At 74.1% G+C, this 57,671-nt stretch carries 44 protein-coding genes and 7 pseudogenes (2 of these 51 cut by a window edge); 31 read left to right on the top strand and 20 right to left on the bottom strand.

Annotated elements, in window-relative coordinates:
* Window positions 1–793: the 3' portion of an electron transfer flavoprotein subunit alpha/FixB family protein gene (locus OG689_RS01445; protein WP_266316825.1), read on the top strand. The gene continues 170 nt to the left of window position 1, outside the view; 793 of the gene's 963 nt are visible here — the last part of the coding sequence; its start codon lies beyond the left edge, outside the window; the stop codon is at window positions 791–793.
* A gap of 111 nt (window positions 794–904) precedes the next feature.
* Here OG689_RS01445 and OG689_RS01440 read toward each other — a convergent pair whose 3' ends face one another.
* Window positions 905–1,927, bottom strand: coding sequence for a YihY/virulence factor BrkB family protein (locus OG689_RS01440; RefSeq protein WP_266316823.1), 1,023 nt, complete (start codon window positions 1,925–1,927; stop codon window positions 905–907).
* A gap of 148 nt (window positions 1,928–2,075) precedes the next feature.
* Window positions 2,076–3,578 (bottom strand): MFS transporter, encoded by a 1,503-nt coding sequence (locus tag OG689_RS01435; protein ID WP_266316822.1) that lies wholly within the window; start codon window positions 3,576–3,578, stop codon window positions 2,076–2,078.
* 94 nt (window positions 3,579–3,672) lie between these two features.
* On the opposite strand from OG689_RS01435, the gene OG689_RS01430 reads away from it, so the two are divergent.
* Window positions 3,673–4,242, top strand: a complete 570-nt coding sequence (locus tag OG689_RS01430; RefSeq protein WP_266316821.1) for a TetR/AcrR family transcriptional regulator — start codon at window positions 3,673–3,675, stop codon at window positions 4,240–4,242.
* A gap of 266 nt (window positions 4,243–4,508) precedes the next feature.
* Here OG689_RS01430 and OG689_RS01425 read toward each other — a convergent pair whose 3' ends face one another.
* Entirely contained in the window at window positions 4,509–4,709 is a 201-nt protein-coding gene (locus OG689_RS01425) for a hypothetical protein (RefSeq protein ID WP_266316820.1), read from the bottom strand.
* Between the two features lie 275 nt (window positions 4,710–4,984).
* On the bottom strand, window positions 4,985–5,452 hold the full coding sequence (locus OG689_RS01420; protein ID WP_266316819.1) for a DUF5709 domain-containing protein: 468 nt from the start codon (window positions 5,450–5,452) through the stop codon (window positions 4,985–4,987).
* A 729-nt stretch (window positions 5,453–6,181) separates the two neighbouring features.
* Between OG689_RS01420 and OG689_RS01415 the strand changes: the two are divergent.
* Both OG689_RS01415 and OG689_RS01410 read left to right on the top strand, forming a co-directional pair.
* A pseudogene (locus OG689_RS01415) lies at window positions 6,182–6,802 on the top strand (serine protease); the annotation flags it as partial.
* Between the two features lie 210 nt (window positions 6,803–7,012).
* Window positions 7,013–7,726 (top strand): annotated as a pseudogene (locus tag OG689_RS01410) (putative Ig domain-containing protein); the annotation flags it as partial.
* A 349-nt stretch (window positions 7,727–8,075) separates the two neighbouring features.
* On the opposite strand, the gene OG689_RS01405 reads toward OG689_RS01410, so the two are convergent.
* From OG689_RS01405 to OG689_RS01395, 3 genes are all read right to left on the bottom strand, one after another.
* A complete protein-coding gene (locus tag OG689_RS01405) occupies window positions 8,076–9,623 on the bottom strand; it encodes an ATP-dependent DNA ligase (RefSeq protein WP_266316817.1) in 1,548 nt (515 codons plus the stop codon).
* A 128-nt stretch (window positions 9,624–9,751) separates the two neighbouring features.
* Window positions 9,752–9,964 (bottom strand): hypothetical protein, encoded by a 213-nt coding sequence (locus tag OG689_RS01400; RefSeq protein ID WP_266316815.1) that lies wholly within the window; start codon window positions 9,962–9,964, stop codon window positions 9,752–9,754.
* Window positions 9,965–10,036: 72 nt separating this feature from the next.
* Window positions 10,037–10,645, bottom strand: coding sequence for an FxLYD domain-containing protein (locus OG689_RS01395; protein WP_266316813.1), 609 nt, complete (start codon window positions 10,643–10,645; stop codon window positions 10,037–10,039).
* 223 nt (window positions 10,646–10,868) lie between these two features.
* Between OG689_RS01395 and OG689_RS01390 the strand changes: the two genes are divergently transcribed.
* From OG689_RS01390 to OG689_RS01380, 3 genes and pseudogenes are all read left to right on the top strand, one after another.
* Window positions 10,869–11,969 (top strand): chemotaxis protein, encoded by a 1,101-nt coding sequence (locus OG689_RS01390; RefSeq protein ID WP_266316812.1) that lies wholly within the window; start codon window positions 10,869–10,871, stop codon window positions 11,967–11,969.
* A gap of 493 nt (window positions 11,970–12,462) precedes the next feature.
* Window positions 12,463–13,719: pseudogene (locus OG689_RS01385) on the top strand (cation:proton antiporter).
* 116 nt (window positions 13,720–13,835) lie between these two features.
* A complete protein-coding gene (locus tag OG689_RS01380; protein WP_266316811.1) occupies window positions 13,836–14,216 on the top strand; it encodes a MauE/DoxX family redox-associated membrane protein in 381 nt (126 codons plus the stop codon).
* A gap of 192 nt (window positions 14,217–14,408) precedes the next feature.
* Here the strand turns inward: OG689_RS01380 and OG689_RS01375 are convergent, their stop codons facing one another.
* The 5 genes from OG689_RS01375 to OG689_RS01355 form a co-directional block, all read right to left on the bottom strand.
* The gene (locus OG689_RS01375; RefSeq protein WP_266316809.1) at window positions 14,409–15,941 is read right to left on the bottom strand and encodes a M1 family metallopeptidase; all 1,533 of its coding nucleotides are present in this window, start codon (window positions 15,939–15,941) and stop codon (window positions 14,409–14,411) included.
* A gap of 387 nt (window positions 15,942–16,328) precedes the next feature.
* Window positions 16,329–17,195, bottom strand: coding sequence for a class I SAM-dependent methyltransferase (locus OG689_RS01370; RefSeq protein WP_266316807.1), 867 nt, complete (start codon window positions 17,193–17,195; stop codon window positions 16,329–16,331).
* A 144-nt stretch (window positions 17,196–17,339) separates the two neighbouring features.
* The gene (locus OG689_RS01365) at window positions 17,340–21,053 is read right to left on the bottom strand and encodes a SpoIIE family protein phosphatase (protein ID WP_266316806.1); all 3,714 of its coding nucleotides are present in this window, start codon (window positions 21,051–21,053) and stop codon (window positions 17,340–17,342) included.
* A 195-nt stretch (window positions 21,054–21,248) separates the two neighbouring features.
* Window positions 21,249–22,790 (bottom strand): DEAD/DEAH box helicase, encoded by a 1,542-nt coding sequence (locus tag OG689_RS01360; RefSeq protein ID WP_266316804.1) that lies wholly within the window; start codon window positions 22,788–22,790, stop codon window positions 21,249–21,251.
* Between the two features lie 580 nt (window positions 22,791–23,370).
* Window positions 23,371–23,574 carry a cold-shock protein gene (locus OG689_RS01355; RefSeq protein WP_034090357.1) on the bottom strand — a complete coding sequence of 68 codons (204 nt, stop codon included), beginning with the start codon at window positions 23,572–23,574 and terminating at the stop codon, window positions 23,371–23,373.
* Between the two features lie 382 nt (window positions 23,575–23,956).
* Between OG689_RS01355 and OG689_RS01350 the strand changes: the two genes are divergently transcribed.
* Window positions 23,957–24,310: a PRC-barrel domain containing protein gene (locus tag OG689_RS01350; RefSeq protein WP_266316796.1), complete on the top strand. Its 354-nt coding sequence runs from the start codon at window positions 23,957–23,959 to the stop codon at window positions 24,308–24,310.
* A gap of 123 nt (window positions 24,311–24,433) precedes the next feature.
* Here the strand turns inward: OG689_RS01350 and OG689_RS01345 are convergent, their stop codons facing one another.
* Window positions 24,434–26,905, bottom strand: coding sequence for a SpoIIE family protein phosphatase (locus OG689_RS01345; protein WP_266316794.1), 2,472 nt, complete (start codon window positions 26,903–26,905; stop codon window positions 24,434–24,436).
* Between the two features lie 66 nt (window positions 26,906–26,971).
* Entirely contained in the window at window positions 26,972–31,327 is a 4,356-nt protein-coding gene (locus OG689_RS01340; RefSeq protein ID WP_266316792.1) for a HAMP domain-containing protein, read from the bottom strand.
* Window positions 31,328–31,737: 410 nt separating this feature from the next.
* Here OG689_RS01340 and OG689_RS01335 point away from each other — a divergent pair, with 410 nt between their 5' ends.
* The 8 genes and pseudogenes from OG689_RS01335 to OG689_RS01300 all read left to right on the top strand — a co-directional run.
* Window positions 31,738–32,694, top strand: coding sequence for an anti-sigma factor RsbA family regulatory protein (locus OG689_RS01335; protein ID WP_266316790.1), 957 nt, complete (start codon window positions 31,738–31,740; stop codon window positions 32,692–32,694).
* A gap of 247 nt (window positions 32,695–32,941) precedes the next feature.
* A complete protein-coding gene (locus OG689_RS01330; RefSeq protein ID WP_266326784.1) occupies window positions 32,942–33,730 on the top strand; it encodes a SigB/SigF/SigG family RNA polymerase sigma factor in 789 nt (262 codons plus the stop codon).
* A gap of 302 nt (window positions 33,731–34,032) precedes the next feature.
* Window positions 34,033–34,359: an STAS domain-containing protein gene (locus OG689_RS01325; RefSeq protein WP_266326782.1), complete on the top strand. Its 327-nt coding sequence runs from the start codon at window positions 34,033–34,035 to the stop codon at window positions 34,357–34,359.
* Window positions 34,360–34,523: 164 nt separating this feature from the next.
* The gene (locus tag OG689_RS01320; protein WP_266326780.1) at window positions 34,524–34,991 is read left to right on the top strand and encodes an ATP-binding protein; all 468 of its coding nucleotides are present in this window, start codon (window positions 34,524–34,526) and stop codon (window positions 34,989–34,991) included.
* 144 nt (window positions 34,992–35,135) lie between these two features.
* On the top strand, window positions 35,136–35,672 hold the full coding sequence (locus OG689_RS01315) for a GNAT family N-acetyltransferase (protein WP_266316788.1): 537 nt from the start codon (window positions 35,136–35,138) through the stop codon (window positions 35,670–35,672).
* 64 nt (window positions 35,673–35,736) lie between these two features.
* Window positions 35,737–35,921, top strand: a pseudogene (locus OG689_RS01310) (GNAT family N-acetyltransferase); the annotation flags it as partial.
* 24 nt (window positions 35,922–35,945) lie between these two features.
* The gene (locus tag OG689_RS01305) at window positions 35,946–36,257 is read left to right on the top strand and encodes a hypothetical protein (protein WP_266316786.1); all 312 of its coding nucleotides are present in this window, start codon (window positions 35,946–35,948) and stop codon (window positions 36,255–36,257) included.
* 91 nt (window positions 36,258–36,348) lie between these two features.
* A pseudogene (locus OG689_RS01300) lies at window positions 36,349–36,545 on the top strand (phosphotransferase); the annotation flags it as partial.
* A 100-nt stretch (window positions 36,546–36,645) separates the two neighbouring features.
* On the opposite strand, the gene OG689_RS01295 reads toward OG689_RS01300, so the two are convergent.
* The 3 genes from OG689_RS01295 to OG689_RS01285 all read right to left on the bottom strand — a co-directional run bounded on the left by OG689_RS01295 (window position 36,646) and on the right by OG689_RS01285 (window position 38,565).
* Complete coding sequence (locus OG689_RS01295) at window positions 36,646–37,467, bottom strand: DUF4230 domain-containing protein (protein ID WP_266316785.1); 822 nt, start codon at window positions 37,465–37,467, stop codon at window positions 36,646–36,648.
* 275 nt (window positions 37,468–37,742) lie between these two features.
* Entirely contained in the window at window positions 37,743–38,192 is a 450-nt protein-coding gene (locus OG689_RS01290) for an ATP-binding protein (RefSeq protein WP_266316783.1), read from the bottom strand.
* A gap of 148 nt (window positions 38,193–38,340) precedes the next feature.
* A complete protein-coding gene (locus tag OG689_RS01285) occupies window positions 38,341–38,565 on the bottom strand; it encodes a DUF6458 family protein (RefSeq protein WP_266316781.1) in 225 nt (74 codons plus the stop codon).
* A gap of 295 nt (window positions 38,566–38,860) precedes the next feature.
* Between OG689_RS01285 and OG689_RS01280 the strand changes: the two genes are divergently transcribed.
* Together OG689_RS01280 and OG689_RS01275 are read left to right on the top strand one after the other, a co-directional pair.
* Complete coding sequence (locus OG689_RS01280) at window positions 38,861–39,457, top strand: hypothetical protein (protein WP_266316779.1); 597 nt, start codon at window positions 38,861–38,863, stop codon at window positions 39,455–39,457.
* Between the two features lie 31 nt (window positions 39,458–39,488).
* Window positions 39,489–40,346, top strand: coding sequence for a hypothetical protein (locus tag OG689_RS01275; protein ID WP_266316778.1), 858 nt, complete (start codon window positions 39,489–39,491; stop codon window positions 40,344–40,346).
* A gap of 102 nt (window positions 40,347–40,448) precedes the next feature.
* Here the strand turns inward: OG689_RS01275 and OG689_RS01270 are convergent, their stop codons facing one another.
* Entirely contained in the window at window positions 40,449–41,297 is an 849-nt protein-coding gene (locus tag OG689_RS01270) for an SDR family oxidoreductase (protein WP_266316776.1), read from the bottom strand.
* 740 nt (window positions 41,298–42,037) lie between these two features.
* Here OG689_RS01270 and OG689_RS01265 point away from each other — a divergent pair.
* The 5 genes and pseudogenes from OG689_RS01265 (at window position 42,038) to OG689_RS01245 (ending at window position 45,814) form a co-directional block, all read left to right on the top strand.
* Complete coding sequence (locus OG689_RS01265; RefSeq protein ID WP_266316774.1) at window positions 42,038–42,874, top strand: beta-glucanase; 837 nt, start codon at window positions 42,038–42,040, stop codon at window positions 42,872–42,874.
* Between the two features lie 182 nt (window positions 42,875–43,056).
* A pseudogene (locus tag OG689_RS01260) lies at window positions 43,057–43,518 on the top strand (carbohydrate binding domain-containing protein); the annotation flags it as partial.
* Between the two features lie 222 nt (window positions 43,519–43,740).
* Window positions 43,741–44,622: pseudogene (locus tag OG689_RS01255) on the top strand (right-handed parallel beta-helix repeat-containing protein); the annotation flags it as partial.
* 184 nt (window positions 44,623–44,806) lie between these two features.
* Complete coding sequence (locus tag OG689_RS01250) at window positions 44,807–44,977, top strand: hypothetical protein (RefSeq protein ID WP_266316772.1); 171 nt, start codon at window positions 44,807–44,809, stop codon at window positions 44,975–44,977.
* Window positions 44,978–45,244: 267 nt separating this feature from the next.
* Complete coding sequence (locus OG689_RS01245) at window positions 45,245–45,814, top strand: GNAT family N-acetyltransferase (RefSeq protein ID WP_266316771.1); 570 nt, start codon at window positions 45,245–45,247, stop codon at window positions 45,812–45,814.
* Window positions 45,815–45,965: 151 nt separating this feature from the next.
* On the opposite strand, the gene OG689_RS01240 is transcribed toward OG689_RS01245, so the two are convergent.
* Window positions 45,966–47,030 (bottom strand): bile acid:sodium symporter family protein, encoded by a 1,065-nt coding sequence (locus OG689_RS01240; protein ID WP_266316770.1) that lies wholly within the window; start codon window positions 47,028–47,030, stop codon window positions 45,966–45,968.
* Window positions 47,031–47,168: 138 nt separating this feature from the next.
* On the opposite strand from OG689_RS01240, the gene OG689_RS01235 reads away from it, so the two are divergent.
* Together OG689_RS01235 and OG689_RS01230 are read left to right on the top strand one after the other, a co-directional pair.
* The gene (locus OG689_RS01235; protein ID WP_266316768.1) at window positions 47,169–47,852 is read left to right on the top strand and encodes a GntR family transcriptional regulator; all 684 of its coding nucleotides are present in this window, start codon (window positions 47,169–47,171) and stop codon (window positions 47,850–47,852) included.
* 383 nt (window positions 47,853–48,235) lie between these two features.
* A complete protein-coding gene (locus OG689_RS01230) occupies window positions 48,236–49,390 on the top strand; it encodes a peptidoglycan recognition family protein (protein ID WP_266316767.1) in 1,155 nt (384 codons plus the stop codon).
* An 83-nt stretch (window positions 49,391–49,473) separates the two neighbouring features.
* On the opposite strand, the gene OG689_RS01225 is transcribed toward OG689_RS01230, so the two are convergent.
* Window positions 49,474–50,028 carry a YceI family protein gene (locus OG689_RS01225; protein WP_266316766.1) on the bottom strand — a complete coding sequence of 185 codons (555 nt, stop codon included), beginning with the start codon at window positions 50,026–50,028 and terminating at the stop codon, window positions 49,474–49,476.
* 287 nt (window positions 50,029–50,315) lie between these two features.
* Between OG689_RS01225 and OG689_RS01220 the strand changes: the two genes are divergently transcribed.
* The 6 genes from OG689_RS01220 to OG689_RS01195 form a co-directional block, all read left to right on the top strand.
* Window positions 50,316–51,605, top strand: a complete 1,290-nt coding sequence (locus OG689_RS01220) for a GNAT family N-acetyltransferase (RefSeq protein ID WP_266316765.1) — start codon at window positions 50,316–50,318, stop codon at window positions 51,603–51,605.
* 169 nt (window positions 51,606–51,774) lie between these two features.
* Window positions 51,775–53,517, top strand: a complete 1,743-nt coding sequence (locus tag OG689_RS01215; RefSeq protein WP_266316763.1) for an enoyl-CoA hydratase-related protein — start codon at window positions 51,775–51,777, stop codon at window positions 53,515–53,517.
* A 139-nt stretch (window positions 53,518–53,656) separates the two neighbouring features.
* The gene (locus OG689_RS01210) at window positions 53,657–54,739 is read left to right on the top strand and encodes a hydrogenase expression protein HypE (RefSeq protein ID WP_266316762.1); all 1,083 of its coding nucleotides are present in this window, start codon (window positions 53,657–53,659) and stop codon (window positions 54,737–54,739) included.
* A 75-nt stretch (window positions 54,740–54,814) separates the two neighbouring features.
* Complete coding sequence (locus tag OG689_RS01205; RefSeq protein ID WP_191293484.1) at window positions 54,815–56,599, top strand: nickel-dependent hydrogenase large subunit; 1,785 nt, start codon at window positions 54,815–54,817, stop codon at window positions 56,597–56,599.
* The gene (locus OG689_RS01200) at window positions 56,596–57,174 is read left to right on the top strand and encodes a hypothetical protein (RefSeq protein ID WP_266316759.1); all 579 of its coding nucleotides are present in this window, start codon (window positions 56,596–56,598) and stop codon (window positions 57,172–57,174) included. Before OG689_RS01205 ends, OG689_RS01200 begins: the two co-directional genes overlap by 4 nt.
* A gap of 38 nt (window positions 57,175–57,212) precedes the next feature.
* Window positions 57,213–57,671, top strand: partial view of a DUF5947 family protein gene (locus OG689_RS01195; RefSeq protein WP_266326778.1) — the 5' portion only. The gene runs 153 nt beyond the window's last position; only the first 459 of its 612 coding nucleotides appear in the window; its start codon is at window positions 57,213–57,215; its stop codon lies beyond the right edge, outside the window.

The raw sequence follows: 57,671 nt of genomic DNA, 5'->3' as shown, positions 1-57,671 counted from the left end.
GGTCTACGTCGCCGACGGCGCCGAGTTCACCGACCGGCTGGTCGTCCCGAAGGTCGACGCGCTGACCCAGATCGCGAAGGCGGCCGGTGCCGCCGCGGTCCTGGTGACCTCTTCCGGCGAGGGCAAGGAGGTCGCCGCCCGGGTGGCGCTGCGGCTGGGTTCGGGGATCATCACGGACGCGGTGGACCTGGAGGCCGGTGAGGGTGGTCCGGTGGCGACGCAGTCGGTGTTCGCGGCGTCGTTCCAGGTGAGGTCGCGGGTGTCGCACGGTACGCCGGTGATCACGGTGAAGCCGAACTCCACGTCGCCCGAGGCGGCCCCGGCGGCCGGTGCGGTGGAGAGTGTGGCGGTGGCGTTCACCGGCAACGCGGCGACGGTGACCTCGCGCACGCCGCGGGTGTCCTCGGGTCGTCCGGAGCTGACCGAGGCCGCGATCGTGGTGTCGGGCGGTCGTGGTGTGGGTGCGGCGGAGGGCTTCGGCGTGGTGGAGGAGCTGGCGGACGCGCTGGGTGCGGCGGTGGGTGCCTCGCGGGCCGCGGTGGACGCGGGTTGGTACCCGCACACCAACCAGGTCGGGCAGACCGGCAAGCAGGTCTCGCCGCAGCTGTACGTGGCGGCGGGCATCTCGGGTGCGATCCAGCACCGGGCCGGTATGCAGACCTCGAAGACCATCGTCGCGGTCAACAAGGACCCGGAGGCCCCGATCTTCGAGCTGGTCGACTACGGCGTCGTCGGTGACCTCTTCACCGTCCTGCCGCAGCTCACCGCCGAGACGGCCGGCCGCAAGGGCTGACATCGGCCGGGCGGCCGCCTGCCGCCGGCCACGGGCCCGCCCCCGGGAGACGCACTCCCGGGGGCGGGCCTTTCGCCGTGCGGGGCCGGCGGCCCGGCACCGGGACCGGGATCAGCGTTTCGGGCCGAGCGGCCAGGTGCTGGTGTCGCGCGGCGCCACGTACGGCTCCTCGCCCTCGGGGAGGCCGCCGGCGACGGCGCGGGCCCGGGAGAGTTCGGCGTCGAACTGGAGCCCGAGCAGGATCGCGAAGTTGGAGAGCCAGAGCCAGACCAGGAAGACCACGACCCCGGCGAGCGTCCCGTACGTCCGGTTGTAGGAGCCGAAGTTCGCCACGTAGAAGGCGAACCCGGCGGAGGCGGCCAACCAGAGCAGCACCGACAGCACGCTGCCGGGCGTGACCCAGCGAAAGCCGCGCCCGCGCACGTTGGGCGCGGCCCAGTACAGCAGGGCGATCATCAGTACCACGAGCAGTACCAGCACGGGCCATTTGGCGAATGTCCAGACGGTCAGCGCGGTGGCGCCGATGCCCACGGCCCGGCCGACGCGGTCCGCCAGCGGTCCCGTGAAGACGACGATGACGGCGCTCGCCGCGAGCAGCACCATCAGCAGCACGGTCAGCCCGAGCCGCAGCGGCGTGAGCTTCCAGACCGGGCGCCCCTCGGCGATGTCGTAGACGGCGTTGGCCGAGCGGATGAAGGCGCCCACGTAGCCGGAGGCGGCCCAGACGGCGGCCGCCAGGCCCAGCAGGGCGAGGACCGAGCCGGGGGGGCCGGCGTCCTGCGGCTGGTCGACGGCCTCGCGCAGGATCTCCCGGGCCGGGCCCGGCGCGAGGTCCTGCAGGCTGTCGAGGATCCGCTCGGTCGCCGACCTGCCGATCACGCCGAGCAGCGAGACCAGGACGAGCAGCGCGGGGAAGACCGCCAGTACGCCGTAGTACGTGAGGGCGGCGGCCCGGTCCGGCAGCTCGTCCGCCAGGCACTCCCGCCCGGTGCGCAGCAGGACGCCCCGCCAGGACCGGGCGGACAGCTCGGAGGGGGTGTCCGGGGCCTTGCGCCGCACCCGCTGTGACGGGCCGGTGCCGACGGCCGCCTCGGGGCCGCGGGACGGGTGCTCGGGTCTGAACGGGGATGCCATGGGGAGTGTCTGTCCCGAACGGCGCTTCCGAACCGCGATCGGCCACCGAGTACCGCCGCGCGGCTGACGGCCCGCCTCTCGAAGTGAGCCGGGAGGGACGGCCGAGGAGGCGGCGGCCCGCCCGTCGAAGGCCGTTCGCGGCCGCGGGCTACTCGCCTGTCGCGGCGGCGCCGGGCCTGCCCTCCCGGCCGCCCGCGGCGTTCCGGGTCCGCAGGACCGCCCAGCCGACGAGCGCCGTGGCCGCGACGGTGAGCAGCAGGCCGGCGGTGGTGACCGCCTCCTGGAACTGCGCGCTCTGTCGCGGGCTCCAGTTCGACGTGGCGAGGTCGCCGGTGAACAGCGCCGCGAGGACGGTGCCGCAGACGGCGATGCCGGCGCCGGAGGTGACCTCGGCGGCGGTGTCGGTGAGCGCCGCGCCGATCGTGGTCCGGTTCTTCGGCAGGCCGCGCAGCACGTTGACCCCGGCGACCACGCCGAGCACCCGCATCCCGGCCGCCACGAGCACGAGGGCGATCGCCACCCAGAGGTACCCGAAGCGGCCCAGCAGGCTGTATACGGCCAGCCCGGCCACGACCGCCGTGGCGCTCAGCCGGGCGGCCCGGTCGAGACCGACCCGTCGTACGAACGGATCGACGAACGCGCCCCCGGCGACCAGGACGACGACCTGCGGCAGCATGCCGACGGCGGCGAGCGCCGGCGGCCATCCCCGGTCGAGCTGCAGTTGCAGCGTGACCAGGTAGCCGAGGCCGGCGGTCGCCAGCCCGGCCGCGGCCTTGTAGGCCAGGCCGCTCGAAACGAGGGGGCGGGCGACGAGTGCGAGGTCGAGCAGCGGATGGCGCGCCGAGCGCTGGCGCAGCAGGAAGAGGACCGCCGCGACGGCTGCACCGGCGGTGGCCGTCCACGGCTGCCAGGATCCGGCGCCCTCGGTGACGAACAGGCTGGGCGCGACCAGGGCGAGCACGATCGCCGCCGTACCCAGGGCGGCGCCGAGGACGTCCACCGGGTCGCGGTGGAGGTCGGACGCGTTGTCCGCCGTGATGCCGACCCGCACGCCGACGACCGCCAGCACCGCGATCGGTACGTTCACCAGCAGCAGGACCTGCCAGGGGGCGATCGTCAGCACGAGGCCGCCGACCGTCGGTCCGATCGCGAGACCGATCAGGCCGACGGTCGAGATCAGGGTCGCCGCACGGACTCGCAGGCCGTCCTCCTCGAACAGCCGGAAGGCCAGCGCCATCGAGCCCGGCGTGGTCATCGCCGCCGCGACGCCCGTCAGTGCGCGGACGGCGATCAGTTGCTCGGCGGTGCCGACGAAGGCCGTCGCCAGGCTCGCGGTGCCGAGCAGCACCAGGCCGATGAGCATGATCCGTCGGCGGCCGAACCGGTCGGCCGTCGCGCCGAGGACGAGCATCAGCCCGCCGAAGGTGACCGCGTACGCGTTGGTCACCCACTGCAGCGCGACCGTGGAGGCGTGCAGCTCGCGTCCGATCGTGGGCAGCGCGACGTTGAGGATCGAGTTGTCCAGCATCTCGAACAAGAACACCGCCGACAGTCCGGCGAGGGCCGGCCAGGCCTCGCGCAGGGATCGGGGCGGGACGGGGGCGGGGTCGGCCGCCGCCGGTGCGGGGGCGATCCCGGGGGGAGTGCTCATCAACAGCCACCTAAGATATGGATTCGTATCTTACGGCTGCCAGGGTAGGGCGCTAGAATAAGATACGCAAACCTATCTTATGGAGGAGGCACGGATGCCCGAGCGGCGCCGCGGGGCGGCACTGGAGAAAGCGCTCCTCGATGCGGCCTGGGAGGAACTCGCGGACAACGGCTACGCCCGGCTCACCATGGACGCCGTCGCCCAGCGCGCGGGCACCAGCCCGTCCGTCCTCTACCGCCGCTGGACCGACCGCGACGACCTGGTCCGGGCGGCCACCGTCCACGCCCTGAAGGAGTACTGCCTCGACACCCCCGACACCGGAAGCCTGCGAGGGGACGTCCTCACCCTCATGCGGGAGATCAACGCCACCCGGGTCCAGTTCATCACCGTGATGGGCGCCCACCTGGCCGGCTACCACCAGGCGACCGGAACCAGCCCGGGGGACCTGCGCGATCCGTTCGTGACCGGCCGCGCGAAGGCCCTCGACGTGCTCTTCGACCGTGCCGTCGAGCGCGGCGAGATCGCGCCGGAACCCCTGCCCGAACGCGTCAAGTCACTGCCGTTCGACCTGCTGCGGCACGAGATCCTGACCACCTTCGCCCCCGTGCCCGACGACGTCCTCGAAGAGATCGTCGACACCGTCTTCCTCCCCCTGGTGCGCTGACCGCGGCAGGGCCGGGCCGCTCGGGGCCCAGGGCGCGGGTACGCCCGTTCGGGGTACGGCTGCAGAAGTACGACGGCCCGGGTCAGCCCTTCCGGACACGCGCCGACGCCGGCGCGGATGCCCCCGGCCCCGGCCGGGACCGGTTGCGGGGCCGGGGGCATCCGCGCCGGCGTTCGGGAAGGGCACAGCGGTGCGGGCTCACTGCCGCCCGGGCAGTGCGGTGCGGCCGTCCGGAGCGGGGGCCGGACGGGCCGAAGGGCCCGAGGTCAGGGGAGCAGCCTGTCGAGGGCCGCCTTGCCCTCGGTGGCGAGCTTCTGCTCGGCCCAGGCGAGGTTCTTCGGGTTGAGGTCGCGGCCGGACGCCAGGACGATGTCCTCGGCCGTGACCGGGCCCTCGGTGCCCACGTGGAGCAGGGCGTCGGGCGTGATGCCCTCGGGCCGCCGGTTCTGGTCGGACTGAGTGTTCATACTGCCTCCTCGGTGCTTCTGCGGGTCGGCGGAGGCCGGGGCTGCCGGTCCTGACCGCCGGTGCTGCTCCTCGTGGGTACCGGTCCGCCCGCGCCGGGCGGCGGCTCTCGTACCGGTCCCCGCGGTGATCGGGCGGAGTTCCTCCGGCTCCGCCGCGCGGGATCCTCTCCATCGTCCATCCTCCGCCCGTCCCCGGCGGCCCGGCGGGTGCGTGTCGCCGTGCTCGTGTTCCCCGATCGAAGGGATCCATGACACCGGTGCCGGGGAAATCGAGGTCAGGGGAATTCGCCGTCGGCCGGGATGATGTGGACGGCGGCCTCCTCCGCGGAGGCGGCGGCGCCGTCGATGCCGACGTCCTCGGCGAAGGTACTGGGATTGCGCCCCGAGGGCGCGGTCAGCCGGCCCGAGCGGGTGGCTCCGACCTCGCCGTCGCGCGGCTCCCCGTCGGTGTCGGAGACGTCGCCGATGCCGTCCCCGGGGTCGGCCGTGAAGTTCAGGGCCGGGTCCGGAAGCTCCTCGGACAGCCGCTGGGCCAGGCTCTCGCCCGCACGTTGTTCCTCCGCCGTCGTGCCGACGCGTTCGACCGCCAGTGCGCGTTCCGGTGGGGACCAGCCCTCGTCGTACGGATCGGCCTCCCGCCCGGTGAGCGTGTCCTGGGCGTCCAGGATGCCGCTGTCGTCGACGATCTCGCCGCCGTCGGGTTGGTAGACGTCGTCGCCCCTCGCGCTGTCCGTCGCTGCCATGGCGTGCGTCCCTTCGTGCGAAACCCCCTGTGCGCTCCCGCGTGCCGGATCGGGGTGGACCGACCACCGGGTCCCGTCCCCCTCGGTGGTCGGAGCCGGTGGCCACCGGGCTGTTCGCCGCACCGTGCGGGGCGGGCGCCACGGCGCCCACGTTCAAGGTTAGGCCGGTCGGTCCGGGCGGGCGCCCGCGGAGGCCGGCCCCCCGGCACCGGGCGGGTCGAACGGGGTGCGTGGCCCGCTCCGCGAAGGGGGCCGTACGGGTCGCCAGGCGCCCTTCGGGCGGTCGCCCACAGTGACCGGCCGAATCCGGGGCGTCCGGCCGGTGCCGCGGGGGCGTACTTCCGTGGCCCGGGACGGCGACCCGGGGCGGCGACCCGAGGGCCGAGGCGCCCTCGACCGGAGGGATCGGAGCGGGTCAGGCAGGCCCGGGCCCGGCCGCGAAGGCGGGTGGTGAGACCTGACGGAGTCCCTTTCCCGTCAAAAGACCGCGTCCGGGCGGCGGTCCGGACGCGAGGCCCGGCCGGCGGGGGCGTGGGTGTGGTGAGGGGCGCGGGTGTGGTGAGGGGCGATGCCAGGGGCGCCCGGTGCTCTCCGAGCCGCAGGGGCAAGGGAATTCGGCCGCGAGTTCGGTCCGCATGGTTGACCACCTTGAAGTGGTCATGGCATTTTCAGGCGGGCGTGGGCGTACGCAACCGGTCGGACGCCCCGTCATCCCCCACAAGGAGAGCCATGTTCAAGAGACTTGCCGCCGCATTCGGTGCGGCAGCGATCGTCGCGGGCGTCCTGACCTGTGCCGCCACCCCGGCGCAGGCGGCAGTCCAGGCCGGCGACCTGACGTCCACCATCGCGCTGAGCAACTGCTCCGCCTCGCTGGTGCGTTACCCCTCCTCGGTGGACACCGACCGGGCCCTGATGCTCACCAACGGGCACTGCCTGCCGACGATGCCCTCCGCCGGCCAGGTCATCCAGAACACCAGCGCCAGCCGCAGCGGCACGCTGCTCAGCCCCTCCGGCGCCTCGCTCGGCACCGTGCAGGCGGACAAGGTCCTCTACGCGACCATGACCGGCACCGACGTCGCCCTGTACCAACTGACCGACACCTACGCGTCGATCACCACCAAGTACGCCACCACGGCGCTGACGATCAGTGACACCCACCCGGTCGACGGCTCGTCGATGTTCATACCCTCCTCCTACTGGAAGCAGACCTGGAACTGCTCCGTCAACGGGTTCGTCGGCACGCTGCGCGAGGACGAGTGGACCTGGCACGACTCGCTCCGCTACAGCACCGGGTGCAACACCACCCACGGCACCTCCGGTTCGCCGATCGTCGACGCCACCAGCAAGCGGGTCGTCGGCATCAACAACACCGGCAACGACGACGGCGCCATGTGCACCCTGAACAACCCCTGCGAGGTGGCCGCCGACGGCACCACCAAGGTCACCAAGGGCCAGAGCTACGGCCAGGAGACCTACTGGTTCACCACCTGTCTCGGCACGGGCCGTGTCATCGACCTCAACGTCAGCGGCTGCCTGCTCACCAAGCCGGCCGGCACCGCCGTCTCGGTGACCAACCCGGGCAACCAGTCCAGCACGGTGAACGGCACCGCCAACCTGCAGATCGCGGCCTCCGGCGGCACCGCGCCGCTGACCTTCACCGCGACCGGCCTGCCGACCGGCCTGTCGATCAGCTCGACCGGCAAGATCACCGGTACCGCCACCACGGCCGGCACCTACAACGTCACGGTGACCGCCAAGGACGCCGCCAACAAGACCGGCACCACCTCCTTCACCTGGACGGTGAGCACCGGCGGCGGCAGCTGCACCCCGGCCCAGCTGCTCGGCAACGCCGGCTTCGAGACCGGCACCGCCGCCCCCTGGACCACCACCAGCGGCGTCGTCGACAACAGCTCCGGCCAGGCCGCCCACGGCGGCTCCTGGAAGGCGTGGCTGAACGGCTACGGCTCCACCCACACCGACAGCGCCACCCAGACGGTCACCATCCCGGCCGGCTGCAAGGCGACGCTGAGCTTCTACCTGCACATCGACACCGCCGAGACCGGCAGCACCGCCTACGACAAGCTCGCGGTGACCGTCAACGGCACGGCCCTCACCACCTACTCCAACGTGAACGCCGCGGCCGGCTACCAGCTGCGCACCTTCGACCTCTCCGCCTACGCGGGCCAGAGCGTCACCCTGAAGTTCAACGGCACCGAGGACTCCTCGCTGCAGACCAGCTTCGTGATCGACGACACCTCCATCGCCACCAGCTGAAACCCGGGCCGGTGACGGCCGGGAATCGCACGCCGAGGCCGCCCGGGGACAGACCGGGCGGCCTCGCCGCACGCCCGCGCCCGGGCGCTCACCCTTCGATCGTGTCGCGCCCCGGGGCCTGGCCTCGGGGGGCTTTCCGACGGCCGGCACCGGGCCGAGCAGGATCCGCGTCCCGGCGCCCGGATCGCCGCCGTGGCCCCCGCCGGTCCTCGTGCCGTGCGCCCCCGTTCCACCGGCCGGGTCCAGCCGGCCGCCGGGCCCGACGGTGAACAGCAGGTCGCTCCCGGCCAGCTCCAGCCCCGCCGCCGCCGGTGCTCCACGCCCCGGGCCGGCACGCACCCTGTCCTGATCAGCGGCCCAGGCCGCCGGCCTCGGCGATGGCCCGGACGGTGGCGACGGTGTCCGCCTCGGTGGCCGCCTTGTCCTCGCGGTAGCGCACCACCCGGGCGAAGCGCAGGGCCAGCCCCGCGGGGTAGCGCGAGCTGCGTTGCAGCCCGTCGAAGGCGATCTCCACCACCAGTTCGGGCCGCACCAGGACGGTGTACGCGTCCCGATCGACCTCCCGCGCCAGCAGCTGGCCGGTCTGCCAGGCCAGCAGCTCGTCCGTCAGGCCCTTGAAGGTCTTGCCGAGCATCACCCACGCCCCCGGCCCCGACCCGTCGCCCGCCCGGGCGCCCAGGTGCAGGTTGCTGAGGAAGCCCCGGCGGCGCCCGCTGCCCCATTCCGCCGCCAGGACCACCAGATCCAGCGTGTGATGCGGCTTGACCTTGATCCACCCGGCCCCGCGCCGGCCGGCGGCGTACGGTGCGTCCCGGTCCTTGACCAGCACGCCTTCATGACCCCGCGCCAGCACCTGACGGAAGAACACCTCGGCCGCCGCCCGGTCCTCCGTCTCGACGGCCGGCACCCGCAGCTCCGCCGGGACGGCGCCGGCCAGGGCGGACCAGCGGTGGTGGGCCGGCCGGTCGACCAGGTCCTCGCCGTCCTGGTGCAGCAGGTCGAAGAAGAAGGCGTGCAGCGGCACCTCGGCCCGCAGCCGCGCCGGGTCCTGCCGGGAGGCCGTCCGGGCGGCCGTCACCTGGAACGGGCGCGGCCGCCCGTCGGGTGCCAGCGCGATCGCCTCACCGTCGAGGACGGCGCTGCGCACCGGCAGCGACCTGGCCGCCTCGACCACTTCGGGGAGGCGGGCGGTGATGTCCTCCAGGCCGCGGGTGAACACCGCGACCTCCTCGCCGTCCCGGTGCACCTGGATCCGGATGCCGTCCAGCTTCCACTCCAGCGCCGCCGGGCCGGTCCGCTCCAGCGCGGCGGCCAGGTCGGGGGCGGAGGCCGCGAGCATCGGCCGGACCGGGCGGCCCACCTCGAGGCGGAAGGCGGCCAGGGCCGGGACTCCGCCGCCCAGCGCGGCCTCCGCGACGGCGCGGGCGGAGCCGCGGAACATCAGCGCCCGTCGGACGGCCGCGCCGGGTACGCCGGCGGCCCGGGCGACGGCGTCCGCCATCACCGCGTCCAGGGCGCCCTGCCGCAGCTCCCCGGCCAGCACCGCCCGCAGGAAGTCCTGCTCCTCCTCGGTGGCGCGGCCGAACAGCTCGTCCAGCAGTCGGCGGCGCTCGGCCCGGGAGCCCTGTCCCTGCAGGGCGGCGAGCCGGAGCAGGATCTGTTCGGTCTCCAGCACGCCGAGCGTGGCCTCGGCCGCCGGGGCGGGCAGCTCGCGCAGGGCCGCCGGGCCGATCCCGATCCGCAGTCGCTGCGACTCGCCGGAAAGCAGGGCGACGGCGGTCGGCACCTCTTCGGGAGCGAGCGCCAGCAGGCAGTCGGCCAGCAGGGTGATCTTGACGGTACGGGCCGGCTCGGCGGCCACGTCCCGCGAGGTGCGGGCGAGATGCCGGAGCAGCATGCGGGCTCCTCGGTCCGGGCGGGGTCTCCGTCCAGCATGGGCCCGGTGCGGGGGCTCCGGCCCGGTGAGCGGGCCGGCGGCGGACGTCGGGGGACCGGATGGACCCCCGACGGACCGACCGGACGGGATCAGCCCTGGAGGGTGCCCTGGCCGGTGACCGTACTGCCGTCGGCGACGACCGCCCGGGTGTCCTCGGTGACGGTGTCCAGGACGCTGGTGGCGGGCTGCGTGCCGGTGCCGATGCCCTGCTCGGGTGTGCCCGCGTGCGCGCTGGGGGCGAGGAGGGAGCCGAGGACTCCGGCGGCCAGGGACGCGACGGCGAGCATGCTGCGCTTCTTCATGCCGTGCCCAACGACCGGGGCCGGCGGAGGTCACGGCCCGCCTGGCCCCGGTCGTGCGGGAGCCCGGGCGGCTCAGTAGCGCTGGGCCTTGGCCACCCGGGGGGTGGTGGCCGTCCCGCTGTCGCTGCCGCCGAAGGCGACCGGGGAGGCCTTGGCCCCGGGCTGGAGGTCCGTCGCGCCCACCACGGTGGTGTCGACCACGTTGCCGGAGGCGTCCACGAACTCGACCTGGACGGCGTACGAGGCCGCCGAGGAGGTGCTGTTGGTGATCGTCACCACGGCGGCCCGCCGGCCCCCGGACTGGGCGACCGGTACACCCGTCAGGGTGACGTCGGACACCGCGTTCCCGGTGCCGGTCACGCCGGCCAGCGCGGCCGAGGCGGAGGCGTTGGCGCGGGAGACCTCGGCGGACACCGAGGACTCGAAGGCGGAGGCCTGCACCGAGGCCGCCGAGGCGAGGGCGGAGGCCGAGGACAGCAGCGCGGAGGGCAGCAGCGAGGACGGCGGCGTGCCCTGCACGGTGGGGCGTCCCGGGGAGCTGCTCGCGGAGGCGCCGTCGGAGCTGCTGCTGCAGGCCGCCACAGTGGTGGCGGTGACCGCGAGCAAGGCCGCCGCGGCGGTGATCCGCAGCGGGTGCAGCCGGTGGGTTCGGAGGGTCGTGCGGCCGCCGGTGTTCGTCACGTGGGCGCTCCTGAGTAGCGTCGGGTCGATCGCGGCGGGGCACCTGCTCGCCCCCGCCCGTCCCAGGCTGCAACCGATCGCGGGGCCCCGCGCGGCCGTCTCGGCCGTCCGGGTGGTGGTGGCCTCGTGCGAAATATCTACCAGGTTTTCCGGTTTTGACCGAATAGCGACAGTGGGTTCAGGGGAGGAGTGCCAAGGACATTCCTGACACGAAGGGCGCCTCATGCACTCTGCCGAGCTCACGCCGTCCGTCCTCGCCGAGCTCCGCCGGCCGCGCCGCTACCCGGCGGTCTCGGTCGTCATGCCCACCCACCGCAGCGAGCCAGACAACGCCCAGGACCCGGTGCGCCTGCGCAACCTGGTCGCCGAGGCGAAGAGCCGGCTGCAGGCCGACGAGGCGGTCTCCCGGGCCGACCGGCTGGACCTGGTCCACCAGCTCGACCGAGCCGTCGCCGAGGTCGACCTGGTGCACGCCGAGGACGCTCTGCTGATCTTCGCCGCCCCCGGCGAGCACCAGGTCTGGTCGCTCCCGCGGTCGGTGCCCGAGCGCGTGGTGTTCTCCGAGACCTTCCTGACCCGGAACCTGGTCGCCACCCACGCCGCCGCCGCGCCCTACTGGGTGCTCACGGTCTCCGCCGAGCGCGCGGCGCTGTTCGGCGGCGCGGGCCCGCGGCTGGCCGAGGCCGCCGAGCGCGGATTCCCGGTGGAGCTCCGGCCGGACCTGCCGGACGTCGAGCGCAAGGAGCGGATCGGCGACGTGCCCAGCACCTTCCGGGACGAGCAGACCCGGCACTACCTGCGCGAGGCGGACACCGCGCTCGCCGCCGTGCTGGAGGCCGAGCCCCGCCCGCTGTACGTCCTGGGCGAGGCGGCCGCGCTCGCCGTGCTGGAGGAGATCGGGACGGCGACCAAGACCGCCGTGGCCCAGGTGCCCAGGGGCGGGCTCGGCCGGGCCTCGGTGGCGGTGGTGCGCGAAGCGGTGGCCGGGGCGGTCAAGGAGCAGGCGGCCCGGGTGGTCGTCCAGGCCAAGGAGCGGCTGGACCAGGCGCTGGGCGTCAAGGCGCTGGCGGCCGGGATCGACGAGGTGTGGCAGAGCGTCGCCGAGGGCCGGGCCGCCCTGGTGGTGCTGGAGGAGGACTACTGGGAGCCGGTGCGGGTCACCGACAACCACCTCGTCCCGGCGTCGGCCGGGGAGCCGGACGTCCGGGACGACATGGTCGACGAGATCGTCGAGCGGGCGCTGGACACCGGCGCGCAGGTGGAGTTCGTCCCGACCGGGGAGTTGGCCGGGCAGGGCCGGATCGCGGCCGTCCTGCGCTACTGAGCCGTCGCGCGGGAGCGGCGCTGCCGCGGACCCGGGGCAGCGCCCGGGGCGGCCGGACCGCGCCCGCCCGCCGGGTGCGCCGCACCGACGCGCCGTCACATACGGGGATGAACCCGGCAGATCGCCGAGCATGGTGCTCGCATCGCGCCCCGCCGGCCTACGGGCCGTCACGACGTGCGTCGTGGCGGCCCGTACGGCGTGCCGTGGTTCGGGGCGTTGCCGTGCGGACGCCGGGCCGCCGGCTCCGAGCCGTGGGCCGCCGGTGGTCAGGGTGCCGTGGACGGCTGTCGCGGCCTCGCCGGCTCCGGGTCCCGGCGCCTCGGGGTCGCGATGGTCCACGCCGCCCGGCACCGCCGGCCACTGGTGGCGCCCCGTCAGCCTGCCCCAGGAGGAGCCCTCGACCTCGCCATCCCCGCCGGCCTCGGGCCCGCCCGGCGCCGGTCCGGCCGCACGGCGGAGGTACCCCGTGGAGCACGCTGACGCGCTGATCGCGATGGGCGGCGCCTTTCTGGCGGCGGCCCTGCTGGCCCGGCTGGGCCGGCGGGCCGGGCTGCCCACCATCCCGCTGTTCATGCTGGCCGGGATCCTGCTCGGGCCCAACACCCCGGGCATCTCGCTGGTCGCCGACGCGCACGACTTCGCGATGCTCTCGGCGCTGGGCCTGGTGCTGCTGCTGTTCTACCTCGGGCGGAGTTCCACCTCGACGACCTCAAAGCCGGCGGGCGCCGGATGTTCGGCACCGGCGCCGTCTACCTGGTGCTGAACGTCGGGGCCGGGCTGGCCTTCGGCGTCGCCCTCGGCCGGGGCGGCTCGGAGGCGTTGATCCTGGCCGGTGTGCTGGGCATCTCCTCCTCGGCGATCGTCACCAAGGTCCTGGTGGACCTCGGCCGGCTGGGCAATCCGGAGACCAAGCTGATCCTCGGCGTGGTGGTGATCGAGGACATCCTTCCTGGCGCTCTACCTGGCCGCCCTGCAGCCCGTCGTCGAGGGCGCCAGCGGGCCGCTGGACGCCGCGCTCCAGATCGGCAAGGCCTTCGGCTTCCTGCTGGTGCTCGCCGCGCTGGCCCGCTGGGGCACCGATCTGATCGACCGGCTGGTCTCCACCGACGACAACGAGCTGCTCGTCGTCACCTTCCTCGGCCTGGCGGTGCTCACCGCCGGGCTCGCCGAACCGGTCGGTGTGGCGGACGCGATCGGCGCCTTCATGGTGGGCCTGATCCGCGGCAGCGGCAGTAGCGGGCACCGCATCCAGGAGCTGGTGCATCCGCTGCGGGACGCCTTCGGGGCGATCTTCTTCCTCGCCTTCGGTCTGGCGATCGACCCGGGCGACCTGCTGAAGGTCGCCGGGCCGGTCGCCGTCGCGGTCGCCGTCACGCTGGTGATCAACGTGACGGCCGGGGTGCTGGCCGCCCGGTTGAACGCGATGAGCCGCGGCGAGGCGGCGGCGATCGGCCTGACCCTGCTGTCCCGGGGGGAGTTCGCCCTCGTCCTCGGGGCGATGGCGGCCGCCGCCGGGCTGGACGGCCGGCTGGGGCCGTTCATCGCCGGCTACGTCCTGGTGCTCGCCCTGCTCGCCCTGCTCGGCCCGCTGGCGGCCAGTCGGTCCGCCCGCCTCGCCGCACTGCTGCCCGCCCGGCACGGTCGAGCGCGGGTAGTGGCCGCACCGCGGGCTCCGGCGGGACGCCTCGGCCGGGCCAGCCCTGCCGGTGACCTCGGCGGGAGTGCCGGGTGCGGCCCAGGCCGGCCGTGACCGGTCCGGGCGGGCGGTCGATCTTCACCGGATGTGTACGGATGGATCCGGCACGACCTTGCTACTCTCCGGTAACCTGGCGCCTTCCGTTTCGGAACGGCCCCCGGAGGTACCCCGTGTCATCGTCCCGCCCGTCCGCCGGCCGGGCCGCGCGCCCGCTGGCAGCTCTGCTCCTGCTGGCCGGCGTGGCCCACTTCGCCAGGCCCAGGACCTTCGACGCCCTCGTCCCCCGATCGCTGCCCGGCGAGCCGCGGACCTGGACGTACGCCAGCGGCGTCGCGGAGCTCGCGATCGGGACGGCGGTGGCCTTGCCGCGTACCCGTCGGATCGGCGCGATCGCCGCGGCCGGCCTGTTCGTGGCCGTGCTGCCCGGCAACGTCAAGATGGCGATCGACTGGCGGCGCCGCCCGACCCCGTACCGGCAGGGGGCCTGGGCCCGCGTGCCGCTGCAGATCCCGCTGGTCTGGTGGGCCCTGCGGGTCGGCCGGAAGGCCTGACCCCGGCGGCTGGACGTCCCGCCCGCCGTCCGGAGCAGAGCCGGTCGACGGGCGGGCCGTGGCACTACGGTGCGCCCCGCGGGCCGGGCCCGGCAGCGGCGCGCGGGCGGCGCGGCGCAGCACAGGCCGGGCGTACGCGCTGGCGTACGACCGCCACCGCGGCGGGCCGGCCCGACCGGGACGGTGCGGCGGTCAGAGCGTCGAGGAGCCCTGCGGCGCGGTCCGCGGCCCGGACCCGCCGGGCACGGCCGGGGCCACCGTCCAGTCGGGGTGGCCCGGCATCGGCGGGGTGCGGGTGCCCAGGAGCCAGTCCGTCAGGAACCCGCTCAGGTCCTGGCCCGCCACCTCGCCGGCCGTCGCGATGAAGTCCTCGGTGCCGGCGACGCCGTGCCGGTACCGGGTGAGGAAGGTCCGCTCGATCCGGTCGAAGACCGCCGCGCCGACCTTCTCCCGGAGCGCGAAGAGGACCAGGACCCCACCCGCGTAGCGCTGGCTGTCGAAGAGGCCGGCCCGGGTCGGCGCCGCGACCGGCCCGGAGTCGAGCCGCCACTGGTCGCCGTGCGCGTAGACGTCGCGCATGTTCGCCTCCAGCGTGGTCAGCCCGAGCCCGTCCGGCCAGCCCCGCTCGTAGCGGTACAGCATGCCGTAGTAGTCGGCGTGGCCCTCGTTCAGCCAGAGATCGGCCCAGGTCCGCGGCGAGACGCTGTCGCCGAACCAGGCGTGCACCAGCTCGTGCATCATGTGCGCCCCGATCCCGGACTCCGGGCGGGTCAGAAAACCGGGCTTGTAGAGCGTCAGGGTCTGGGTCTCCAGGCCGGTGAAGCCGAACGCCGCCGGGTCGTCGGTGTCCACCGGCAGCAGCCCGTACGCCTCGAAGGGGTAGGCCCCGAGGTGCTGTTCGGCCCAGGCCAGCTGCGTCGCCGTGAGGTCCAGCGCGGGCTGGAGCGCGGCCGCCCGGCCGGCCGGGACGACGTCGCGCAGCCGTGGCCCGCCGGGCAGCGCGCGCTCCCGGACCAGGTAGTGGCCGACCGCGACCTGGAGCAGCTCGGTGGCCATCGGATCGCGCATCACATAGCTGCGGGTGGTGCGGCCGCCTTGCTCCACAGTGTTGGTGAGGGTGCCGCCGGCGACGCCCAGCAGGTGGTTCGGCGCCGTCACCCGGACGGTGTACCTGGCCTTGTCGCTCGGGTGGTCGTTGCACGGGAAGACCGTGTGGGCGCTGTTCGGCTGGCCCGCCACGGCGAACCCGTCGGAGGTCGGGACCCAGCCGCTGCGGGGGAGCCGGGCCTGCGGGTCGGCGGAGTACGCGACCGTGACCGTCAGCCCCGCCCCGCGCCGGACCGTGGCGGGCGGGGTGACCCGCAGCTTCTCGTCGTGCAGGGCGAAGGCCGCGGGCCGGCCGTTCACCCGTACGCCGTGCACCGACAGCCCGAAGGCGTCGAGCTCGAACCACGGCAGGTCCGCGGTGCTGCGCGCGGTCATCTCCGCGACCGCCTCGACCGTCCGGCTGTCCTCCCGGTAGTCGAAGACGAGGTGGTAGCCGAGCGCGTCGTACCCGGAGTTGCCGAGCCCGGGGAAGACCGGGTCACCGGGGGCGGTGGGGGCGGCGGCCCGATGCAGGTTCGGGGGCGGGGCCGGATCTGCGTCACCCCGGTGGACGGTGGTGACGCCCGTGACGGCGAGGGCGGCGGCGAGGCCGGTCCGTGCGGCGAGCAGCGCGATCATCAAGTCCCCAGACGGCCGTGGCCGGTGGAACCCGGCGCTCGATCGCTACCCGTCCGTCCGGCCGCGCGAGCACTGCCGGCGCCGCTTCGTACCCGAAAAGACCTCTTGGCCCGTCGTTCGGGGGAGCCCGGGGGAGGTTGCCGAAGCGGGGCGGCTCCGGACGGCGCCGCACGCGCCGTCAGCCGGATGGCGTACTCACCTGGCGGGTGACGACCCGTGTACATAGTCTGACAAATGCCCCGCCCCCTGACGGACGGGGCCACGGCCGCCGGAAACCTGGCCAGGTCCGGCGGCCGTCCCCTTTTCCCCTGCGGGGCACGGATCTTCCCGTGCGGGGCGCGGACGTTCCCGCAGTGCGGGCAGCGCCCTCGGCGCCCCCGCCGCGGACTACCCCCGCCTGGTGCCCACCGCGACCAGCGCGGCCACCGGCAGCCCCACCGAGCCGTCGGCCTCCGCGAACGGGGCGACCAGCCGGTCGTACGCCGCGCGGATCCGCGCCACCGTCCGGGCGTCCTGACCCTCGATCAGCGAGGACGTCAGCACCGTCCCGGACAGGATGTCCCCCCACCAGCGGTCCGGGTCCACCCGGTGCGTCCACCCGACGGGCTCCACCCGGACCGCCGCCAGTCCGGCGCCGGCCAGCAGGCCCGCGAAGGCCTCCGGCGAGGCGTACGGCGCGAACGGGGAGTGACTGGGCAGGTCACCGGCCGGAGTCGCGCCCGCCTCGGCCACCGCGGCCGCGACCAGGCCTTGGGCCAGGTTGCGCCCGGGCGCGTCCCAGCAGGACAGCGCCACCCGGCCGCCCGGGGCCGTCACCCGGGCCAACTCGGCCACTGCGGAAGCCGGTTCGGGGACATGGTTGATCACAAAGGCGCCCGCCACCGCGTCGAAGTCCCCGTCGGCGAACGGCAACCGGGGGAGTGCCGCGTGCAGCACCCGGGCCCCCGGGAGCGCGGCGGTGGCCTCTGCCACCATCTGCTCGACCCCGTCGGTCGCCACCACCGCGGCCCCCCGGCCGAGCGCGGACAGGGCCAGCCGGCCGGTGCCGCAGCCGACCTCCAGCAGCCGGGTGCCGCGCCGCACACCCGCCGCGTCCAGCAACGGCTCGTGCACACCCGCCGTCATCCGGCCGAAGCCCTCGTCGTACGTGCCGCTGCGCCGCGCCCACCCGGCGCGTTCGAACTCCTCGAAGCCGGTGCCCTCCCCGTTCCGGTCCCGGTCCGCTCCGGCCGGGCGCTTCGGACTCTCCACCATCGCCACGTCTGTCTCCGTCGTTCCCGCTCGTCGTGGTAGGTCGTCCGGTCGTGCCCCGCCGGCCACTATGCCGTACCGGCCGGACGGCCCAAGGGGAGGGGAGGGGGCGGCGGAGGGGAGGGTCGGCGGCCCGGGGCTGCCCGGTCAGCCCTGGCGGCCCGCGGCGCCGGGGAGCTCCACCTCGAACCAGACCACCTTGCCGTGACCGGTGCTGCGGCTCCCCCAGCGATGGGCGAGCTCGTCGACCAGGTGCATCCCGCGGCCGCCCTCGTCGCCCTCGGCAGCCCGGCGCGGCCGGGGCTCGCGGGTGTCCTGGTCGGCGACCTCCACCGTCAGGTAGCGGTTGCGGAAGATCCGCAGCTGGGTCGGCGCCCCGGCGTGCAGCAAGGCGTTGGTGATCAGTTCGCTGGTCAGCAGCTCCGCCAGGTCGCCGAGCGGGGTGAGGTCCCAGGCGGCCAGGGTCCGCCGGGTGAACCGCCGGGCGTGCCGGACCATGGCGTGGTCCCCGCCGAGCGGGAGGGTGGCGATCCGGTCGGCGCCGACCGGGCGGCAACGCGCCATGATGACCGCGATGTCGTCCTCGCTGGCCGGCGCGTCCAGTGCGGTCAGCACCGCGTCGCAGGTGCGCTCCAGCGAGAACTTCCGCTCGGCCATGGTCCGGCGCAGCAGCTCCAGGCCCTCGTCGATGTCGTGGCCCCGGCGCTCGACCAGACCGTCGGTGTAGAGCGCCAGGATGGCACCCTCCGGCAAGATGAACTCGACCGTCTCGAACGGCACCCCGCCCACCCCCAGCGGCGCGCCGGGCGGCAGCGACACCAGCCGGGCGGACCCGTCGGGGGCGGCCACCACCGGCGGCAGGTGCCCGGCGCTGGCGGCCGTGCAGGAGCGCTCCAGCGGGTCGTAGACCAGGCAGACCCCGGTGGCGAACTGGCCGTCGCCGATCGCCGCCGTCGCGTCGTCCAGCCGGCGCAGCACCCGGGCCGGATCCATGTCCAGCGTGATCAGCGTCCGGGCCACCGTGCGCAGCTGACCCATGGTGGCGGCCGCCCGGATGCCGTGGCCCATCACGTCGCCGACCACCAGGGCGACCCGCCCGCAGGACAGCGGCACCACGTCGAACCAGTCGCCGCCGACCTCGCTGCTGACACTGCTCGGCAGGTAGCGGTAGGCGATCTCCAACCCCACCGTGTGGTGCACCTCCTGCGGCAGCAGGCTGCGCTGCAGGGTCAGCGCGGTGTCCCGCTCCCGCCGGTACAGCCGGGCGTTGTCGATGCAGACCGCGGCCCGGGCCGCCAGCTCCTCCGCCAGCGACACGTCCGCCGCGGAGAACGGCTCGGGATTGCCGGTCCGGATGAACTCGGCGCCGCCCAGCACCACGCCGCGCGCCAGCAGCGGCACCATCAGGTACGAGTGCACGCCCGCGTCCAGGCTGGGCTGCACCCGGTCCGGGGCGGCCACGATCCGGCGCAGGGCGGCCTCGTCCACCGTGGGGACCAGGATCGAGCGGCCGGTGCGCAGGCTCTCCGCGTAGACCTCGGCGGAGTTGGAGGACTGGCCGACCTGATCCGCGGCGCCGACCATCGTGGAGCCGACCTCGCCGACCGCGACCGCGCGCAGCCGCACCGAGCCGTCGTGCGCCAGCGGCGGGGTGAGGTCGTCCCCGTCCAGGACGTTGTCCAGCAGGTCGACGGTGACGAAGTCCGCGAACCGCGGGATCACCACCTCCACCAGCTCCTGGGCGGTGCGGTGGACGTCCAGCGTGGTGCCGATCCGGGTGCTCGCCTCGTTGAGCAGGGCCAGTCGCTGGCGGGCCGCGTCGCCCTCCTCCAGGGCCAGCTGGCGGTCCCGCGCGGCGTCCCGCTCGCGGGTGTAGAGCAGGGCGTTGTCGATCGCGACGGCTGCCCGGGAGGCCAGTTCGCGGGCCAGCGCGAGGTCGTCCTCGTCGTAGGGGCGGGCGGTGACCGTCCGGTAGAAGGCCGCGATGCCCACCGCCGAGCCGCGGGCGATCAGCGGCACCACCATGAAGGTGTGCACGCTCTGGTCCCGGGCCGCCTCGGCCCGCACCGGGTCGTCGGCCAGCCAGGCGATGCCCTCGTCGTCCATCCGCGGCACCAGCACCGCCCGCCGGTGGGTCAGGCTCCAGGAGCGCGGCGTGCTGGGGTGGAAGCGCATCACCGCGCCGACCGGGGAGATCGGCACCACGCCCGATCCCTCGACGGCGTTGAACGCCAGCCGGCGCAGCAGCGCCGAGCGGTCGGCCGGGCCGAGCACCTCGCGCTCGCCGCGCAGCAGCGAGTCCAGCACCTCGACGGCCACCGCGTCGGCCAGCCGCGGCGTGGCGACCTCGGCCAGCTCCCGGGCGGTCTGCCCGAGGTCCAGCGTGGTGCCGATCCGGGTCGACGCGGAGTTGACCACGGCGAGGCGCTCCTGGGCCGCCTTGGCGTCCCGCAGGGCCTGCGCCCGCGCCTTGAGGACCTGCTCACGGCGCAGGTACAGCAGGGCGTTGTCGATCGCGACCGCGGCCCGCAGGGCCAGCTCGTCACCGAGGGTGAAGTCCGCCTTGGCGAACGAGGCCCGGGCACCCCGCCGGGAGTAGACCACCATGCCCAGCACCGTGCCGCGCGCCACCAGCGGCGCGATCCGCACCGCGCGCGAGCGGCGGCCCCGGTAGGCCCGCAACCGCTCGGCCGGCATCCCCGCCGCCAGCAGGGGCAGCTCCCAGGACGGCGCCACCACCGGCCGGCCGCCGGCCAACGCCTTCGCGTACGCCGAGTCCGCAGGGATGTCGTGCACGGTGTCGATCGGCAGGTCCTGCAGCGGGTAGTCGGCCTCCGAGGCCGCCAGCGCCAGCCGGCGGACCCGCAGCCGCTCATGGCCGGGCGGGGCGGGCGGCCCCACCCCGGCCTCGGCCACCAGGTTCTCCAGGGCGAACACGGCGCAGGAGTCGGCGATCCGCGGCACGATCGCCTCCGCCAGCTCCTGCGCCGTCTGCCGCAGGTCGAGCGTGGTGCCGATCGACGCGGCGGCGTCCACCAGCAGGGTCAGCCGCTCCTGGGCGGTGGCCGCCAGCGACTCGGCCCGGAAGTGCTCGGTCACGTCGACGATGGTGGAGCTCACCCCGAGGACCTTCCCGCCGGGCTCCTCCAGCCGGAAGTACGAGGCCGACCAGGCGTGCTCGTGGTCCGGGTCCCCCGGGGTGCGCCCGTGCGAGCGGGTGTCGATCACCGGTTCGCCGGTCTCCAGCACCTGCCGCATCACCGCCTCGATCTCCGCACCGTTGATCCCCGGCAGCACCTCGGTGACCCGGCGGCCCAGGTGGTCCGGCACGATCAGGCCGTTGGAGCGGGCCAGGGCCCCGTTCAGCCGGACGTAGCGCAGCTCGGTGTCGTAGACCGCCATCCCGATCGGGGACTGGGTGAAGAAGCCGTCGAGCACGGCCAGATCGGCCTCCACCCGGCGCAGCGCCGTGACGTCCGAGGCCACCGCCAGGACCAGCGGGCGCCCGCCGGGGCCGGAGATCGGGTGGGTGCGGAACTCCAGGTTCACGTGGTGGCCGTCGCGGTGGCGCACCGGGAAGACGCCCGACCAGCCGCGGCCGCGCAGGATGCCCTCGAAGAGGGTCATCACGCCGGGCCGCTGCTCGTCGGTGACCAGGATCTTCGCGGCCAGCGTGCCGACCGCCTCCTCGGCGGAGTAGCCGAGCAGCGCCTCCGCGTCGGCGCTCCAGTGCAGGATCCTTCCGTCGTCCTCGATCAGCGCCGTGGCGATCGGGACCGAGAGGAGGCCGTCCTGAACGGGCCGCTCGCCGGGTGTGTCCCGGCGGGCGCCCGCAGTCGCGTCGTGCCCGTCCGTCTGCATGGCCAGGAAACCGCCCGGAGGTCGACTATCCGCCCTGCCATCTTCGCACCGACTGCCCGCGGCCACCCGGGGTGAGCGGCCGGGGCCGGCGGGAGCGGGCGAAGGCGGCGGGTGCGGTCCACGCCCGCCGCCGGGCCGTACGGCCGGAGCCCGCGTGGCGGCGGCGCCGGTCGGTGGCCGGTGCTCCTGCGTGCGTTATGCGGCGGGGCCGCCACGCCTCGGGGCGGCCGCCCGGGCGGGCCGCCCGGAGCGGCTCGCGGGCTGGGCGGAGCGGGTGTCGCGGGCCGGGCGCCCGGTGTGGCCGCGCGAGCCGCCGGTGGGGCCGTACGGGCGGCGGCGCGGGCGCTCCACCACCGGCTCGGGCGCGGCGACCGGCACGCCGGTGGGCACGCAGGCACCGGTGATCCGGGTGAGTTCGGCGTCGCCGGAGCGCACCGCCACCGAGTGGGGGGTGATCCCGGCGGAGGCCATCATCCGGGCGGTGCCCCGGCGCTGCCTGGGCAGCACCAGGGTGACCACGGTGCCGGACTCGCCCGCGCGGGCGGTGCGGCCGCCCCGGTGCAGGTAGTCCTTGTGGTCGGTCGGAGGGTCGATGTTGACGACCAGGTCGAGGCCGTCGATGTGGATGCCCCGGGCGGCGACGTTGGTCGCGATCAGCGCGGTGACCTCGCCGGCCCGGAACTGCTCCAGGGTGCGGGTGCGCTGCGGCTGGGACTTGCCACCGTGCAGGGCGGCGGCCAGGACCCCGTTGGCGAGCAGCGACTCCACCAGCCGGTCGGCGGAGTCCTTGGTGTCGGTGAACATGATCACACCGCCCTCGCGGGAGGCGATGTGCGCGATCGCGGTGTCCTTGTCGTGGTTCTGCACGTGCAGCAGGTGGTGCTCCATGGTGCTGACCGTGGCGGTGGACGGGTCCACCGAGTGGGTCACCGGGTCCTTGAGGAAGCGCCGCACCAGGCGGTCGACGTTGCGGTCCAGGGTGGCGGAGAAGAGCATCGTCTGCCCGTCCTGCTCGACCTGCTCCAGCAGCTCGGTGACCTGCGGCAGGAAGCCCATGTCGGCCATCTGGTCGGCCTCGTCCAGCACCGTCACCGACACCTCGTCGAGCCGGCAGTCGCCGCGCTCGACCAGGTCCTTGAGGCGGCCGGGGGTGGCCACCACGATCTCGGCGCCGCGGTGCAGCAGGTGGGCCTGGCGCCGGATCGGCATCCCGCCGACCACGGTCGCCAGCCGGAGCCGGACGGCGTGCGCGTACGGGGTGAGCGCCTCGGTGACCTGCTGGGCCAGTTCGCGGGTCGGCACGAGCACCAGGGCCAGCGGCCGGCCGGGCTGGGCGCGGCGGCCGGCGGTACGGGCCAGCAGGGCGAGGCCGAAGGCGATGGTCTTGCCGGATCCGGTGCGGCCCCGGCCGAGCACGTCCCGGCCGGCCAGCGAGTTCGGCAGGGTCGCGGCCTGGATCGGGAACGGCGCGGTGACGCCCTGGCGGAGCAGGGTGGACAGCAGCTGGGAGGGCATCTCCAGCTCCTCGAAGGTCTCGACGGCCGGCAGTGCCGGGGAGCCGGCCGGGAGCGCGAACTCGCCCTGCGCGGAGCCGGGCCTGCGGCTGCCCGGGGCGCCGCCGCGACGGCCGCCGCCGGAGGAGGCCGGGCGTCCGCCGGAGCGGCCGGCGGCGGACGAGGAACGGCCGCCGGAGCGGGCGGCCGAGGAGGTGTGGGAGGAGCGGGTGGAACCGGTCATGGGGAGGGATCCTTCCTCGGGAGGCACGTCGCGAGGAGGACTCCCGGCACGGGGCCACGGGGGAGGTCACAAGGAACGGGCCTGAGCTGTGGAGCCTGGCGTGGGCGGTGGAACCGTGTCGCACATCACCCGGGTCCGCCGCCCGGGCGGGCGCGGCGGCGCCTTCCGCCACGGGAACCGGAGGCCCGGCACGGCGCGGCGGGCGGCCGCGAAGCCGGGCGGTGAGCACCGGTCGGCGCCGGACGGGAGCGGGACGCGCGTCCCGGCCGCGGTGTTCGCCGGGAGCCTCAGGGCGAAACCTGGGGGAGGGGCGGAGCCGGGGCGAAAGCGCGCAGCGAAAGTGCGGGGAAAGCGGGTGCGAAAACACCTGGGGAACGTGTACGCGGGATGTCCGGGGCATGCACACAGCCGGTCCGCGGCGTGTACGGAAGGCCCGCAGTTGGCGTACGGAGTGTCACCGCCGGGGGCGGCGGGCCGTGTACGGCGCGGCCTCGCCGGGTGAAAAACGGCCAGAGGCCCGTACCGTGCGTGTACACGGTACGGGCCTCTGCTGCAATGGCAGATGCCGGTGCAGTGGAAGTCAGAGGGGGCGAATGTTCTCCGCCTGCGGGCCCTTCTGGCCCTGCGTGACGTCGAACTCGACCTTCTGGCCCTCAAGCAGCTCACGGAAGCCCTGGGCGTTGATGTTCGAGTAGTGGGCGAACACGTCGGCGCCGCCACCATCCTGCTCGATGAAGCCAAAGCCCTTTTCCGCGTTGAACCACTTCACGGTGCCAGTAGCCATATAAAAATCTCCTTCAGAACTGTACGAAGCCCGCCACTTGCGAACTTCGCGTTGCAGAGCTGACGCCGAGCCCGGGAAACCCGAGGAAATAAAAATGCGCCTGTCTGTTGGAACCAGCAGGCGCACACAAAATTTCATGGGAACCAAAACTGCAACTGATTCGACTGTAGCAGCATCGGCGCCGCCGCGGGGGATTGCCGGGCAGCGGGATTCTCCGGCGTGTTCGTGAACGGGTGCGTCCGGGGCGCCGGACGCACCCGTTCCGGCCGGCATGGAAGGCCGGAAGCGGGGCAGCCGGAGGGGCGGATCCCCGTCGCCCGGACGGCCTCCGACGGACCGGCCGGGCACCGGCGGGGGCACCCCGACGGAGAGGAACTGCGCTGTGAGCGAGAACCTTTGGGAGCACCGGGCGGAGACCGGATACCTCACCGGGACGGACCTGGCCGGCTACCGGGTCGAGGCGATCGACGGTCACATCGGCAAGGTGGACAAGCACACCGCGGACGCCGGCGCGGCGGGAGTCGTGGTCGACACGGGCGTCTGGATCTTCGGCAGGGAGGTCCTGCTGCCCGCCGGATGCATCTCCAGCGTCGACACCGACACCGGGACGGTCTACCTGAACCGGACGAAACAGGACGTCAAGGACGCGCCCGAGTTCCTCCGCGAGCGGCACGACGGGGACTCCGACTACCGGACGCACCTCGGTGAGTACTACTACGGCCGGACGATGCTGTAGCCGCGGCGGGATCCGGGCGGGGGCGCGGCGGCCGGGCCGGCGCGCCCCCGCCGGCGTGTTCGGCCCGTCGAGCGGCCCCGGCGTACGTCCCGGTGCACGTCCCGGCGTCCGCCGCGGGCCGGCTCAGACCAGCTGCACCCCGATCAGGCAGGTGTCGTCGTCCGTGTCGGCGTTGCTGTGGGTCAGCAGGTGGTCGAGCCGCTTCTCCAGGCTCGGTGCGGTGCCCGCCCCGGCCGTCCCGTGGGCGAGTGTGAGCAGCCGGTCCAGGGAGTCCTGCACCGACCGGTCCTTGCGCTCGATCAGGCCGTCCGTGTACATCAACAGGGTGTCGTCGGCCTGGAGTTGGAGCTCCGACTCCTCGTACTCGGTCTCCGCGATCGCCCCCAGCAACAGCCCGCCCACCAGCGGCAGGGTGCTCGCCCGGCCGTCCCGCAGCAGCACCGGCGGCAGGTGGCCCGCCCGGGCCCAGCGCATCGTCCGGGTGTCCGGGTCGAACAGGCCGCAGACCGCGGTGGCGGTGACGTTGTCGGTCAGATGGTGCGCCACCACGTTCAGCCAGGCCAGCAGCTGGCCCGGGCCCGCGCCCGTGGCGGCCAGCCCGCGCAGCGCGTTGCGCAGCGCGACCATGCCGGTGGCCGCTTCGATGCCGTGCCCGGCGACGTCGCCGACGCAGAGCAGGATCTGCTTCGAGGGCAGCACCACCGCGTCGTACCAGTCGCCACCGACCAGGTGGTCCTTCTCGGCCGGCCGGTAGCGCACCCCGATCCGCAGCCCCGAGGTGTCCATCGGCCCCCGGGTGGGCGGCATGATCGCGTGCTGGAGCTGACGGGCCAGCCGGTTGCGCTCGGCCGCCTGCTGCTCGCTCTGCGCCAGCTGGTCGCGGGTGGCCGCGAGCGCCACCTCGGTCCAGTGCTGGGAGGAGATGTCCTGGTAGGCGCCGCGCACGGCGGTCAGGCGGCCGTCCAGGTCCAGGACCGGTTCGGCGACCACCCGGATGTGGCGGGCGATGCCGTCCGGCCGCCGCAGCCGGAACGCGGTCGAGGCGGGCAGCAGATGGTGCAGCAGGGTCCGCAGGAAGCGCCCGATGGCCTCGGCGTCGTCCGGGTGGGCGTGCGCCTGCAACTGGTCGATCGGGATCGGCGCGGCGGACGGGTGGAGGCCGTACAGGTCGAACAGCGGGCTGTTCCAGGTGATCCCGCCGGTGACCGTGTTCTCCTCGAAGCCGCCGATCCGGCCCAGCCGTTGGGCGTGCTGGAGCAGCTCGGCGACCCGCGCGGCCTCGTCCTCGATCCGCCAGACCAGCAGGACGGCGCCGCCGTGCCGGGTGAGGCTCAGGTCGGCGACCGCGTTCAGCGGCACCTGCCCGACCACCGCGGCCAGCGTCATCCGCTCGGCCCGGAACGGCTCCCCGCCGGCGTGCACGTACGCCACCTGCTCGAACAGGCCGCCCGGCCCGGCCGCCAGCGGGTACGCCTCCAGCAGCAGCGACCCCGCGACGGCGCTGCGCGGGCGCCCGGCGAAGTCCACGAAACGCGCTCCCGCGTGGTGCACCCGGAAGTCGGTGACCAGGCCGCCTTCGACGTGCGGCACCAGCACCAGCGCCGGGTCGTGCAGGCCGTCGGCGAGGTCGACCAGCTCGTTCAGCTGGGCGGTCTGCGCGCCGGGCGCGCCGGCGCGCCCCGGGAAGTCGTCGGACCGGTGCTCCAGGGTGTGGGCGCACAGCTCGGCCAGCGCCTCCGCCTGGCGCCGGATCTGCGGCGACGGCGGCGCCGGCTCGTCCGGCCAGCAGATCTCCAGGACGCCCGTGATCCGCCCGCCCAGCCCGGCCGGGACGGCGGCGCGACCGCCGGCGTTGCGGTGATGGCCGATCGAGGGCAGGCCCGAGCGGCCCAGCGACTCGATCCAGACCGCGGCCCGCCGGGTGAGCGCCTGCCGGGCCGGGGTGGCCACGCCCGGCGGGACGTAGTGCCAGCGGCCCGCCTCCTGCGCCGGGAACCCGGCGTGCCCCGCGAGCGCCAGCGAGCCGTCCGGGTGGGCGGACCAGATGGCGACCGCGGTGGCGCCGAGCGGGGCGAGCGCGTGCTCCAGCAGCGACTCGGCCACCGCCTGGGTGTCACCGGCGGCCAGCGCCCCGCTCTCGGCGCTGCGCAGCCGCACGGCGACGGGTGTGCCGGGGGTCTCGCTCCCGGGCGGGGCGAGCAGGTCCCGGGTGGTGTCGGTGAGGTGGTCGCGGGCCGCCTGGTTGACGATCTCCGCGGCCAGCTCCAGCGGCGACCGGCCGGCCTGTCCGGCCAGATCGGTGAGCTGCCGGGCGGCCTGCGAGGGGCCGCAGCCGAGCCGCTCCACCAGGATGCCCTTGGCGAGTTCGACCAGCGCCCGGCCGTCCGCGGTGGCCTGGGCCTCCTGGACCTGGCGGCGCAGCCGCTCCACGGTGGACGCGAGCCGGCCGACGGTGACCTCGGCGGCCTCCGCCGGACCTGCCGGGTCCTGCGGCGGCGCTGCGGCGTCCCGCCCCGGGCCGGCCGCGTCCTGGGGGCGCCGGGCCGCCGGCGGGTGGAGCAGCTGCACCGGTTCGGGTTGCGGTTGGACCTGCACGGGCTGCTCCTTCGGTCGGGTCTGCCGGGGCCGGGCGGTGGCCGGGGGCGGGGTCGGCGCGCCGGCCTACCGGCCCAGCCAGTGCTGGATGCACGCGACCAGGTCCGCCGCGTCGACCGGCTTGGTGACGTAGTCGCTGGCCCCGGAGGCGAGGCTCTTCTCCCGGTCGCCCGGCATCGCCTTGGCGGTCACCGCGATGATCGGCAGCGCGGTGTGCTCGGGCATCGCCCGGATCGCGGCCGTCGCCGTGTAGCCGTCCATCTCCGGCATCATCACGTCCATCAGGACGACCGACACGGCGGGGTTGGCGACCAGGGCCTCGATGCCCGCCCGGCCGTTCTCGGCGTGCAGCACCCGCATGCCGTGGAGTTCCAGGATGCCGGTGATGGCGTACAGGTTGCGGGCGTCGTCGTCGACCACCAGCACGGTGTGACCGGCGAGGGTGCCGCCGATCTCGCGTGCGGCGGGCTTCGCCGACTCCTCCGGGCGGACCAGGGGGAGCACGTCGCCCGGCTGGTCGGCGCTCAGGTGCAGGGTGATGCGCTCGCGCAACTCGTCCAGACTGGAGAGCAGTTCGAGCGGCTGGCTGGTGCTGCGGGACTGCAGGGTGAGCTCCTGGTCGGCCCGCATCCGGCGGTTGTTGTGCGCGAGGATCGGCACGCCCCGCAGGGCCGGGTCGTTGTTGACCTCCTCCAGGAAGCGCAGCGCGGCGCCGTCCGGCAGGTCGAGGTCGAGCACCGCGCAGTGGCAGGCCTCGGTGGCCAGGGCGGCCGCGGCCTCGCGGACCCCGAGGGCGGTGACGAGTTCGACGGACCGCGCGGAGCTGCCGAGGTCCCCGGCGTCGCCGAGGTCCGCGACCGCGCTCTCCGCCACCAACGAGAGCAGCCCGCCCGCCCGGGCCTCCACCACCAGCAGCCGGCGGCGCTGGCGGGGCAGCGGGGCGGCGACGGCCGGCGGGGCGGCGGTTCGGGCCGGGGTGCCGCCGCGGGTCTGCGGGCCGGCCAGGTCGGTGCGGGCGGCGGGCAGGTAGAGGGTGAAGGTGCTGCCCTGGCCCACCGCGCTCTCGGCGGTGATCGCGCCGCCCAGCAGGTAGGCGATCTCGCGGCTGATGGAGAGTCCCAGCCCGGTGCCGCCGTACTTGCGGCTGGTGGTGCCGTCGGCCTGCTGGAACGCGCCGAAGACGCTCTGCAGGTGCTCCTCGGCGATCCCGATCCCGGTGTCGACGACCCGGAAGGCCAGCACCGGGCCGCTGTGCCGGGCCAGGTCGGGGATCTCGGCGAGGTCCGCGTTCTCGATGCTCAGCCGGACGCTGCCGGTCTCGGTGAACTTCACCGCGTTGGACAGCAGGTTGCGCAGGATCTGCCGCAGCCGGTAGTCGTCGGTGAGGATGTCGGCGGGCACCCCGGGCGCGGTGGTGATCCGGAAGCTCAGGCTCTTCTGGGTGATCAGCGGCTGGAAGGTCGCCTCGACGTAGTCGAGCAGCTGGCGCAGCGGGACCCGCTCGGGGTTGATGTCCATCTTGCCCGCCTCGACCTTGGAGAGGTCGAGGATGTCGTTGATCAGCTGCAGCAGGTCGGAGCCGGCCGAGTGGATGATGCCGGCGTACTCGACCTGTTTGGCGGTCAGGTTGCGGGTCGGGTTCTGGGCCAGCAGCTGGGCCAGGATGAGCAGGCTGTTCAGCGGGGTGCGCAGCTCGTGGCTCATGTTGGCCAGGAACTCGGACTTGTAGGTGGACGCGAGGGTCAACTGGTGGGCGCGGTCCTCCAGTTCCTGGCGAGCCTGCTCGATCTCCAGGTTCTTGGTCTCGATGTCGCGGTTCTGCGCGGCCAGCAGGGCGGCCTTCTCCTCCAGTTCGGCGTTGGAGGACTGCAGGTCCTCCTGGCGGGACTGGAGTTCCCGGGAGCGGACCTGCAACTCGGCGGTCAGCCGCTGGGACTCGCCGAGCAGCTCGTCCGTCCGGGCGTTCGCCACGATGGTGTTGACGTTGACGCCGACGGTCTCCATCAGCTGGTCGAGGAAGTCGCGGTGGGTCTGGGTGAACCGGTGCACGGAGGCCAGCTCGATCACTCCGAGGACCTGCCCCTCGACCACGATCGGCAGCAGGATCAGGGAGTTGGGCGCGGTGGCGCCGAGGCCGGAGGCGATGGTGACGTAGCCGGCCGGCACCCCGTCCATCGAGATGGTGCGCCGGCTGCGGGCCGCCTGCCCGACCAGCGACTGGCCGAACCGGAAGGAGGCCGGCCGCCCCGGGCTGCCGGGCAGGTCGCGCATGCCGTACGAGCTGATCAGCCGCAGTTCGGGGCCGTCGGCCGTGTCGTCGGCCAGGTAGAAGGCGCCGTACTGGGCGCCGACCAGCGGGGTGAGCTCGTCCATCACCAGGTCGGCGACCACCGAGAGGTCGCGCCGGCCCTGCATCAGGGCGGAGATCCGGGCCAGGTTGGACTTGAGCCAGTCCTGGTCCTGGTTGGCGCGGATGGTCTCGCGCAGCGACTCCACCATGAAGTTGATGTTGTCCTTGAGGTCGCCGACCTCGCCGGGGGCCTCCACCGTGATCGAGCGGGTCAGGTCGCCCTCGGCGACCGCGCTGGTCACCTCGGCGATCGCGCGGACCTGGCGGGTCAGGTTGCCGGCCAGCTCGTTGACGTTCTCGGTCAGCCGCTTCCAGGTGCCGGAGACGCCCTCCACCTCGGCCTGCCCGCCGAGCCGGCCTTCGCTGCCGACCTCGCGGGCCACCCGGGTGACCTCCGCGGCGAACGAGGAGAGCTGGTCGACCATGGTGTTGATGGTGGTCTTGAGCTCCAGGATCTCGCCGCGCGCGTCGACGTCGATCTTGCGGGTCAGGTCGCCGCGGGCCACCGCCGTGGTGACCTGCGCGATGTTGCGGACCTGGCCGGTCAGGTTGTTGGCCATCGAGTTGACGTTGTCGGTGAGGTCCTTCCAGGTGCCGGCCACGTTGGGTACCCGGGCCTGGCCGCCGAGCGTCCCCTCGGTGCCGACCTCGCGGGCCACCCGGGTCACCTCGTCGGCGAAGGCCGACAGGGTGTCGACCATGGTGTTGATCACCCCGGCCAGCGCCGCCACCTCGCCCTTGGCCTCCACGGTGATCTTCTGCGAGAGGTCGCCGCGCGCCACCGCCGTCGCCACCTGGGCGATCGAGCGGACCTGGCCGGTCAGGTTGGAGGCCATCACGTTGACGTTGTCGGTGAGGTCCTTCCAGGTGCCGGAGACGCCGCGGACGGTGGCCTGCCCGCCGAGGTTGCCCTCCGTGCCGACCTCGCGGGCGACCCGGGTCACCTCGTCCGCGAAGGCGGAGAGCTGGTCGACCATCGTGTTGATGGTCTCCTTGAGTTCGAGGATCTCGCCGCGGGCGTCCACCCGGATCTTCTGTGAGAGGTCGCCGCGCGCGACCGCCGTGGTGACCTGGGCGATCGAGCGGACCTGGGCGGTCAGGTTGTCCGCCATCACGTTGACCGACTCGGTGAGGTCGCGCCAGGTGCCGGAGACGTCCTGGACGTTGGCCTGGCCGCCGAGCCGGCCCTCGGTGCCGACCTCGCGGGCGACCCGGGTCACCTCGCCGGCGAAGGCCGAGAGCTGGTCGACCATCGTGTTGATGGTCTCCTTGAGTTCGAGGATCTCGCCGCGGGCGTCCACCCGGATCTTCTGCGAGAGGTCGCCGCCGGCCACCGCCGTCGCCACCTGGGCGATCGAGCGGACCTGGGCGGTCAGGTTGCCGGCCATCGAGTTCACCGAGTCGGTGAGGTCGCGCCAGGTGCCGGAGACGTCCTGGACGTTGGCCTGGCCGCCGAGCCGGCCCTCGGTGCCGACCTCGCGGGCCACCCGGGTCACCTCCCCGGCGAACGAGGACAGCTGGTCGACCATGGTGTTGACGGTGTTCTTGAGTTCGAGGATCTCGCCGCGGGCGTCCACGGTGATCTTCTGGGTCAGGTCGCCCTTGGCGACCGCGGTGGCCACCTGGGCGATGTCCCGTACCTGGGTGGTGAGGTTGCCGGCCATCGCGTTGACCGAGTCGGTGAGGTCCTCCCAGGTGCCGGAGACCCCGGGGACCTCGGCCTGGCCGCCGAGCCGGCCCTCGGTGCCGACCTCGCGGGCCACCCGGGTCACCTCGGAGGTGAACAGCGAGAGCTGGTCGACCATGCCGTTGAAGACCGTGGCGATCTCGCCGATCAGGCCCTCGTCGTCCGGCAGCCTCCTCCCGAAGTCCCCGTCGCGGACGGCGGTCAGCCCGGCCAGCAGCTGGCGCAGTTCGGGCTCGCCGACGCCGGCGGGCGCCGCCGGGGGCCGGGGTACGGCCGAGGCGGGTCGGGACGCCTCCGGCGCCGTCTTCGGTCCGGGGGCGGCCGGGTCGGCCGGGCCACGGCCCTTCGTTGCGGCCGTCGCCTTGCCGGCGTTGGTGTCAGACATGCCGTCCCGCACTTCCCCTCGTCCGCCGTAGGGGCCGCGGACTCCGCCCGGAGCTTCTGCGCGTACCGCGCTCGGCTGCCGATCCTGGACCTCAGGAGGCTCGTCGGGGCCGGTGGGCGGTCCGGGCGAGCCGTTTGGAGGTTACCCCAGGGGAGCGCCGGGGCACTGCGGCGCGGAACCCCGGTCCTGGCCCGTCCGGGAGTGACCGGCGGACGGGGGCGGGGTGCGGCGCCGCCCGGCGCGCGGGCTGCGGCCGCGCGCCGTCCCGCGCCTGGCCGGCACCGGGAGTGCCACCAGGGGACCGGCACCAGAAGTGTGACGGGAGGGTCGCCGGGTAGACGCGGCTGCAGCCGGACCGTACGGGCCCGGCACGCGGCGGGCACGCCACGGACGTCGGGAGGTGTGCGGCCATGACCCCCAGCGTGACCCGCGTGGAGCGATCCACCGGGTCGTTCGCACATCCCGCGCTCTTCCACCGCGGCAGCGCCGACTACGCCGCGGGCGTGGGCGGCTTCGTCCGGGCGGCCCTGGCGGCGCCCGAACCCGTCCTGGTGGCGGTGCCCGGTGAGCGGCCGGACCTGCTCCGGGGCGTGCTGGGGCCCGCGTCCGGTGAGGTGGAGAGCGCCGACATGACGGCGCTCGGCCGCAATCCCGGGCGGATCCTCGCCCGGCTCCGGGAGTTCGCCGCCGGGCACCGTGGCCGGCCGGTGCGGATCGTCGGGGAGCCGATCCGGCCGGGCCGCTCGGCGGCCGAGATCACCGGGGCCACCCGGCACGAGGCGCTGATCAACCTGGCCTTCCGGGGGATGCCTGCGACCGTCCTGTGCCCCTACGACACGACCGGGCTGCCGCCGGCGGTGCTCGTCGATGCCCGGCGCACCCATCCGACCCTGCTCCAGGGCGGGACGAGCCGGCCCGGCCCGGCCTGCACCGACCCCGCGCTGATGGTCGCGGCCTGCGACACCCCGCTTCCGGAGCCGCCCGGGGCCCGGGAGCTGGTGTACGGCCCGGGCCGGCTGGCGCAGGTCCGCGACCACGTGCACGGCTGGGCGGCGGCCGCGGGCCTGGCCCGGACGGCCGATCTGGTGCTGGCGGTCGGCGAGGCCACCGCCAACTCGCTCGCGCACGGCGGGGGCCTCGGCCGGCTGAGGCTGTGGACGGCCGACGGGCACGCCGTGGCGGAGATCACCGACGGCGGCCGGCCGGTCGACTCGCTGGCCGGCCGGGCCCGGCCGGGCGCGGCCGAGGCGGACGGCGGCCGCGGGCTCTGGATGATCCACCAGCCCTGCGACCTGGTCGAGACCCGAGTCGGCGGCGCCGGCCTCACACTGCGCCTGCACGTCAGAATGTTCCCTGGCATTCTGTGACATTCCCGACACTCTGTGACGGAACCGTGAGGAAGTCGTGAACTTCGGCTGCCTACCGGCGTGCACCGGGGGAACCCGGGTACCCGGGTGGGACACGAGGCCAACCGGTGGAAGGACTGCCATGACGACGTCGCTGAAGGCTGCACTGACCGCTGACCCTGGCACGGAGCGCACACACCCCGCCCCCGAGCACGGCGCGACCGCCGTCGACGCGACCGCTCCGGCGGCCGAGGACCGGGGCACCGAGATGATCGAGAACCCCCGCGAGGTCGCACCCGCCGACGCCCGGCAGCTGTCGAAGGCCCTCTTCGTCCGCCTCGCCGCGCTGGAGGAGGGCACCCGCGAATACTCCTACACCCGCGCCACCCTGATCGAACTCAACCAGTCGCTGGTCCGCTACGCGGCCGGCCGCTTCCGCAACAGCCGGGAGCCGATGGACGACATCCTGCAGGTCGGGACGGTCGGCCTGATCAAGGCCATCGACCGGTTCGAACCGGAACGCGGGCTGGAGTTCACCACCTTCGCCCTGCCGACCATCATCGGCGAGATCAAGCGCTTCTTCCGGGACACCACCTGGTCGGTGCACGTCCCCCGCCGGCTCCAGGAGCTACGACTGACCATCGCCAAGGCCGGCGACGAACTGGAGCAGGGCCTCGACCGGGCACCCACCGTCGCCGAACTGGCCGCCCACCTCGAACTGACCGAGGAGGAGATCATCGAGGGGATGGTCGCCAGCAACAGCCACACCGCCGGCTCGCTCGACGCGGGCACCGACGACGAGGCCGAGAACGCCCTCACCGCCCGCCTCGGCTTCGAGGACCCGGGATTCGAGCGCCTGGAGAACCTCCACGCGGTCAAGCCCCTGATCGCGGCCCTGCCCGAACGCGAGCGCAGCATCCTGTCGATGCGGTTCGTCGAGGAGCTCACCCAGTCCGAGATCGGCAGCCGGCTCGGCGTCTCCCAGATGCACGTCTCCCGGCTGCTCTCGCGCACCCTCGCCACGCTGCGCAGCGGCCTGCTGGCGGAAGAGGACTGACGGACCGCGGCATCCCCCGGACCACAGGCCGGACTGGGCCCGGGGGCGGCGGGCGGGGTAGGGTTCCGGTCGGCTGCGGCGCACGCGGGCCCGACCGGCCGGCACCGGCCGACGGGCGCGGGCGGACCGTCCCGCAGGCGGCCCACGCCACGCGGGTGGGGGGCTCCGGCACACCGGAGCCGTGACGGAGCAGGATGTCCTGCGAGGGTACGGAAGACTGCCGGGGAAGGTGCAAGGCGATGGGAATCGGTGAGGCCGGTACGGGCTCGACGCGGCCGACGGGCGCGGTGGGCCGCTTGAGCGTGGGCACCCGGCAGGTCGACGGCGCCGTGGTCTGCTCGCTGGCGGGCGAACTCGACCTCGACAGTCTCGGCCCGGCCCGCGAGGCGCTGGAGGCAGCCACGGCCGCCGGCCCGCCGATGCTGGTCGTGGACCTGGCCGACCTGCAGTTCTGCGACTCCTCGGGGCTCAACCTGCTGCTTCAGACCCGCCTCGCCGCGGAGTCGGCGGACCTGCCGATGCGACTGGTGGCCCTCGCGCCCCAGGTCGCCCGGGTCTTCGAGATCACCGGGGCGGGCACCGTGTTCTCGATCCACGACTCGGTGGGCGAGGCCGTCGCCTCCGGCTGACGCCCCGTCCGGCCGGCCATCTTCGGCCGAGCGGGCCCCCCGGCGGTGTGTCGGCCGTCCGGAAGAGGGCAGACGAACCACCACAGGGGCAGGACCGGGACAGGGCAACGACCCGGGACGAGCCGAAGTCGACCAGTGCAGAGCATCATGGCGGGGTGAACCAGATGAGTTTCCAGACTCCCGGGGGCACGGGGCCGGCGCGCCCGGGCCTGCCCCTCACCGGGCAGCGTCGGCGCCTCGCGCTGTCCGGACTGAAGGGCCAGGTCGCCCGCGGCCGGGACTTCACCCGTCAGGCGCTCGCCGACTGGAACTGGTCGGCCGGCCAGGACCCGCACGGCCAGAGCGCCGCGGACGACGTCCTGCTGGTGGTCTCCGAACTGCTGGCCAACGCCTGCCTGCACGCCGGCGGCCCGCACGAACTCGTCCTGACCGCCTCCACCGACGGGCTGCGCGTCGAGGTGCTGGACGGGGACCCCGCCGTGCCCGTGCTGCGCTCGCCCTACGAGCCCGGCCGCCCGGGCGGCCACGGACTGCACATCGTCCAGAAGCTCGCCGACCGCTGGGGTGTGACGCCCGTTCAGGGCGGGAAGTCGGTCTGGTTGGAGTTCGCCGCCGGACGCCTGGCGGCTTAGGACTTGTCAGACAAGTACTGGCACGCCAGCCGTGTATCGCGACGTTACGCAAGGTGACGCCGGTCTGCGGGGCTCGGTCCGACGGCGGTGGCGGGCCGGTGAAGTCCGGGCCCGCGCCCGTACGAGATCTGGCAAGATCCGCTCATGAGCCGATCCGTGGTGACTTTGCGCAAGCTCGTGCCCGACGACTGGCCGGCAGTGCACTCCTGGGCCGGCCTCGAGGAGGCTTGTCGCTACCAGCCTTGGGGGCCGAACACCGAGGACCAGACGCGCGCGTTCGTGCAGACCGCCGTCGAAGCCTGGTCGCACCCCCGTCAGCAGAGATTCGTCTACGTTGCCCGCTTCGAGAACGAACTCGTCGGCATGGGTGAGCTGCACATTCGTAGCCGTCGCCATGGTCAGGGCGAAATCGCCTACATCGTGCACCCGAGGGCCTGGGGGCGGGGCGTGGGCACGGCGATCGGGCAAGAGCTTCTGTCGTGCGGGTTCGGCGAATTGGGACTCCACCGGATCTACGCGACCTGTGACCCCCGTAATCTCGCGTCGTCCCGGGTGCTGGGCAAGCTCGGCATGACGTACGAGGGGCGGCATCGGCACACCACGTTGATCCGGGACGGCTGGCGGGACTCCGAGATGTTCAGCATCCTCGACGCCGAATGGCGGCCGAGCCACAGCGACTGATGGTGATCCTGCTGGTGGGGGCCTGTTCGGGCCAGGGTGCGGCCACCGTCGAGCATCGGCGTGCGGTGTCGGCCGGGCACTGACCGCCGCCTTGATCGCTGACGTCCGGGAGGCGGGTATCGAGGTCCTCGCCCTGGACGCCCGTGGCGGCAACGCCGATGCCGGCAGCCCTGCCGGTCGCCGGGCGGCACCGACTACGGCCGTCTGCCCGATTCTGTCGCCGTCGGCGAACACCGCCACGACCAGGTTCAGCCGGCCCGTACCACGGGGTCCTTGGCATCCGAGGAGTTGGACGAGGAGGACGCCGTCCACGACCTCCGGGCGCAGGAGCGCGGGCCCGGCTTCCTGGCGACGCCGTTCCCGCATGTCCGGGCCTGGGCGGGACCGGGCAAGGCTGGTCGCAGCGGCTACCGGGTGACCGGGACGCTGGTCCTCGCGGAGGCCGGCTGCGGGATGTTCTCCCGCCTGGTGGTGACCGGGGAGTGCGCGGCGCAGGTGTGGTTCGACGACCCCGACTGGGGCGGGCTGACGCCGGGCCCGGACTTCCGTGACCGGTACCTGGCCTGGCTTCGATCGACGGGATGACGACCGTCCCCACGGTGCGGTCCGCACCGGACGGCCCCCGGCCGATGCGGACCCGTACCGCACGAGTCCGCACGGGCGGGGAGGACCTTCTCCGCTGTGGAACCTGCTGCCGGACGGGGCCCGGGCGGTCTTCCGCGCGGCGCTCGGTGCGACGAGGCCACCTGGGTCCGCGGTCGGGGGCGGACGCTCTCGCAGGCGCTCGTCGCACTGCCGCACCACCGGCGGACGAACCCGGCCATGGCGGAGAACGCCCGGCACGTGATCCGGACGGTGCTGGGCGAGGCCTGAGCATCGAGGGCCGGGGCCTGCGGGCCCGGCACCGGCCGTGCCCGGCCGCAGCCGGGTGTCGACGGCTGCGGCCGGGCACGACCGGCACTCGGCGGGTCGCTCAGCCGACCACGGTGACGTCCACCGTGGTGAAGCCGAGCGAGCGCAGCAGGCCCACGAACATGGTCCGGGTGTTGGTCTCGGCGGTGGCCACCAGGGCGGTGTCCTTGGCCGCCGTCTGGATCTTGCCGGTCGCCAGCACCTCCAACTGCTGGAGGTTGCCGGGATTTCCGGAGAAGAAGTCGCCGATCCGGTCGAACAGCCCGCGCTGCTGCGAGTAGACGTACGACCGCTTCACATCCAGCGCGGTGTCGGCGAGCTGGGCGTGCGGCAACCGGAGCGTCACCGAACGGCGGTCCGCCGACACGGTCACGGCGTCCGCGCCCAGCGCGCCGAGGTCGGTGTACGCGCCCACCGTGCCGGCGGCCACGTAGAGCGTCCGGTTGCCGAGCAGGGCCGAGGGCAGGAACTTGGCGTCGTTGTCCAGGTCGATGATCACCTGGAAGTTTCCGGTCGCGCCGGTGTAACGGCTCATGTCCTGGATGGACTTGAGGAGGACCGGCTGGCTGCGGTCCACCTGGCGCTCCGCGAAGGGGTTGGGCAGGCCGGGCAGCAGGTCGAACCGGGCGGCGGCGAGGAACACCGCCAGGATGGCCGCCAGCGTGATCGGGACACTGAGGTACCAGGGAAGTCCGCGCCGGGCCCGCGGCTGCGCCGGGGTGCGTTCCTCCACGGTTGCGGAACCGCCCTTCGGGGCCGGGTCGTCGGCCGTCTCCGGGCTCCGCCGGGCCAGGTCCTCGGTGGCCGTGGGCTTGCCGGCCGCCGACGGAGCGGGCTCGTCCTGGGCTCCGCGGAGCGGGCGTCTGTTGCGGGGGAGTGCCATCGCGTTGTCCTCCGTGGGCCGAGGACGGAGCCGGATGCGCCGCCCCCTCGACGACCTTCTGCCCCGGAATCGGCGTTCCATCAACTCGCCGTTCGCAAAAGGTTTTTACCACCCCTTCGGGAGTGTACGACCGGCCCCTGCCGGGCCCGGTGCCGGCTCGCTCCGGCCCGGAATCCTTCGGCCCGCGGCGGCTCCCTCCCACGGCCGGGGGCTTCGCCCGCGCCCGGCCGTGGCAGGTCGGCGCAGGGTGGCCAGGTCGGCGCAGGGTGCCCGGGTCAGCGGAGGGTGGCCAGGTCGGCCCAGGTGAGGCACAGCGGCGCCCACACCGCGGTGCCCCAGCTGTCGGCCAGCGCGTCCACCAGCAGCAGCCCGCGGCCGCGTGCGCTGTCCGCCGTTCCCGCCAGCCGCCACGAGTCGACGACGTCCGCGACGTCGAACCCGGGGCCGAAGTCCGCGACCATCAGCCGGACGGACTCCGGGCGGCCCGGGTCGGTCAGCATGTGCAGGTTCGCCCAGAACGGCGGGCGCCCGTACCGGACGGCGTTCCCGGCCAGCTCGCTCGCGATCAGCGCCAGATCCGGGCCCAGCTCGGACAGGCACCACTCGCAGAGCTGGCCGGCCACCCGGGACCGCAGCAGCTGCGCCGCCCGCCCGTCCGGGGGCAGCCGCCACAGGTCGGACTCCGCCCGGCAGGGACGGTGATCGGGAACGACGAGCGCGGTCATGGCAGCCTCCGTCCGGTATTCGTTGCTGTCGCCCGGCCGGACCGGTCCGGCCTGCGGCGCCGACGGGTCAGGTGATCTCGGGCCCCGGGGAAGCGGGTCAGTTGATGTCGCGCCCCGGGGAAGGGGGTGCCCGCGGGTCGGGCCGGGGTCACGGCGCGTCGTAGCGCCCACCGTCCTCGATGACCGTCGTGGCGCGCCCGCCCGCGAAGCGCCGGCGCCGCAGGACGCTCACGTAGCAGCACAGGCCCAGCAGGCCCGCCGCCATCAGCACCAGGCCGACCACGTGCAGGTTCACCCCCGACAGATGCCAGTCCACGCCGAAGGTCAGGATCGCGCCCGCCGCGAAGATGAGGACGCAGCCGCCTATACCCATGGGAACCACCTCTTGGATCGCAAACCGTCACGAACGTGTCGGCGCAGCGCCTACCCCGCCCGGTGGGGGACATACGTCCGTTCTGCCCGACCGCTGTGGGCACTTCTCGGCACGGGTCCTCCGCGCGCGGCCCTTCGACGGGGGAGCCGGGGTGCGGCCGGGGTGATGCGGTGCGGGCGCGGTGGGTGGGCGCCGACCCGCCGGGGCGGTGCGGCGGCCGGGTTTGGGAACGGCCCGCGGGGTTAGGCGCACTCCAGCCGGAGCCGAGTCCGGCGGGATCGGGAGAGGAGCTGGGATGAGCGTGCTGGTCATCCTGATTGTCTGTCTGCTCGCGGTGGTGGCGGCCGGCGCCCTCGCCGCGCCACGGCTGAAGACCCGGCGGCTGCGCGAGCGCTTCGGACCGGAGTACAGCCGCGCGGTGCTCGGCCACGGGGGCGACGTCCACGCGGCCGAACGGGAACTCACCGACCGGCTCAAGCTGTTGCGCGGATTGGAGCTCAAGCCGGTGGACGCCGCCGAGCGGGAGCGGACCGAACGGGAGCTTGCCCGGATCCAGGAACTCTTCGTGGACGACCCCGGCACCGCCGCCGCGGACGCGGACCGGCTGCTGACCGCCGTACTGGACAAGGTCGGCTACCCCGACCAGGGCCGCCTGGGCGCGGTCTCCGTCCACCACGGCGAGCTGGTGCCCGAGTACCGGGCGGCGCGGTCCACGCTGGAGCGCGCCCAGGCGACCCGGACCGGGACGGAAGAGCTCCGGACCGCCCTGATCGCCCTGCGCGACCTCACCCTGGACGTGCTGCGCGCCGAGCATCCGGTGCGCCGCAGCGGGCCCGTGCGGCCCGGCCGGGTGGCCGCCGCCCCGGCCGGCCCGACACCGTCCGCCGGCTGACCTGACGACGAGACCCGAGGAGGAGAGCCCCATGCCGGAGAAGAACAGCTCACGCTTCGACGAGGACACGAGCGGCGGGACCGCCCGACCCGACGGCGAGGACCGCCGCTCGGAAGGCCGCTGGTCGGACGACCACGGCCCGGACGACCACGGCCCGGACGACCACGGCCCGGACGGGCACGGCCGGGACGGGCACGGACCGGACGTCAGGGCGCCGGAGGCGCTCGCCGCGAACGGACGGAGGTACCCGGAGCGTCCTGCCGACCAGCCGCGAAAGCCGGTGCAGCGTACGGCCGAACAGCGAACCGCCGAACAGCGAACCGCCGAACGTCGAGCGGTCGAGCCGGGAACGGTCGATGCACGAAGGGCCGAGACCCGGACGGCCGAGGACCGGGCGGCCGGGGCGCGGATCGACGGCACACCGGCGGACGAGCGCCAGGTCGCCGATCGGACCGGTGCCGGGCCGGCTCCCGCCCTCCGCAAGCCTGCCGCCGAGCGGGTGATTCCACGCCAGCCGACGGGCTCGGATGCCCTCGACAGCCGCTCTGGGACCGCCGGCCCGGTGACGCCCGGGGCCGGTCCCGGCGAGGCAGGGCGGGACGGTCTCCGTGCACCCGGTCCCTGGCTGGAGACGGCGCAGGTCCAGCGGCTCTCCGCCCAGTGGCGGGCGGTCCAGACCGGATTCGTCGACGACCCCAGGGCGGCCGTCGAGCAGGCGGACGCGCTGGTGGGCAAGGCCGCCGACCTGCTCGCCGAATCGGTGGGTGAGAACCGGCGCCGGTTGCGCGGCGCGGGCGAACAGACGGAGGACAGCGGAATCCCGACCGAGGAGCTCCGGCTCGCGATGCGGGAGTACCACACCCTGCTGGACCGGCTGCTCGCCTCCTGAGCGATTGTGCGCTCACGGGCTCCCCGCCGACGGGCTCCCCGCCGGTGGGGAGCCCGTCGGCGATCCGGGACATGCGGCGCCCTGGCGGCCGGTCGTCCGGTCTCAGGAGTGTCGGGGCAGTCCGACCACGGGCCGCTCAGCTGCCTGTCCCTGTCCCTGTCCCTGTCCCCGAGCCGTCCGGGCCCGATGCTCCGGATCCTCGTCCGTCCGGAGCTGCCCCGTCTGCCCGCGGGCCCGCCGGGCGGCGGCGCCGACCAGGCCCTCCACCAGGGCCGCGACGCAGGCCTCCAGATCACCACCGGGTGGCAGCCGCGGCGGTCGCCCGGCCACCGCCCGGTCGGCGAAGCCGGTGTCGAGATGGGGAAACCGGGCATCGAGTACGGTGACCCGGTTTCTGCGCTGCTCCAGGCGGACGGCGTCCAGCCAGGCGCCGAGGGCCGCCTTCGACGCGCTGTAGCCGGCCATGCCGGGCGCGGGCCTGGACGCGACCACCCCGGTGACGGCCGCCAGCGCGCCGCCGGGGCCGATCTGCCCGAGGGCCCCGCGCAGCACCGCGATCGGGGCCAGCGCGTTCACGGTGAACAGGTGCTCGTCCAGGGCGTCGGAGGAATCCTCGGCCCGGCCGAAGGCGACCGTCCCGAAGGCCGTCACCACTGCGTCGAGTCCGCCGAGGGCGGTGGCGGCGCGTGCGCCGAGCAGGCCGCAGCCCGCCAGGTCGTAGGCGTCGAAGGAGAAGGCCGGGCAGCCGTCGAGCCGGGTGGAGACCGCCGCCAGCCGGGCCGGGTCGCGCCCGGCGACGGCCACCTCGGCCCCGGCGGCCCGCACCGCGGCCGCCACGGCGCCTCCGATCACCCCGGTCGCCCCGACCACCAGAATTCGCCAGTTCCAAGGCTCCGGGCCCCTCGTGGGCTCCGCCGGCCGCGCGCCGCGCAGGCCGTCCGTCTCGTTCATGCCGGACTCATCGTCCTTCCCGTGGGTGGGGCGTTCTGTTCGGGGTCGTGCGGGCACCGGGCCGGGCCGGCGCGGACGGCGTTCGGACGGGTCGGGCCGACACGTGCTGCGGGGCGGGCGGTGGCGACGGGTGCGGCCGGGCGTCGACCGACGGCCCCGGGGCGCTGTCTCCCGGAGCCGCCGGGCACCGGCTCCCGACCGGTTTCCAGCCTGCCCCCGGCCGCGTGCGGAGCCAAGTCGCAACGATTCCGCAGCGTTTGGGCCCGGCGCGCGATCGCCACAGGTGGACGCCGCCGCAGCAGGTACAGCGGCGGTGCGGTGGCGACCGGCGGGAACGGGCCGGACGGTCGAGGGCGGTCGCGGACTCCGGCGGCTCCGGCGTGTGCGCTGGTGTGCGCCCCCTGGCCTGCTATCGGCTGTCAGGGGCACGTTCGGTTGTGGACGAACACGATGGGCAACTAACCCGGAGTGACGGATTCCGGCTCCGGAGCCGGACCACAGCCCGGAGCCGGAGCTTGCGGGACACCCGGGCGACGCGGGCGGACGGCGTCGTCGCACACCACCTCCCCCTACGGTCGGGCCCGGTCGCCGCGTCCGCCGCCGGACGCACCGGCTCGGGTGCGGCCAGACCTCCCGCCCGTCCGCCAGACCTCCCGCCCGTCCGCGCGGGCCGACACCGGCTCGGGCGCATCGGTTCACGCACCGCAGCACATGCACAACTGCTCTCGGAAGGAGCGGACATGGGAATATGGTCCGACATCCGTTCGTGGTTCGGGTGGGGCGAAGGCTCCACGGCGGCCGGCGTCCCGGCCCAGGCGCCTCAGCCCGCGCCGGCCCCGCAGCCCGCGCAACCGCCCGCGGCGTCGTCCCCCGGCGTACCGCCGGAAGCCGGGGTCGCCGGTGCCGCCCCCGTATCGGCCCTCGTCGGGACGGTCTTCACCGCCGACTTCACCTCGACCCGGCAGTGGGTCGCCGGGCGCAGCAGCGCCTATCCGAACATGGGGCCGACCAACCGGGGCGACCACAAACTCGACTACCTGGTCCGCCAGTACTGCCCGGGCGGGGTGTTCTCCGCGGTCGCCCGGTCGGGTGACGGTCTGTGGAACTGCAACCTGCTCACCACCGAGGGCAGCCCGGACGGCTTCCAGGTCCGGGCCGGGGACGTCCTGCGGGCCCGGGTGACCCTGCCCACCGGTGCCGGGGCCTGGCCCGCGATCTGGACCTGGCGGGACGGCCGTAACGAGGTCGACGTCTTCGAGTACCACCCGGACAATCCCAACCTGCTCGAACTCTCCAACCACATGAGCAGCGGCAGCTACCTGTACTGGCGCGACCAGTCCGGCGCGGTCGCGCCCGGCGGGACGATCGACCTCCGGGTGACCCTGGGGGCGAGGTCCGTGGACTGGTACGTCAACGGGCGGCGGGTGTACGCCGACGGGCGCGGGGTGGGGGTCGGATGGCATGCCTATCTCATCGTCAACATGTCGGTGAGTGACGGTACTTACCATCCGCGCCCGTCCGGTCCGGTGGGTACCCGGCTCTCCTGGGTGTGCCATTCGCTGACCGTCGAGCGCTGACCGCAGGGCGGTTGCGGCTCCGGACCGGTGTGTCCTGCCGGTCCGGAGCCGCCGTGCAATTTCGGGCCTCGGGGGAACACCGCTGCGAGGGCGCTCCCTTGACGTCGGAGTTGGTCTAGTCCACATTGTGTGGTCATCAGTTCTGCGTCCCGTCGCGAACATGTCCGCCTGTGGAGCCCGCCATGACGCACGCCCCGAAGTGCGCCCCGAGACGCGCCGGCCGGCGCCGTACCGCCGCGGCCGCCGTCGCCACCGCGCTCGGCCTCGCGGGTGCGGCCTTCGCCCTGCCCGCCACCTTCGCCGGCGCGGCCTCGCCGGAGCTGATCGTCAACGGAGGCTTCGAGTCGGGCAGTCTCGACGGCTGGACCTGCGCCGGGACTTCGCAGCCGACGAGCACCGCCCCGCACTCGGGCGGCTACGCCCTGGCCTCGACGCCCGGCGCCCAGGACCTCGCGCCCTGCACCCAGACCGTCGCCGTCCAGCCGGGAGTCGGCTACCTGCTCGGCGCCTGGGTGAAGGGTTCCTACGTCCAGCTGGGCGTCACGGGCACCGGGGTGAGTGCCTCCAACTGGACCGCCGGAACGGCGTGGACGCCGCTCAGCACCACGTTCACGGCGGGCCCGCAGACCACGCAGGTCACGGTCACGGTGAGCGGTTGGTACGGCGCCGGCGCGATCACGGTGGACGACATCTCCCTCACCGGGGGCGCGGGCACCCCCCCGGCCACCACGTCCCCCTCGTCCACGCCCACCGCCACCCCGACCGCCTCGCCCACGCCCACCCCGACCGCCTCACCTACGCCCACCGCCACGCAGACCGGTGGTCCCACCCCGACCGCCTCGGCAACCGCGACGTCCGGCAACGGAGTTGTGCGGGTCACCACGGCCAAGGAGCTGAAGGCGGCCTTGGCGGCGGCGGTGCCCGGCCAGACCTTCGAACTGGCCGACGGCACCTACCTCGGCAACTTCTCGACCACCCGGCCCGGTACCGCCGATCAGCGCATCACCCTGACCGGCTCCGCGAACGCCGTGCTCACCACCACGACCGGCGGCGGCTACGGCCTGCACCTGGACGGCGCCGGGTACTGGACCGTCCGGGGCATCACGGTGACGGGGGCCCAGAAGGGCATCGTGGTCGACGCCGCCGACCATGTGGTGATCGACTCGGTCACGGTGCGCAACCTGACCATGGAGGGCGTGCACTTCCGCAACTCCAGCCGCTACGGCGTGCTGAAGAACTCCACCGTCCGCGACACCGGCACGCTCGGGGACGGCAAGGGCGAGGGCGTCTACGTCGGCACCGCGAACACCCTGTCCGACCGCAGCGACTACGTGCAGATCCTCGGCAACGTCATCGGCCCGCGGGTCGGCGGCGAGAACATCGACCTGAAGGAGGGGACCACCGGCGGGCTGGTCTCGGGCAACACCTTCTACGGCGACGGCCTCACCGACAAGAACTTCGACGACTCCTGGGTCGACGTGAAGGGCAACACCTACGTCATCGAGAACAACAAGGGCGTCGGCACCCTGAAGGACGGCTACCAGACGCACACCCAGCAGCCCGGCTGGGGCTGCGGGACGGTCTTCCGGCACAACACCTCCGACCTGGGCCCCGGCAACGGCACCAGCGGCCGGTACGCGTTCGGCGTGACCAACTACGACCCCGTCGGGTGCCCGGTGACGGTCGCCGCCGACAACACCGTCACGGGCGGCGACGGCCTGGTGAACCCGGGCATCCCGGTCGGCTGAGCGGCGGTCCGTCGGTTGGCGGCCGGGCCCGCGCCCGGCCGCCGACTCACCGCATGCGTACCGTTACCTCCTCGTGACATGACACGCGCCCGTGGGACGTGGCGGACCGGCGTGACGGGGGAACACTCATAAGTCCACTCGCACGACCGGGCGAAGAGCCTCGCCCAGAGACGGACGGTTCCCCATGTTCGGCCGCAAGCCCCGAGAGACCGAGGACGCCGAGGCGCTGGCGGCGCTCATCGCGGACGTGCGCCGCTGGGAGTACGGGGGCCGGCACGCCCGCCGGGTCGAGCAGGCCGGGCCGGTCCGGCGCGAGCGGACGGCTCTGGGTCGGCAGCGCTCGGCCGACCGCTGACACCGTCCGGCCTCCGGGCGCCGAGGTCCGACCGCAAGCATCTGAGTCTGCGGCGCACCGACCCTCACAGCGCCGGAAATCCGCTTGGCACCGTCACTAGGGTGATCCTCATGGTCACCATCGACGGGGAGCCCCCCGCCCGCAGACGCCCCGCCCGCTGACGCCTCGGCCGCCATCGCCACCCCGCCCGCCGCCGGCTCGGCGGTCGGCCCCTCGGCGGTCGACCCCGAGGGCAGGCTGCGCCCGGTCGTCCTCACCGGTCGGCACGTGCGGCTCGAACCGCTCGGCCACGGGCATCACGACGGCCTGTGCGAGGCCGTCCGCGACGGGGAGCTGTGGAACCTCGCGGTCACCTTCGTCCCGCACCCGGACGACGTCGGCGCGTTCATCGACCAGGCGCTCGCCGCGCACCGCGCCGGGGAGCAACTGGCCTTCGCCACTGTCGACTCCGTGACGGGGAAGGTGGCCGGATCGACCCGCCTGATGGCCGTCAACCTGCCGTTCCGCCGGTTGGAGATCGGCTTCACCTTCCTCGGCCGGTCCTGGCAGCGGACAGCGGTGAACACCGAGGCCAAGCTGCTGATGCTGACCCACGTCTTCGAGGAACTCGGCCTGAACCGCGTCGAGTTCCTCACGGATTTCCGCAACAGCGCCTCGCGGGCGGCCATCGCCCGGCTCGGCGCGACCCAGGAGGGCGTGCTGCGCAGCCACATGGTGATGCGGGACGGCTTCGTCCGGGACTCGGTGCTCTTCAGCATCACCGCCGCCGAGTGGCCGGAGTCCAAGCTCCGCCTCACCGCCGCGCTGGCCGCCCGGGCCGGGGGCCCGGCTCGCTGAGGCCGCCCCGGCGCGGTCACCGGAGGCCGGGCCTCCCGCCCCCTGGAACGGCCCTCGGCGGGCCCGGCGGCGAGGGCTCCGAGCCCGGGAGCCCGGCGGGGTCGAGCCCGGCGGTGGCCCGCCCGCCGACCGCCGAGGGCAGCTCCCGCCGCTACCCGACCCGGTGCGGCAACCGGGGCGCGGAGGGCGCCGGGGGAGTGGCCCGTTCGGTCGGGTCGGACGCGGCCGGGGCTTCGGCGGCCCAGCGGCGGGCCAGGACGGTGCAGGTCATCAGCTGGATCTGGTGGAAGAGCATCAGCGGCAGCACCATGAGGGCGACATCCTTCGCGGCGAACAGGACCGCCGCCATCGGCAGTCCGGCGGCCAGGCTCTTCTTGGAGCCGCAGAAGACGATCGCGACCCGGTCCGCGCGGACGAACCCCAGTCGCCGCCCGGCCTGCTGGGTGAGGGTGAGCGCCGCCGCGAGGATCAGGACGCAGAACCCGGCCAGGATCAGCAGCTGCAGTGCGGAGACCGTGTGCCAGACGCCCGCGACCACGCCCTCGCTGAAGGCGGTGTAGACGACCAGCAGGATCGACCCGCGGTCGACCAGGGTCAGGGCCGGCTTGTGGGTGGCGATCCAGCCGGCCGTCCAGCGCCGGGAGAGCTGACCGAGCAGGAACGGCACCAGCAGTTGCAGCACCAGGGTGAGTACCGATCCGGCGTCGACCCGTGCGGCGCCGCCGCCACCGAGCAGCAGCGAGGCGAGCAACGGGGTCAGCAGGATGCCGAACAGGCTGGAGAACGAGGCGGCGCACACGGCCCCGGCGACGCTGCCGCCCGCGAGCGAGGTGAAGGCGATCGAGGACTGCACGGTGGAGGGCAGCAGGCAGAGGAACAGCAGCCCCTTGGCCAGTTCGGGAGAGAGCACCGGCCCGGCCAGTGCCTCGGCCGCCAGGCCGAGCAGCGGGAACAGCGCGAAGGTGGCCAGCAGGATGGTCAGGTGCAGCCGCCAGTGCCGGGCGCCGTCGAGGGCCGCGCGGGTCGAGAGCCGGGCGCCGTAGAGGAAGAACAGGACGGCGATGGCCGCCGTCATCACGTGCCCGAGGCCGCCGGCCACCGCGCCGCGGGCGGGCAGCAGCAGGGCGAGACCCACGGTGGCCAGCAGGGCCAGGATGTAGGGGTCGATGCCGAATCGGGCGGCGGTCCTGCTCAGGGGTGCGGTGAGGTGCTTCACCCGGCGCCGCCTTTCTGTCCGTGCTGTCCGGTGCCGCCGCCGCAGGGGGCGGTCCCGGCCTGGGGCCGGGCTGTAGTACGTTCGCGGCGTCGGTGTCTTCGTCGTCCTGACGACGATTGTATTCAATCGAGGTGGGCGATGGAACGCGCGGGTGCCGAGCAGGCCGGTCCGCAGGGCAAGCTCTCGCCCCAGGCGCTGTGCCGGGCGATCCGGGACGACGTGATCCGCGGCGTCCACCGCCCGGGATCCCGGCTGACCGAGGAGTCGATGGCGGCCCGCTACGGGGTCTCGCGGGTGCCGGTCAGGGAGGCGCTGCGCACCCTGGAGGCCGAGGGCTTCGTCCAGTCCCGCCCGTATGCCGGCATCGTCGTGGTCGAGCTGGACGACGCCGAGGCCGAGGACCTGCTGGAGGTCCGCGCGCTGCTGGAGCCGCTCGGCGCCGGGCGGGCCGCGCTGCGCCGCACACCGGAGCAGCTGGGGCGGCTGAAGGAGCTGGTCTCGCTGGGCCGGGTGGCGATCGAGGACGGCCGGTTGGACGAGGTGGCGCGGCTGAACAGCCGCTTCCACGAGGTGATCGCCGCCGCCTCGGGCAGCCGGACGCTGAGCCAGCTGGTCACCCAGCTGAGCCAGAAGATCTCCTGGGTGTACTCGGCCGACCTGCCCCGCCGGGCCCAGGATTCCTGGCGCGAGCACGAGGAGATCGTGGCGGCGGTCGAGCGGGGCGATGCCGAGGCCGCCCGCGAGGTGGTGGCCCGGCACATCGCCGCGGCCCGGAGCGCCTACCGGCGGCGGTCCCCCGGGTCGGCGGGCGACGGCTCCTGACGGGCGGGTCGGCAGCGGCCCCACTCGCCGGTTTCGCGCAAGGTTCCGCCCACCGGTCGTATACAACGGCGGCCGGGGGCGACACCGGGGCGGCGGCCTACCGTCCCCTGCTTGCCGAGGACCGACCCCGTGAGCCCGTTCCGGTGACCGAGGCCGCTTCGTTGGTCGTTCGTTGGTGCAGCGTTGGCGGCCTCCGGCATGATCACTGCCGTTGGACACCGCTTCGCCCGGCTGGTTCGCGCGCGGAGGACGGCCGCCGTCGGTCCGGGCGGCCGACCGCGCGTACCGGCGACGGCCGTCGCGCCGACGACTGTCCGTGCAGCTCCGGCCGGGAGCCGATCGGCGCCCCCCCTGTTCGCGTTCCACGTTGAGATGGGATCTCGATGCCGCACCACACTCCTGCCGTCAGCCGCCGCGCCGTGATCGGTACGATCGGCGCCGCGACCGCCGCCGTCGCGGTGGCCCCGCTGAGTGCCGCCGCGGCCGAGGCCCCCGCGGGCCAGGCGCCGCAGGGCGGCCGCCCCTCGGCCGGCCACCGGGTCGCCGACATCCCGCAGACCCGCGCCAGCTCCGCGGCCGGGGAGGCCGCCACGGCCGTCCGTACCGCCTTCCCGATCGAGTACGTCGGCGTCAGCTGGACCGGGCCCAAGCGCGGTGCCTCGATCCGGCTCCACCAGGCCGAGGGCGCCGCCCAGGCCGACTGGCAGCCGCTGCCGGCCGGCTGCGCGGGCGGCCCGGACGGCCACGAGGCCGACCCGGCCACCGCCGCTACGGCGCTGATCGCGGCCGGCGGTGCGCTCGGCTTCGACCTGCGCCTGCCCGACGGCGCCACCGACGTGCGATCGGCCGCGATCGACACCGTCGGCGGCCCGAGCCGTCAGGTGACGCTCCCCGCGACCACCCCGGTGATGTTCGGCCGGATCGAGTACCTGTCGCGCGCCGCCTGGGGGGCCGACGAGACCAAGCGGTTCAAGAACGGCGTGGAGAACACGCCCACCGCGTACTACCCGCTGCAGACGCTGACCGTGCACCACACCGACGGCGTGAACGCCGACCCCGACCCGGCGGCCACCGTCCGGGCGATCTACGAGTACCACGCGATCACCCTGGACTGGGGCGACATCGGCTACCACTTCCTGATCGACGAGGCCGGCCGGATCTACGAGGGCCGCTACTCGGGCACGGACGGCATCCCGGCCCACGACAGCACCGGCAAGGTGGTGACCGCCTTCCACACCGCCGGTTTCAACTCCGGCAACCTGGGCATCGCCCTGCTCGGCACCCTGGTCGACCAGCAGCCCACCGAGGCGGCCCGCGCGTCGCTGACCGCGCTGCTCGCCGGTCTGTCCCTGTGGCACGGCCTCGACCCGCAGGCGCACGTCACCTTCGTCAACCCGGTCAACGGTGTGACCAAGCCCGTCGACATGATCAGCGGTCACCGCGACTGGCTGGCCACCGACTGCCCCGGCGCCACCATGTACGCCTCGCTGCCCGCGCTGCGCGCCGACGTCGCCGCGCTGGACAACCTGCTGCACTGAGCCCGCGCAGGCCGCCGCCCCGGGGATTCGCCCCGGGGCAGCGGCCTGCGCCGTGAGGTAGGGCCCGAACCCGCGCCGTGAGGTCAGGCCTGCTTGATCGCGGAGATCTCGAACTCCAGCAGCACCTTGTCCCCGACCAGCACGCCCCCGCCCTCCAGCGCGGCGTTCCAGCTGACCCCGTAGTCCTTGCGGCTGATCGGCACCGAGCCCTCGAAGCCCACCCGCAGATTCCCGTACGGGTCACGGGCACTGCCCTGGTACGCGAACTCGATGCCGATCGCGCGGGTGGTCTCCTTGATGGTCAGGTCGCCGGCGAGTCGGAAATGCGTGGCGTCCAGCGTCTCGACCCTGGTCGAGACGAAGGTGATCTCGGGGAAGGTGGGGGCGTCCAGGAAGTCGTTGGTGCGCAGGTGCCCGTCGCGCTGCTCGTTGCGGGTGTCGATGCTGGCGGTCTTGATGGTGACGGTGGCGGTCGACCTGGTCGGGTCCTCGCCGTCGAGGTAGGCGGTGCCCTCGAACTCCTTGAACGCGCCCCGGACCTTGGTCACCATCGCGTGGCGTGCGACGAAACCGATCTCGGTGTGGGCGGGGTCGATGGTGTAGGTCCCGGTCAGCTCGGCGGGCGGGATCTCGGTCACGGCAGGCTCCACATCGGTCGGGTCGGGGCGGCCGGCAAGACGCCCCGGGCCCACGCTAGGCGCTGACCCGGCCGAGGCGGGCCAGCCCCGCAGGGCGGATCGCCTGCCCGGCCCAGCGATCCGTGGGCGATCGGCCCGGTCACCCTGGCGGTCCGGCGCGCGGTCCGGCCGGGCGGCGGCCCGGTCGCGGCCCGCCGGGACGCCCCGGACCACGCGGCCTACGGTGGTACCGAAGGCCAGGTGCGCGGCGGCGGCGGCCGCCGCCGGACGCCCCGGCCGAGGGCGAGGTGGTGGCGGTGCCGGCCTGGCGACTGCGGGATTTCCACGATGACGATCTGGACCAGGCCGTCCTGGTCTGGGACCGGAGCCGCCCGGCCGACGAGCAGCTCCCGGTGTTCCCCGTCTCGGAGGTGATGGCCGCGGCCCACTCCGGGCAGCCCGCGGTGGTCGCCGTGGTGGGGGAGGAGCTGGTGGGGATGGCCGTCGCGCAGGCCCACGGCGAGCGGGCCTGGCTGCTGCTGATGGCGCTCTCCGCGCGGTGGCGCCGGCGCGGGATCGGCAGCGCCCTGCTGGCCGAGCTGGAGCGCCGGCTGCGCGAGCAGGGCGTGCGCCGGATCTGCGCCCTGCTCCCGGAGGGCGGCACCGGCACCGAGGCGCTGCGCAACAGCGGGTACCAGGGCCGCGCCGGACTGGTGTACTTCGAGAAGTTCTCGCACGCCGACGCGGCCGAGGCCGGCCTGCTCGCCGAACTGGGCGGCCGCCGGCTGCCGACGGGCCTGTGGGAGGCCCTGGCCGGGATGGAGCGGGAGAAGCAGGTGGTGGAGCGGCGGATCGTGCTGCCGCTGGCCGAGCGGGAGCTCGCCGACCGCTTCGGCGTGGAGCCGCCCAAGGCGGTCATCCTGTTCGGCCCGCCCGGCACCGGCAAGACCAGCTTCGCCAAGGCGGTGGCCTCCCGGCTCGGCTGGCCCTTCGTGGAGCTCTTCCCGTCCCGGCTGGCCGCGGACGCGGAGACCGGCCTGGCGGCCTCGCTGCGGGACGTGTTCGCCGACCTGGCGGAGCTGGCGAACGTCGTGCTCTTCATCGACGAGGTGGAGGAGATCGCCGGGATCCGCTCGGGCCTCGCCGTCGACCCCGGGCACGGGGTGACCAACGAGCTGCTCAAGCTGATCCCCCGTTTCCGTGAGCACGACGACCGGCTGCTGGTCTGCGCCACCAACTCGGTCCGCTTGCTGGACCCGGCGTTCCTGCGCCCCGGCCGCTTCGACCACGTCATCCCGATCGGCCCGCCCGACCCGGTGGCCAGGGCGGCCATCTGGTCCCGCTACCTGGGAGGCGCCGCCGACGGCGTGGACGTGGGCCGGCTGGTGGCGGCCAGCGGGATGTTCACCCCCGCCGACATCGAGTTCGCCGCCCGCAAGGGGGCCCAGGCGGCCTTCGAACGGGAGGTCCGGCACCGGCAGGGCCGCCCGGCCGGCACCGAGGACTTCCTGGCCGCGATCACCGGCACCCGGCCCACCCTCACCGAGCAGGCGATCACCGAGTTCGAGGAGGACATCGCCCGCTTCACCCGGATCTGACGGCCGCGCCCCCAGGCCCCGACCGGGCCCGGGAGCCCTGGGACCGACCGGGTGACCTCGCGGGCCCCGCTGCGCCGCGTCGGCGGGCCGCCGCCCGCCGCCGGGGGGACGATCGCTGCCGGCGGGGCCGGCTGCTCGGGCCCCGGCCCGGACAGCTCCGGAGGTCTTGATGCGGGTCCTGCTCCTGGCGAGCGCTTTCAACAGCCTCACCCAGCGTGTGTTCGCCGAACTACGCGATCGCGGCCACCACCTGACGGTGCACCTGGCCTGCGGCGACGAGTCGCTGCGCGAGGCCCTCCGGCGGGACGCGCCCGACCTGGTGCTCGCCCCGATGCTGAAGGCCGTGATCCCCGAGGACGTCTGGAGCCGCCACCCCTGCCTGGTGGTCCACCCCGGGCCGCCCGGCGACCGCGGCCCTTCGTCGCTGGACTGGGCGATCCACGAGGGCGCCGAGCACTGGGGCGTGACGGTGCTGCAGGCGGACGGACGGATGGACGGCGGCGACATCTGGGCCACCGCCGACTTCCCGGTGCCGCCGGTGGGCAAGAGCGATCTCTACCGCAACGAGGCCTCCGACGCGGCCGTCCGGGCCGTCCTGCTGGCCGTCCGGCGGTTCGCCTCCGGGACGTACCGGCCCCGCCCGCAGCACGGGCCGGCCTTGGACGCCCCGGACCACGTCCGCCCGTACTTCGACCAGGGTCTGCGCACGATCGACTGGGCGGCCGACCCTACCGAGGTGGTCCTGCGCAAGCTGCGGGCGGCCGACTCGCAGCCCGGCGTCCTGGACGACCTCCTCGGCGGCGAGTGGTACCTGCACGGCGGTCACCCCGAGGACGAGCTGCGCGGACGCCCGGGTGAGCCGCTGGCGACCCGGACCGGGGCTCTCTGCCGGGCGACGGCGGACGGCGCGGTGTGGATCCCGGAGCTCCGTCCGCGTCGGCGCCCCGGCGGCCCGGAGACCTTCAAGCTGCCGGCCGTCCTGGCGCTGGGCGATCGGCTGCCCGAGCTGCCGGAGGTGCCCGCGCCGCTGGAGCTGCCCGAGCACCGCCGTACCTGGGCGGAGATCGGCTACCGCGAGCAGGGCCCGGTCGGCCTGCTCCGGTTCTCCTTCCCCGGCGGCGCGATGAGCACCGGTCAGTGCCGCCGGCTGCTCATGGCGTACCGCTTCGCCCTCTCGCGCCCGACCTCGGTGCTGGTGCTGGGCGGCGGCCGGGACTTCTTCTCCAACGGCATCCACCTGAACGTGATCGAGGCCGCGGTGGACGCGGCGGAGGAGTCCTGGGCGAACATCACCGCGATGGACGACCTGGTCGAGGCGGTGCTGACCACCACCGACCGGCTGGTGCTGGCGGCGCTGGGCGGCAACGCCTCGGCGGGCGGGGTGGCGCTGGCCCTGGCGGCCGACGAGGTGTGGTGCCGGGACGGCGCGGTGCTGAACCCGCACTACCGCCTGATGGGCCTGTACGGCTCGGAGTACTGGACGTACACCCTGCCTCGGCGGGTGGGCGCGGCGACGGCCGAGCGGCTCACCCGGTCGGCCCTGCCGCTGACCGCGGCCGGCGCGCAGCGGTTGGGCCTGGTGGACCGGGTGATCGAGGCCTCGCCCGAGGAGTTCGGGCGGGAGGCGGCCCGGCTGGCCGGGCGGCTCGCGGCCGGACCGGTGTCCGGCAGCCTGATCGCCGCCAAGAAGGCGGCCCGGGAGCGGGACGAGGCGAGCCGCCCGCTGGCCGAGTACCGGGAGCGGGAGCTGGCCCTGATGCACCGCAACTTCTTCGGGCCGGAGGAGCCGTACCACGCGCTGAGGTCCGCGTTCGTGCGCAAGCGCCCCCGGCCGGGTACGCCCGCGCACCTGGACCCGCTGGTACTGGACCCACGGCTGCCGGACCTGCCGGAGCCGGACCGGCGGGTCTGACCGCCCCGGACGCGCCCCGCTTGCGATCTTCGCCGCCACCGCTTCGGCCCTGTCCACCTGAGCCTCCCGCGGTTGGTGCTGCTATGAAGAATCGAGTCCGTTTTGTCGGACTCGTCCCAGTGTTCGAGGAGGCATCCTCATGGGTGCGACAGAAACCACCACCGTAGAAGGATCCGCCCCGCAGGGCGGCCAGGAACTGCCGCTGGTGCACATCCTCTGGATCAACGCCGGCCTGAGCTGCGACGGTGACTCCGTGTCACTGACCGCCGCGATGCAGCCCAGCATCGAGGAGATCGTCACCGGTGCGCTGCCCGGAATCCCCCCGATCGCCGTCCACTGGCCGCTGATCGACTTCGAGTGCGGGCCCGTCCAGGGCGCCGACAACTTCGTCGAGTGGTTCTTCAAGGCGGCGCGCGGCGAGCTGGAGCCCTTCGTCCTCGTGGTCGAGGGTTCCATCCCCAACGAGAAGATCAAGGAGGAGGGCTACTGGTGCGGCTTCGGTGACGACCCCGCCACCGGCCAGCCCATCACCACCAGCGAGTGGCTCGACCGGCTGGCGCCCAAGGCCACCGCGGTCGTCGCGATCGGCACCTGTGCCACCTACGGCGGCATCCACGCGATGGCCGGCAATCCGACCGGCGCGATGGGCGTGCCCGACTACCTCGGGTGGGACTGGAAGTCCAAGGCCGGCCTGCCGATCGTCTGTGTGCCCGGCTGCCCGATCCAGCCGGACAACTTCTCCGAGACCCTGCTGTACCTGCTCTACCAGCTGGCCGGCTCCGCGCCGATGATCCCGCTGGACGACAAGCTGCGCCCGACCTGGCTGTTCGGCGCGACCGTGCACGAGGGCTGCGACCGTGGCGGCTACTACGAGCAGGGGCAGTTCGCCAGCGAGTACGGCTCGCCGCAGTGCCTGGTGAAGCTGGGCTGTTGGGGGCCGGTGGTGAAGTGCAACGTCCCCAAGCGGGGCTGGATCAACGGCGTCGGCGGCTGTCCGAACGTGGGCGGCATCTGCATCGCCTGCACCATGCCGGGCTTCCCCGACAAGTTCATGCCGTTCATGGACGAGCCGCCCGGCGGCAAGGTGTCCAGCACCGCCAGCACCGCGTACGGCCTGGTGATCCGCAAGCTGCGGTCGATCACCGCCGACACCGTGGACAAGGAACCCAAGTGGCGCCGCACCGGGAAGAAGCTGACGACCGGCTACCGGCCGCCCTGGTGATTCCCTGACGCCGAACCAGCCGGCCGGCTTCTCCGCCCGGTGACCACCCCGACCAGGAAAGGTACGAGAGAGACGATGGCACCGACGACGAAGGCGGCCGGCGACGGCAGCGGCCTGACCGAGATGTCCTGGGATCCGATCACCCGGATCGTGGGCAGCCTCGGCATCCACACCAAGATCGACTTCAAGCAGAAGAAGGTCGCGGAGTGCTACAGCACCTCCTCGGTCTTCCGCGGCTACAGCGTCTTCATGCGCGGCAAGGACCCGCGCGACGCGCACTTCATCACCAGCCGCATCTGCGGCATCTGCGGCGACAACCACGCGACCTGTTCGGTGTACGCGCAGAACATGGCGTACGGCGTGAAGCCGCCGCACCTGGCCGAATGGATCATCAACCTCGGCGAGGCCGCCGAGTACATGTTCGACCACAACATCTTCCAGGAGAACCTGGTCGGAGTGGACTACTGCGAGAAGATGGTCCGCGAGACCAACCCCGGGGTGCTGGACCTGGCGGAGCGCACCGAGGCCCCGCACGCGGGCGACCACGGCTACAAGACCATCGCCGACATCATGCGCTCGCTCAACCCGATCGAGGGCGAGTTCTACCGCGAGGCGCTGCAGGTCAGCCGCTACACCCGGGAGATGTTCTGCCTGATGGAGGGGCGCCACGTGCACCCCTCCACGCTCTACCCCGGCGGTGTCGGCACGGTCGCGACCGTCCAGCTCTTCACCGACTACCTCAGCCGGCTGATGCGCTACGTCGAGTTCATGAAGCGCGTCGTGCCGCTGCACGACGACCTGTTCGACTTCTTCTACCAGGCGCTGCCCGGGTACGAGGAGGTCGGCCGGCGCCGGATCATGCTGGGCTGCTGGGGCAGCCTCAACGACCCGGACCACTGCGACTTCACCTACCGCAACATGACCGACTGGGGCCGGCGGATGTTCGTCACCCCTGGCATCGTCGTCGACGGCAAGCTGGTCACCAACGACCTCACCGAGATCAACCTCGGCATCCGGATCCTGCTCGGCAGCTCCTACTACCAGGACTGGGAGGGCCAGGAGCAGTTCGTCACCCACGACCCGCTCGGCAACCCGGTCGACCCGCGCCACCCGTGGAACCAGCACACCATCCCGGCCCCGCAGAAGCGCAACTTCGAGGACAAGTACAGCTGGGTGATGTCCCCGCGCTGGTTCGACGGCAAGGACTACCTGGCGCTGGACACCGGTGGCGGCCCGCTCGCCCGGCTCTGGTCCACCGCGCTGTCCGGCCTGGTCGACTTCGGGTACGTCAAGGCCACCGGACACAGCGTGCAGATCAACCTGCCGCGCACCATGACGAAGCCGGAGACCAGCTTCGAGTGGAAGATCCCGCAGTGGAGCAACGCGATCGAGCGCAACCGCGCCCGGACGTACTTCCAGGCCTACGCGGCCGGCGCCGCCCTGCACTTCGCGGAGAAGGCGCTCGCCGAGGTCCGGGCCGGGCGCACCCAGACCTGGGAGAAGTTCGAGGTGCCCGACGAGGGCCTCGGCTGCGGCTTCACCGAGGCCGTGCGCGGCGTGCTCTCGCACCACATGGTGATCCGCGACGGCAAGATCGCCAACTACCACCCGTACCCGCCGACCCCGTGGAACGCCAGCGTCCGTGACACCTACGGCACGCCCGGCCCCTACGAGGACGCGGTGCAGAACACCCCGATCTTCGAGGAGAACTCCCCGGAGAACTTCAAGGGCATCGACATCATGCGGGCCGTCCGCAGCTTCGACCCCTGCCTGCCCTGCGGCGTCCACATGTACGTGGGCGACGGGCGCACCGTGCAGAAGATGCACGTCCCCACCGGGCTCAGCGGGATGGGCGGATGAGCACCGTGACGCAGGGCGGCGCCCCGAGCGCCGAGCAGACCGGCCGGCGGGTCGAGGAGGTCCTCGACCGCCTGGCCGCCACCGGCGACCGCGCCGCCGGCGCCGCCGCCGAGGAGCTGGTCCGGGCCCTGATGGACTTCTACGGCGCCGGCCTGGCCCGGGCCGTCGCCCTGCTCGGCGACGGCCCGGCCGACGGCCACGGCGAGGCCGCGCCCTCGCCCGCGCTGGCCCGCCTGCTGGACGACGAACTGGTCGCAGGCCTGCTGGTGCTGCACGACCTGCACCCGTACGACGTCACCACCCGGATCCGGCAGGCCCTCACCGCCGTGCCCGACCACCCCGCCGAGGTGCTCGGCTTCGACCCCGACACCGGGACCTTGCGGCTGCGCCTGACCGCGAGCAGCGGCGGCGGCTGCGGGTGCGCCAGCACCGCGCAGAGCCCGCAGCAGAGCATCGAGAGCGCGCTCGCCTGCCTCGCGCCGGAGGTGACCGCGGTCGAGCTGGAGACCCCCGAGCCGCGCGCACCCGAACCGGTCCTGCTGCAGATCGGCGCCCGGCCGGCGGGCGCCCGGTGAACGCGCCGCCGACCGCCCCCGGCCGCCCGGGCACCGCGCTGCTCCGCCGGCTGCGGGAGCCCGCGCCCCCGCAACCGGAGCGCTGCGAACTGTGCGGGCAGGGCCTGCCGGAGGACCACCGCCACCTGGTCGAGACCGAGCTGCGGGCCCTCGCCTGCGCCTGCCAGGCCTGCACGATGCTCTTCGACCGGGCCGGCGCCGGCGGGGGCCGCTACCGCGCGGTGCCCGACCGCTACCTCGTCGACCCGGACCACCGACTCGACGACAGCGCCTGGGAGCAGCTGCAGATCCCGGTGAGCACCGCGTTCTTCTTCCGCAACGCCGCCCTGGAGCGCCTGGTCGCGCTGTACCCCAGCCCGGCCGGCGCCACCGAGAGCGAACTCGACCCGCAGACCTGGGAGTCGGTGCTCGGCCGCAGCGACCTCTCCGCGCACCTGTCGGACGACGTCGAGGCCCTGCTGCTGCACCGCGCGCCCGGCCGCACCGAGTGCTACCTG

This window comes from Kitasatospora sp. NBC_00240 (genome assembly GCF_026342405.1).
GTDB lineage: Bacteria > Actinomycetota > Actinomycetes > Streptomycetales > Streptomycetaceae > Kitasatospora.
The sequence above is the reverse complement of the archived record's forward strand: the minus strand, read 5'-3'. Positions and strand labels throughout refer to the sequence as shown.

Coding starts and splice junctions, on each gene's coding strand:
- OG689_RS01290 (WP_266316783.1), bottom strand. CDS start 38,192: ATGACCGCGCTCGTCGTTCCCGATCACCGTCCCTGCCGGGCGGAGTCC.
- OG689_RS01205 (WP_191293484.1), top strand. CDS start 54,815: ATGGCACCGACGACGAAGGCGGCCGGCGACGGCAGCGGCCTGACCGAG.
- OG689_RS01335 (WP_266316790.1), top strand. CDS start 31,738: ATGACCCCCAGCGTGACCCGCGTGGAGCGATCCACCGGGTCGTTCGCA.
- OG689_RS01375 (WP_266316809.1), bottom strand. CDS start 15,941: ATGATCGCGCTGCTCGCCGCACGGACCGGCCTCGCCGCCGCCCTCGCC.
- OG689_RS01285 (WP_266316781.1), bottom strand. CDS start 38,565: ATGGGTATAGGCGGCTGCGTCCTCATCTTCGCGGCGGGCGCGATCCTG.
- OG689_RS01235 (WP_266316768.1), top strand. CDS start 47,169: ATGGAACGCGCGGGTGCCGAGCAGGCCGGTCCGCAGGGCAAGCTCTCG.
- OG689_RS01405 (WP_266316817.1), bottom strand. CDS start 9,623: ATGCTGCTCCGGCATCTCGCCCGCACCTCGCGGGACGTGGCCGCCGAG.
- OG689_RS01215 (WP_266316763.1), top strand. CDS start 51,775: ATGCGGGTCCTGCTCCTGGCGAGCGCTTTCAACAGCCTCACCCAGCGT.
- OG689_RS01370 (WP_266316807.1), bottom strand. CDS start 17,195: ATGGTGGAGAGTCCGAAGCGCCCGGCCGGAGCGGACCGGGACCGGAAC.
- OG689_RS01250 (WP_266316772.1), top strand. CDS start 44,807: ATGTTCGGCCGCAAGCCCCGAGAGACCGAGGACGCCGAGGCGCTGGCG.
- OG689_RS01390 (WP_266316812.1), top strand. CDS start 10,869: ATGCACTCTGCCGAGCTCACGCCGTCCGTCCTCGCCGAGCTCCGCCGG.
- OG689_RS01200 (WP_266316759.1), top strand. CDS start 56,596: ATGAGCACCGTGACGCAGGGCGGCGCCCCGAGCGCCGAGCAGACCGGC.
- OG689_RS01210 (WP_266316762.1), top strand. CDS start 53,657: ATGGGTGCGACAGAAACCACCACCGTAGAAGGATCCGCCCCGCAGGGC.
- OG689_RS01400 (WP_266316815.1), bottom strand. CDS start 9,964: ATGAAGAAGCGCAGCATGCTCGCCGTCGCGTCCCTGGCCGCCGGAGTC.
- OG689_RS01365 (WP_266316806.1), bottom strand. CDS start 21,053: ATGCAGACGGACGGGCACGACGCGACTGCGGGCGCCCGCCGGGACACA.
- OG689_RS01275 (WP_266316778.1), top strand. CDS start 39,489: ATGCCGGAGAAGAACAGCTCACGCTTCGACGAGGACACGAGCGGCGGG.
- OG689_RS01355 (WP_034090357.1), bottom strand. CDS start 23,574: ATGGCTACTGGCACCGTGAAGTGGTTCAACGCGGAAAAGGGCTTTGGC.
- OG689_RS01270 (WP_266316776.1), bottom strand. CDS start 41,297: ATGAACGAGACGGACGGCCTGCGCGGCGCGCGGCCGGCGGAGCCCACG.
- OG689_RS01440 (WP_266316823.1), bottom strand. CDS start 1,927: ATGGCATCCCCGTTCAGACCCGAGCACCCGTCCCGCGGCCCCGAGGCG.
- OG689_RS01420 (WP_266316819.1), bottom strand. CDS start 5,452: ATGGCAGCGACGGACAGCGCGAGGGGCGACGACGTCTACCAACCCGAC.
- OG689_RS01330 (WP_266326784.1), top strand. CDS start 32,942: ATGATCGAGAACCCCCGCGAGGTCGCACCCGCCGACGCCCGGCAGCTG.
- OG689_RS01320 (WP_266326780.1), top strand. CDS start 34,524: ATGAGTTTCCAGACTCCCGGGGGCACGGGGCCGGCGCGCCCGGGCCTG.
- OG689_RS01230 (WP_266316767.1), top strand. CDS start 48,236: ATGCCGCACCACACTCCTGCCGTCAGCCGCCGCGCCGTGATCGGTACG.
- OG689_RS01435 (WP_266316822.1), bottom strand. CDS start 3,578: ATGAGCACTCCCCCCGGGATCGCCCCCGCACCGGCGGCGGCCGACCCC.
- OG689_RS01340 (WP_266316792.1), bottom strand. CDS start 31,327: ATGTCTGACACCAACGCCGGCAAGGCGACGGCCGCAACGAAGGGCCGT.
- OG689_RS01280 (WP_266316779.1), top strand. CDS start 38,861: ATGAGCGTGCTGGTCATCCTGATTGTCTGTCTGCTCGCGGTGGTGGCG.
- OG689_RS01315 (WP_266316788.1), top strand. CDS start 35,136: ATGAGCCGATCCGTGGTGACTTTGCGCAAGCTCGTGCCCGACGACTGG.
- OG689_RS01295 (WP_266316785.1), bottom strand. CDS start 37,467: ATGGCACTCCCCCGCAACAGACGCCCGCTCCGCGGAGCCCAGGACGAG.
- OG689_RS01430 (WP_266316821.1), top strand. CDS start 3,673: ATGCCCGAGCGGCGCCGCGGGGCGGCACTGGAGAAAGCGCTCCTCGAT.
- OG689_RS01265 (WP_266316774.1), top strand. CDS start 42,038: ATGGGAATATGGTCCGACATCCGTTCGTGGTTCGGGTGGGGCGAAGGC.
- OG689_RS01425 (WP_266316820.1), bottom strand. CDS start 4,709: ATGAACACTCAGTCCGACCAGAACCGGCGGCCCGAGGGCATCACGCCC.
- OG689_RS01360 (WP_266316804.1), bottom strand. CDS start 22,790: ATGACCGGTTCCACCCGCTCCTCCCACACCTCCTCGGCCGCCCGCTCC.